Source organism: Microcoleus sp. PH2017_12_PCY_D_A, from assembly GCF_020738565.1.
Taxonomy (GTDB): Bacteria; Cyanobacteriota; Cyanobacteriia; order Cyanobacteriales; family Microcoleaceae; genus Microcoleus.
This window is the reverse complement of the sequence record NZ_JAEQCI010000011.1, coordinates 1-57,671: the sequence shown is the minus strand read 5'-3', so window position 1 is coordinate 57,671 and position 57,671 is coordinate 1. Positions and strand designations below refer to the sequence as shown.

Sequence of the window (57,671 nt, the reverse complement as noted above, 5' to 3'; positions counted from 1 at the left end):
CAATCCCACATCTACAATCACTCGCTGCCGCGCTTTGACAAACATGGAGCGGACACTATTGGGAATGTCGCCTGCAGGAAAGTGCAAACCCAGCAGAGATGGTAATTTGTCCCCGTCGATCGACTCAGCAATCACCTCGCCGCTACCGTCGGCATCAAACCGATAAACTTTTACCCGATCGCTTCCTAAAAAGCTGCGGATTTCTCGCGCCGTTGTCGTCAAAATCTCTTGCAGTTCTAAAGAGTTGCGGATGCGATTGGTAATTCGATTGAGTAAAATCTCTTGTTCTAAAGTCGATCTTGACATTTGTCTAACTTTTCTGCGGGCCATCCCTTTTGATCTCCAGGGCTGTTGACAGCATTTTTGCGAGCCACTGTGTTAACTCGCCCTGTATTATAGACTACAACACTTTGGCTGCGTCTGTGGGATTTATTCAACCCCGGGGCGAGAAACCCTGTTTTTAGGAATATTTCGGGTTTTCCCACAAATTTTGGGTTGTTACCGGGTTTATTGAAAGACTTTTATGCGGACTAAAGTCCTCACTACAAACGAATACAGAAACCGGGTTGATGAAACAAGCTTCTGGCTCGAGAGCGCAGAATGCTGGTTCGTCAACCCGGTTTCTCAGTATTTATACCCGGAAATATCCCGTTAAGCCGACTCCCAAATTTCCCGAATTCTGTCCGGCAAAAAGCCCGCTATTTCCTGAATTCGCTCCTGGGACAACTCATCCTTTGTTGCCGAAAATACAGCGGCGATCGCAGTTTCCGGTTTGACTCCCGAAGGAAGTGAGCCTTCTAGTTCCACCCTCCGTGCAAACAAATTGCCATCGATCCCCACAGGTGCAGGCCCGCGCAAAGGCTGACGCACCCGGCTCAGCAATTTTACCAGCGGATTCGTATCTTTCCAGAGCTCGGCTATTTCTGTTTGCAGGGTTTTGTCGTCCGTCGGTAAAACTTCTTTGTGCAGTTCAGATTCCACGCGATCGATCGCTTCTGTTGTCATCAAATCGCGCATGATGCGGTACACCACTTCGGTAATGTCGCGGGCATCAAAAATATCCTCCATGTTACCGTTTACCATCACTTTTTCCAAAAACGGCATATCCTTAGAGGCGATCGGAACTGCTGACCCTTCTTGATGCAGAGACTTAGGAGGGTTCGTCTCCATTTTCTGCAACAGTTTGCGGCCTTTTTCGGTTAAATCAGCTTCTTGAAATGCCACTAAAGGCGGCAGTAATTCAGCCCCTCCGTAAGGCTCCCCGCTAAACTGGGCTTTGATAAATTCTCTTTGGTTGAGGTAGTCCAAGTGACCGAGCAGTTCCGCTTCCGCGACATCTCGACCGACATACTCTTCGGCTGCATTCCTAATTGCCGACTCTCCCCTGCTGCCGTTGCCGCTGGCAATCTGTTTGAGCAAGATGTAAGTCAGGTCGTCTCTAATTGCAATTGTCATCCAAACCTCCTAGGTTAATATCCGCTAAAACTCAAGTAAAAACTGATTTTTTTACTTCTAAAATTGTGATAATTACTACTTAAAAACATTGAAGTCTAAACTAGAGCAACAAGTATCCCTCAGCAGGTGGAAATTGTGAAACTTAAGTGTCAGCCACACTCTTCCTTTAGGTAGATTCACTTAGGACAACCGCCGCCTACTGTTGGTAGTATCCTGAAAAGCCGCCGTCACTCTTCAAAGCAAAAATTAAGCTAGGATAGTTTATTAGCAAGATTTTTCCTAGTTATAGCCTCTTGTTGTCCAGGCTGACGCAACCGTAGAGCGTAAGTTGGCAATTTGCCCGGGGCTCAGTAAAATTATGGAGATGCCAGAGCATCGATCGACTGGTGCAGTCTTTGCCAGAACTTGCAGCGATATTGTACAATCTGGCTAGACTCAAGACTGGCCATCTCAGAGCTACAAATACGAGCCAATCTGTTTCAAGTGCCGGAACGCCACTTGAAGAATGCCTCGGGTAACACTTTTCGATCGTTTTTCGATCTGGATTTATGAAATACCCTAGTTGGAATCAGCATTTGGAATCTTCTTTAAATAGCGGTCAAGCCACACTTGACAAGCGTCCTTTAGTTTTGGCTGTAGACGACAATCACGACAACTTAGAGTTGCTGACGCAAATACTCGATTTATTCGGCTGCGAGTGCGTGGGAGCAGTTGACGGGTACAGTGCTCTTTCGGCAGCAGCCGATCGACTTCCCGACCTAATCGTACTCGACATTTGCCTGCCCGATATAGACGGTATAGAATTAGTCAAGCGCATCAAACAAAACCCCGAGCTCAGACATATTCCGATTGTAGCTGTCACAGCACTAGCAAAAACAGAAGACCGCGATCGGATTCTCGAAGTTGGCTGCATTGCATACCTTTCCAAACCTTTTAACATCAAGGATTTAGAACAAATTATCAGCCACCACCTCAACCATCAGCGGCTTCGGGTTGAGTTTTAGACTTAGAACTCGCATCGCGAACTTTAGGTGCAAACTCCAAAATTGCGATCGTTCCGGTGCGGCCCGTCTCCAAAGTCGCATCGCTGAGCAAATCAGTCACGGCCACACCCAAAACCTCTTTGATTAAGTCTTTCAGCGGCAATTCCAGAACTGACTCTAATTGCGATCGCACCTGGGAAGCCAAATCTTCCTGACCGTTCTGAGCCAGCAGTTTTTCTGGTTGAGTAATCGCATTTTCGATCACAATTATCAATTTATTATCCAAAAGATTGCAGAGCGCCTGACTTGTTTGGTGTCCGAGTACAGAGCGGTACAAAGCTTGAATACCCTGTGCAAGACTCCGTTCTAATTTGCCGCGAGTAGGTACTAAATTTTCACCGGTCATATTTTTTAGGTACAGCAAGATAACTCAAAAAAAACAGTTAACTCTTAAGCCTTAACTGTGACAGCAGATTCGACGTTTATTAAGTAGAACCCGCGATGATCGTGCCGTAGGGATACGAGGCGCCAGTGCCCTTCTGGGTGTCAACAACCAGGCTAAAAACCTTGAAAAATCTGGGTTTTACCCTAAGTCTAGATCCCCCTCGCATCCCCCTTAAGAAGGGGGACTTTGAGCCGACTCTTGTCCCCCCTTACTAAGGGGGACTTTGAGCCGACTCTTGTCCCCCCCTTACTAAGGGGGACTTTGAGCCGACTCTTGTCCCCCATTCAGGGCAGGGGCATCAATCGCGGCTACATAAACCTTACTAAGGGGGACTTTGAGCCGACTCTTGCCCCCCCCTTACTAAGGGGGGTGCCAGGGAGATCTGACCTTGATAGTCAAACAGCATTCTCTGACTGGGTTTGAAGTTAAGTTGACACCACCAAAGGCACGGCGCCGTGTCCCTACCTCTACTCGCGAACAAGCGCAAAAGTGCTGTACAAACAACCGTCGCCCTAGCCGACAGTAACTTGATTGGTTTCCACCCCAGTTGCACCATTAACACCTCTGGCAATTGTCACCAACGTGCTGACAATTTCCTGACTGGGAACCGTACCTTTGAGAACCACCGTACTGCCGTGTTGAGCCACATAAACAGTCTCAATGTCCGCCACATCAGGATTTGCATCGAAAGCCTGAGCCACCCGTTTAGCTAAACCGCTTTGATCGTATTCTCCATTCAATCCCATGCGTTCCGGCGGGATTGTCTGAGTGCTCGCCGCAGCAGGTTGAGCTTGAGCTTGAGATTGAGCTACAGGTGCTTGGTAAGCAGGAGCTTCCACAGTTTCTTGATTTTCCAGTTTTTCTAAACCAAACAGTCTTTTTAGCCAGCCCATAGAGTTTGTCCTCCCACAAAGTTTTTGTTAATAGACAGTTGGCACAGCGCCGTGCAATTCTTATTCTCTATACCGGAAATTGCGATCGCCATCCAGAACGAAGACACCAAGTTGTTACGACCATCAGGCTCGGCCTAAAAACCCGGTCGTTCGAGTTGTCTGTGCCAGTTATAAATACAATTTAGTCTTCTACAACTTCACCGATCATCTGCCTGGAGACATAAATTCTCCGGTTGTCAAACAAATATCTGAGCCGACCCTTCCGGCCAATCAAACTTAAAGCCTTCTTCCCCAACTTCTACAATTTTGTTGTACATCGTTCCCGTATCGGGAAAGTTAGGAATCCCGTAACCGGATAGATAAGTATCCGAAAAATTAGCCACCACGACTGCTCGCGAACCCTCATCGCTCCAGCGGTAGTAAGCGAGCACTTTAGCTTCGATATTTTCGTGGATAAATTCAATATTTTCGGTCAAAAGTGCCGGAAAATTTGTCTGCAGTCGAATCAGGTGTTTGTAGTATTCCAACAAATCACGATTCTGCTGATTGTTCAACAAAGACCATTGCAGTGGATTCGGCTGGTTGGGAGTTTGGCGAGTGGATTGTCCGAACTCTTCGCCCATCCACAGCATCGGTATTCCTACTGCTGTTACTAACAACACCGCGGCCAATTTAGCGCGCTTAAAAGCAGCTTCTGGGTCAAGATTTTCACAGCTTGATTCTGCCAGCAAGTGGTTGCGGTAGTGACTGGCTAAATAATTAAATAAGAGCGCTTGATGGTACTGAGCCTTGGGCAATTCAGTTAGGGGGAAGTAACAATCCGAAAGAGTGGAAATTGCCGCCTGTGGATGATAAAAGTCCCATCGTTGATGATTTTGCTAATTTGAAAATGTATGCGGGTGTGTTGCCGGATGGAGTTGATATTCTTGTGGCTGTGAATTAGAGGGCGGATAAGAAGTGTGTTGAGGCTAAAGGTTACAATTGCGGGGATGCTTACGGGCTTTTGAATAATTTTATTTTCTACGGTGTTTTTCGGGTAAATTGGAATATGGTTGCACCGAGTGCGGCTGCCAAATAAAAGTTATTACTCTTAGGATTTACCCGAAAGAATTGGTTTAAAGCCCAAAACCCCATCGCCCTTGAGAAATTAAAAGAAGACTATTCATTACTCCAATCCTCTTCCTTATGATTGTCAAGAGCACTCATCTGTCAAGCGGTCAACTGTCAACTGAATGAAGGATATTAAAGGCTGGGAGCCAATATTTGGCTAAAAAACCAGGTTTCTCGGCAAGTCTTGTGTTTTTGCAATGACTTACTTATACCAGTAAAGATATAGGCTGGCTGTGCGGGAAGATCGCATTCCTAAAAAATGCTTTCACAGAATCGGGATAATCCCGAGTTTTTTTATTTTAGCTCGGGTTTAAATTCAGCCGTATATGCTAAAATTAAGAAAGCAATTTTTCAGAGGAAAATTATGCAGTCAACTACCGAAAGCCTCATGGGAAAAGTTACCACAACTCTAGTAATTACGAATCGGTTGGATGAAGGGAAAGCAGAAGATGGTTTGATTCCTATTGAGCAAGTCAGGTCTGTCACTCTAGAAAATGTTTTGGTGGATACGGGCGCGACAACTTTGTGTTTGCCGAAAGATGTCATTGCAAGACTGGGTTTGAAAATTCTCAAGCAAGTGGTTGTGGAAACAGCCACTGGCATTAGTGAGGCGAGGATTTTTCAAGATGCTAAAATTTCTCTGTGCGGGCGCGAAGGCACGTTTGAGTGTCTGGAACTTCCAGAGGGGAAAACTCCGCTTTTAGGCGTGATTCCGATGGAAGCGCTGGGAATTGAAGTGGATTTGAAAAATCAAAGTTTGAAGGTTTTGCCCGACGGGCCGACGGAAACTTATTTGACGATTCTTTGATGTTAATTTCAAGGTCGGGGAAGTCAACAGTCAACAGTCAACAGTCAACTGTTTAAGATTCTTTGATATTCTTGAGTTTGGATGCCAGCTAGTCCAAAGGCAGCGCTAAGATGGTTAAGCACTGTTTTGCACTACTCTCATGTCCCAACGCGCCGAAACCTCACACAGCCTGCCAAGTGCATCCCACAACGGACATCATGTGACGACTTCTAACTCCAACAGCCAAAATACGATTCGGATTCGCGGTGCGAGACAGCACAACCTTAAGAATATCGATTTGGAACTGCCGCGCGATCGACTGATCGTGTTTACTGGTGTCTCCGGTTCCGGTAAGTCTTCCCTGGCTTTCGATACAATTTTTGCCGAGGGACAGCGCCGCTACGTTGAGTCTCTCAGCGCTTACGCCCGCCAGTTTTTGGGACAGTTGGACAAACCCGATGTGGATGCGATCGAGGGGTTGAGTCCGGCTATTTCGATCGACCAAAAGTCAACTTCTCACAACCCGCGATCGACTGTCGGCACTGTTACAGAAATTTACGATTATCTCAGATTGCTGTACGGCAGAGCTGGCGAACCGCACTGTCCGATTTGCGATCGCTGCATTGCGCCGCAGACAATTGATGAAATGTGCGATCGAGTCATGGCTCTTCCCGACGGCACTCGCTTTCACCTTCTGGCGCCAGTTGTGCGCGGAAAAAAAGGCACTCACCGCAAATTATTGTCGAGTTTAGCTTCCGAAGGATTTATTCGCGTCAAAGTTAACGGAGAAATTTTAGAACTGTCGGAAAATATCGAATTAGATAAAAATCATATCCACAATATCGAGATAGTTGTCGATCGGTTAGTTAAAAAACCGGGTTTAGAAGAGCGTTTAGTTGATTCTCTGGCAACTTGTTTGCGGCATTCAGAAGGAATTGCGATAATTGAAGAGTTACCGACTGACGAAAATTCTGAACCAAATGGGCCGATCGTATTTTCCGAGAATTTTGCTTGTCCCGAACACGGCGCAGTGATGGAAGAACTTTCGCCCCGGTTGTTTTCGTTTAATTCGCCCTACGGCGCGTGCCCAAACTGCCACGGTTTGGGGAGTTTGCGGACTTTTGCGCCGGAGTTGGTAATTCCTGACGAGAAAGCACCTCTTTATTGTGCGATCGCCCCTTGGTCAGACAAAGACAATTCCTATTATCTCTCTTTGCTGTGCAGCGTTGCTGATGCTTGCGGATTTGCGATCGACACTCCGTGGTTCCGCTTGAGGCCCGAACACCAGCGGGTGATTTTGTACGGGAATGAGTCAAAACAAACCGCAGAAAGCAAAAAGCGAGACAGCAACACGAGTGATTTGAGGAGAGATTTTAAGGGTGTAATTTCCATGTTGCAGCGCCAGTACGACGATACTGGTTCCGATCTGATCAAACAGAAACTGGAACAGTATCGAGTCGATCGCTCTTGCGACGTTTGTCGCGGCAAACGTTTGAAGCCCGAAGCGCTGTCGGTGCGGTTGGGACAATACGGAATTGTCGATTTGACGGGGATTTCGATTCGCGAATGCCGGGAACGAGTCAATAATTTGGGATTGAGCGATCGGCAATTTCAAATATCCGATTTAGCCCTCAGAGAAATCAAAGCAAGATTGCAATTTTTGCTTGATGTCGGATTAGATTACCTGACATTAGACCGTGCAGCCATGACACTTTCCGGCGGAGAAGCCCAGCGAATTCGCCTCGCCACTCAAATCGGTTCTGGTTTAACCGGCGTCCTCTACGTTTTAGACGAACCGAGCATCGGACTGCACCAAAGAGACAACTTTCGCCTGCTGCAAACCTTAACAAAATTGCGCGATTTAGGCAATACTTTAATTGTCGTAGAACACGATGAAGAAACCATGCGCGCCGCCGATCACATTGTCGATATCGGCCCCGGCGCAGGCGTTCACGGCGGCAAAATCATCTCGCAAGGAAGTTTAGAAAACTTGCTAGCGGCCGAAGAATCTTTGACTGGTGCTTATCTGTCGGGAAAACGAGTAATTGAAACCCCCAATGAAAGGAGAAAAGGCAACGGCAAAGCTCTCTCGATCAAAAATGCGAGTCGCAACAATTTAAAAAACATCGATGTGGAAATTCCGCTCGGAAAACTTGTCTGCGTGACAGGCGTTTCCGGTTCCGGAAAATCTACTTTAATCAATGAATTGCTGTATCCGTCTTTGCAACATTATCTGACAAAAAAAGTTCCTTTACCGCCCGATATGGAAGCGCTCAAAACCAAAGGAGAACGCTCTCTAGATGATGTGGTTGATAAGGTAATTGTCATCGATCAATCTCCCATCGGCCGCACTCCGCGTTCCAATCCCGCTACTTACACGGGAGTCTTTGATGTGATTCGAGATTTGTTTTGCGAAACCGTTGAAGCGAAGGCAAGAGGTTACAAAGCGGGGCAGTTTTCTTTTAACGTCAAAGGCGGAAGGTGCGAAGCTTGCGGCGGCCAAGGGGTGAACGTGATTTCGATGAATTTTCTGCCGGATGTTTACGTGCAGTGCGAGGTTTGTAAAGGTGCGCGGTACAACCGGGAAACGCTGCAAGTGAAGTATAAAGGCAAGTCAATTTCTGATGTTTTGAACATGACTGTGGAGGAAGCTTTGGAGATGTTTAAAAATATTCCCAGGGCGGGCGCCAGATTGCAAACTTTGGTTGATGTGGGTTTGGGTTACATTCAGTTGGGACAGCCTGCACCGACGCTTTCTGGAGGCGAAGCACAGCGGGTGAAGTTAGCAACCGAACTGTCGCGCCGCGCTACAGGGAAGACGCTTTATTTGATTGATGAACCGACGACTGGTTTGTCGTTTTATGACGTTCACCACTTGTTAAATGTGCTGCAAAGATTGGTGGATAAGGGTAATTCAATTTTGGTCATCGAACACAATTTGGACGTGATTCGGTGCTGCGATTGGGCGATCGATTTGGGCCCGGAAGGGGGAGATAAGGGAGGCGAAATTATTGTGGCGGGGACGCCGGAGGATGTGGCGGCAAATCCGAGGTCTTATACTGGGAAGTATTTGCAAACTGTTTTGCAGCAGCATCCATTAGGGAGTGCTGTAGCTGTTAGTTAACTGGTTCGTAGTGAGGACTTTAGTCCGCATCAAAATCAGAGGACTACAGTCCTCACTACAAACTGATTAATATGTATAGCAATTAGATCGTAGGGTGTGGATCGATTTTTAATCTCTAGCATTCAATCGCAAAGGGAGCATCTCAGTTTTGCATTTATTATAGTGCTGTCCCCGCTCGCGAGCTGTACAATACTCGCGAGCGGGGACAGCACTCAAAGAAAAAATGCTTTTTAAAAAAATGAGATGCTCCCATCGCAAATCTCCTGGCGACGCACCTTACACATGAGTGGAGAAAGCAATCCCCCAAATCATTGTCTAGGGCGACTTTTGCTCTCATGGTATAAGTTAGCCTAATTCAAATACTGAATATTTTCCGGTACCGAACTAAAAAATTTCCATTCTCCATTAGATTTGCGTAACGTATGTAATATTATCATCTTATTATCTCTGAAAGGTGGGCCCTCAATCTTTGTGGTTGTTTGTTCGATTCTTACTTTGGCTTCGTTTCCTGAAATTCCCAAGATTTCAATTTTTGTGGGTTCGTACTTTAAATTTCTTTTGAAGACTTCTGAAATTGTACTTTTTGTTGGTTGAAAACCAGGAGAGTTTGGATCTACTGTCGCCATATAGGCTTCGGGATTTCTTTCATTCAAAGCTTTGAACTGCCGATCAATTAATAATTTGATTGCTGCTTGCTCGCTGCTGTTATCAGCTATAATTTCTGTTGAGGTTATGAGTCTGGGTGGAGTTAATTGATTGTTGCTTAATTTCGAGTCAATGTTGCTGGTATAACTGCTAAGGAATAACCCTAAGATAAAGGTAGGCAATGCTTTGTTTAAAACTTTAACATTCAAAAGTGACATGGCAAATATAACCTATGAATTTCTTGTTCTACGGTAGCATCTACAGCATCTCATGTCAATTTTAATTAGTTAACTATCTTGAATTGTGGGAGACATTGCCATATTTTGTGCTTTTTTTTGCATGAATTCAATGTCCGATCGCAACCAAGTGCGCGGCCCGCTGCACTGATGAGCAATTAACAGCCCCCACAGTCCTTTTTTGGTTAAAATTGGCACGGCTAAATTGGCGCGCACCTTCATGCTACGCAGAAACAGTCGGTGACATTGATGAATTGGTTCTGTTTCAATATCTGCAATTGCTCTGACTCTGCCACCTGCGTACAAAGCAGCGTATTCGTCGTTAAAACACTCGTCTGGGCCAGTGGAACCTAAGATTGACAGTTCGATCGCACTTAGCATCTCACAAGTCACTCGACCTTGCCACTGCCTGTAAAAATAATACAGTACCGCGCGATCGCTCTGCAACACTTCTCGAATGTCGTACAGGGATTTTTCTACTAATGCGTCGCGCTTGAGAGTATCTGTCAAGCGGTTAACAATGTGTTGCAGGCGATCGCCAGACATGGTACAGACTCCTTATGTTCCTAATTTTGACTGATATCTGTCTTAAGTTTAGCTCTATTAAAGGTAGCAACTGCTAGGATAACTTTACAGCTAGAGGAAGCGTCAAATATGTCTGTGCTAGAAGCTGCTTGGAAACACGAATTTATCGCTACAAACGGCATCAAACTGCACTGTGTCACTGAAGGATCGGGGCCGCTGATGCTGATGCTGCACGGATTTCCTGAATTTTGGTATTCTTGGCGGCATCAAATCCCGGAATTTGCATCAGATTATAAAGTCGTCGCTGTGGATCTCAGGGGCTACAACGACAGCGACAAACCTAAAAATAAATCTGCTTACGTGATGGCAGAATTTGTCCAAGATGTCAAGGGAATTATTCAAGGTTTGGGATACGAAAGCTGCGTTTTAGTTAGCCACGACTGGGGAGGCGCGATCGCCTGGAGTTTTGCCTATGCTTATCCCGAAATGGTGGATAAATTAATTGTGATGAATCTACCGCATCCGGCAAAATTTGCGGAAGGTTTACGCACTCGCCAACAATTGCTCAAAAGCTGGTACATTTTTTTGTTTCAGTTGCCTTTTTTGCCGGAATTTTTAATTAAATTGGGCGACTATCGGGCGATCGATCGCGCTTTGCAAGGCATGGCAGTTGACAAAAGTACCTTTACCCCGTCCGATATCCAAGCTTACAAAGATGCGGCTGCGAAACCGGGGGCTCTGACTGCTACTATCAATTATTACCGCAATATTGCTCGCGGATTTGTCGATCGCCCGCACAGACAAATCCTGGAAGTTCCAACGCTGATGATTTGGGGCGAAAACGATCGCGCCCTCGGCAAAGAGTTAAGTTACGGAACCGCAGATTACGTGCGGGATTTTCAGATTCAATACATTCCCAATTGCAGCCACTGGGTGCACCAGGAACAGCCGCAGTTAGTGAATCGGTACATGAGAGATTTTTTGGCAAGCAAAGCTGTTTGAGCTGATATGCAGTTTGATTCGCTACAAGCCGCGATAGCAAACATATTTTAAACAAAAAAAATGGTTTGCAATTAGGACTAAATTCCTGACTGCAAACATTTTTTATTATAAGCTATTCAACGAAGATTGTATTAAATCTATGTAACCGATCGCCTTAGCCTAAAGCATCTTTGAGGAAGCTGAGTAAGCTTTGTCCGGTTAAAATTTCTGTCGCCAGCAGGGAAACAAAGCCAATCATCGCAAAACGTCCGTTAACCTTCTCGGCGTACTTGGTAAATCCGGTGCTGACTGTGCTGTCCACATACATCTTAGGCTCGACTGCGAAGTTGTTCAGCAGGCCTTGGTTATCAATCATCAGTTTAGGTGAGTTCATTTGTTTTTCTTTTGTTGCTTTATGTTAATTAATGTAACAGAGTGTTAAGTAATGTCAAGGTGATATAACGCACACAACTCTGTGATTCTTGTCACATACTTTTGTCTTTAGATAAAAATGTAAAATTTAAAGTCGTACAACCTTTGCTGCGCGGGCATTGTGCCAGATCGCAAAATTAAATTTAAATGTATAACAGTTTACTTGCGCTGATAACGATTATCATTATATTTATGAGTCAACCTACAATCACCGCCGTAGCGGGGCCGCCCGGAAGTGGCAAAACTACCTGGATTCGACAGCAGCTAGCAGCCGAGACAGCACCCGTGCTGTATTTCTCCCCCGGAAGCGGCAATGTGCCGATCGACCAAACCTGCATCGCCGCCGGATTCCCCCAAATCAAAACCCTCACAGACGGCGAAGAGTCCCTACTCGCGAAACACCTGGCAAACGGCGTTTCAGCCTACATCGAACTCGGATTTCACCTGCAACTGACAACACTAGAAAACCTGCTCCAAAGCTTCCCCAGCCGCCGGATCGGTGTAGTGCCACCGGAAATTAAAGACACCGAATGGCATAAGTGGGCGGATGTAATTGTCGAGGGAATAGCCGTTAGCGGGGAAGCGGACAAACTATCAATTTGGCGCAGCCCCACCAAGGGACAAGTCCTCGATCCCGCCAGCCTCGATATGTTTTGGTACCAAGAAATGACCCAAGGAGCCTACGGCAAAGTTCACAGAGCCAAAGGCATCTTTGACATAGCCGACGGGCGATCGTTCTACTTCGACTTCGCCGCAGCATTTCAAGAAACCGCCCACGAAGAATTGCCACTTCCCCGCTGGCTCGAAGGCCGTCCCCAAAGATTTAGCGGCATAGAAATAGTCGGCGAAAACCTCGACGAAACAGCATTAGGACAAACCCTAGAAGATTGCTGTCTGTCCGAAACAATCATGTTGAATTACCAACAACAAGTCAAACAATCACTATCATTAGGAGAAGAAACAGCATGAAAATAGCAGTAATGTCCTGCATTCACGGCAACTACGAAGCCTTAGATGCAGTGCTGTCAGACATTGACGAACAACAAGCCGACAAAATCTTTTGTCTCGGAGATTTAGTCGGTTATGGGCCGAATCCCCACGCAGTAGTAGAAATGATACGCTCCCTCGACATTCCAACTTGCATCGGCTGTTGGGACGAAGATATAGTCGAAGGTTTAAACTCTTGCGAATGCAGTTATCCATCAGTTTTAGCAGAAAAAAGAGGCAAGTTAGCCCACGAATGGACTAACGCCCAAATCCCCTTTGAAACCCGCGAATATTTAGCTCAATTGCCGCACATTTTGCGAGAAGACAATATGTGTTTCGTGCATGGCAGCCCCCACAGCAACCACGAGTATTTATTACCAACAATGGATGCTTTTGCTGCTTTAGAACGGGTATTTTATACAGGTGCTGACGTGCTGTTTTGCGGTCACACCCACGTCCCCTACGTCCGCACTTTAGACGCTGGACAAATGCAAATTCAGGTGAGCGGGCCGAGCGTTGAAGGAGAAAAGTATTTAAATTTTACGGCTCCTTTAAAGCGGATTGTGAATGTCGGTTCCGTAGGAGAACCGCGCCACGGTAGACCGAATGCTACTTACGTTATTTACGATACTGATGCGGAACGGGTGACTTTGCGAGAAGTGGAATATGACTATCAGGCAACTTGCGCTGCAATTATTGAAAAAGGTTTGCCGCCGATTTTTGCTTGGCGTTTGGCTAGGGGTTTGGAATATGCCGAAAAAGCTGACGATCCAACTCATGTTTGCGAAAGGTAGTCGATAGTCATTAGTCATTAGTCATTAGTCATTAGTCAATATGTCCTTGCGAGGAACGAAGCAATCCCAGAAACTTGAGGTCAGTTCTCAGTATGTTGTGAACTCTTCTCTTCTTTTCTCTTCTCTTGCTTCGCGTCCTTCGCGTCTTCGCGGTTCATTAAAAACATCCTCTAAAAACCATCCAAACTAACCAGACAAAAACTATTGTCGTCCTAAGAATCAACAAAACAAATGAAAAACTGGGCAATTTTAAGTGGAATCGAAGGAAATTTGACAGCTTACGAAGCTGTACTCACTGACATGAAACGCCTGAAAATTCGCGTTGACGAATTATATATCTTGGGCGATTTAGTAGGCCCGACAGCGGAGTGCGAAAAGTTAGTTGAACGAGTTCGATCGCCCAAACGAGGAGAAATCGAACCTCAAGTATGTATCGGGTGGTGGGAAGAACAGTGTTTTAACCTGCACGGGGTGGGTGCAAACCCTGATGTTGCAGAATTGCGACAAAAATACAGTGCAGATACGATTAAGTTGCTCTGGGATTCGGTTAGCCGCAAAAGTGTAGAGTGGTTGCGCTCTTTGACTTTTGGCTTTCACGAGTTTGACTGTTTGTTGATTCACGGGAGTACAGTTAGTGCTGCTGATGAACTTACCCCGGAAACTCCGCCGCCTGTGATGCTCGATCGCGTTGTGCGCGCTGATGCTAATACTTTGTTTTGCGGGCGATCGGGCTTAGCGTTTGAGTATCAATTACATGGAAGTATTATCAATAACTCCATCGAAACTCTTGACTCTCAAGAGCCGCCGTCAACGGTCTCTGCAACCCCGCGGCGGGTGGTTGGAGTGGGGAATGTCGGTCGTTTTCCCGATCGGGCAACTTACACCCTTTACGACCCCGACACCGACATTGTGAAGTTCAGAAACCTCTCCTACAACACCCGCAAAGGCTTTGGAACCTAGCTTTTCCCTGTCGCGATGCCTTGCAAAAATCCCTAGGGTGACGCACTCTAAGAGCCTGAGAAACCGGGTTTCTTGTCAGCGGATGACGGAAAGCCTAGGTTTTTGTCAACAAACCCGGTTTCTTTGATTTTGCGTAATTCCCGAATTTGCTAGTTGACATAATTTATCAATTAGTTTAAACTCCATATTGTATTCAAAGTAGCGGTGAATCCCATGACTTTTTCCACCTACACTCCAGCCTTGTACGCTAGTTTCAGACACCAGACTTTCACCTGCCGCCAGTTAGTCCCCGTGCCTTCTAAAGGCTTGCTGCGAATAGAACGGGGAGCTGTCCGAGCCGTGACTTGGAGCGAGCAGGGGACACCAATTACGCTGGGATATTGGGGAGTAGGAGATGCGATCGGTCAGGCGCTGTCAGGCGTGCAACCTTATCAAATTGAGTGCAAAACTCATGTAGAAATTAGCTACATTCCGGAAAATTTGTGCGATCGATCCTTAGAGGAAATTTTCAAACACATCCAGCAAACTCAGGAATTTTTCTGCATACTTCGCACCGAATCTCTGCGCGATAGACTGCTGCAACTATTGATTTGGTTGGGTAAAAAATTTGGTCGCGAAGTCGCACAAGGAGTGTTAATTGATTTGAGATTGACTCACCAGGAGCTTTCTGAAGCTATTGGAATTACGCGGATTACAGTAACGCGGCTGATGGCGAGGCTGGAAGAGGAGGGATTTATCGATCGATCGCGCCCTCAATACATTGTTTTAATACCAATTTTAAAAAACAATGCAACAGTATTCTTGTCCCCCCCCTTTACAAGGGGGGGCTAGGGGGGGTCGAAGAGTGTTGCACCATTTTAGAAAAATGGTATAACTTCGCGTTTTTGACATGGGATTAACCTGGAAAAGGATAACAGTGAAGTGTTCAAGAGTCATCAGCTAGCTGAGCAATAATTCTAGGGCTTGCGCTTACAGCACATTTTAGATATTATGAGAATGATTATCATACCCGGTCTAGTGCGATCGCCCGTATCGGCTGGATTTCAGCTATGAAGTGCGACAAAGCATTTGCCTTGGGATGCTTAGCGGCGTTCCAAATTAACAGCAGGGCCTCTACAATTAATTAACGAGGGACAATGACTAATCTCACTGTACAAACCCCAGATTTAATTTCTGAACTTCCCAAAAAAGGAATGCCCGTAACCATAATTACCGGCTTTCTCGGCAGCGGAAAAACCACTTTACTCAATCAAATACTCAAAAACCGCCAAGATTTAAAAGTAGCAGTTTTAGTTAACGAATTTGGCGATATTAACATCGATTCGCAGCTACTTATTTCTACGGAAGACGACATGGTAGAACTGAGCAACGGCTGTATTTGTTGCACGATCAATGAAGGCTTAGTCGATGCCGTCTACCGAGTTTTAGAACGGGAAGACCGCATTGATTGCATGGTAATTGAAACCACTGGCATTGCAGATCCACTGCCGATTATCCTGACATTTCTCGGAACGGAATTGCGCGATTTAACCAGTCTAGATTCTGTCCTGACTGTAGTCGATAGCGAAACATTCACTACCGATCATTTTGAGAGCGAAGCAGCTTTAAAACAAGTAGCTTTTGCAGACATTGTGCTGCTGAACAAAACTGATTTAGCTCCCTCCGACAAAGTAGAAGAGTTAGAAGCTTACATTCGCACAATCAAGGAAGGAGCGAGAATTTTATACTCTCAACATGGAGAAGTTCCTTTACCATTAATTTTGGGTGTAGGTTTGACGCAAGCCGATTTTTTCGATAGTTTTGAAACCGAGGAAAAACACCATCATCACGAACATGAACATCATCACGAACATAAGCATCATCACGAACATCACGATCGCGGACATCACTCCAATCACTTAGACAATGACGGATTTGTTTCGCTATCATTTCAGAGCGATCGACCTTTTGATGTCCACAAATTCCAAGAATTTCTCACCGAAGAGATGCCCTTCGATGTATTTCGTGCCAAAGGGATACTATGGTTTGCAGACAGTCCGATGAGGCACATTTTTCAGCTCAGCGGCGCGCGCTACGAACTAAATGCTTACGAATGGTTGACCCCACCAAAAAATCAACTCGTAGTCATCGGCCGCAATTTAGATACTGCTCAAATTCGAGAACAACTTAACAGTTGCTTAGTTTAAGATTTCATCAATCTAAGCATCACGTCTAGTATTATAGCCGACCCATTAGACACTTAATTCCGCCGTTAGTAGTTGCATTTTTTGACAAGAAAAATTATGTAACTATCAACGGCTATTTTTACAATATCAGCTATAAAAAAAATCCAAAAAAAACTAAATATTTTCATGTTGCATTTTGTAAATATTGTTATAATTAGGTAGCAACAAAAAGTCCATATCCACTGTCAAACATTTTTACAAACTGCAAGCATGACTTTATCTACTCGCCCAGAACTGACTTCTCCCAATGGTGTAGTGTCATCAATTCCTACCCAATCTCAACCTCCTGTCTCAGATGAAGAAATGAGACAAGCAGTGCGTACATTGCTGCTAGGATTGGGAGAAGACCCAGATCGTGAAGGGTTGCGAGATACACCGAAACGAGTTGTCAAAGCCTTGCAGTTCTTAACTGGAGGTTATCGTCAATCCCTCGACGAACTGCTTAACGGAGCAGTGTTCACAGAAAATGCTAACGAAATGGTGTTAGTTCGGGACATCGATATTTTCAGTTCTTGCGAACATCACATCCTGCCAATTATTGGCAAAGCACACGTTGCGTACATTCCCAACGGGAAAGTAATTGGCTTGTCAAAAATTGCTCGAATTTGTGAAATGTACGGTCGCAGATTGCAAGTACAAGAACGCTTAACCGCACAAATTGCGGATGCACTTCAAGGATTGCTAAAACCTCAAGGTGTAGCAGTTGTAATTGAAGCAACTCATATGTGTATGGTAATGCGCGGCGTGCAAAAACCAGGTTCTTGGACAGCGACTTCAGCGATGCGTGGCGTGTTTGCTGAAGATTCCAGAACTCGTCAAGAATTCATGAGTTTAATCGCGCACAAATCAAGTTTTCACTAGCTAGAATTGTCTGCGAAGAATTGCATATTTACCAACTAAACAAAGAAAAGAGAGTCATATTGGATTACCATATTTCTCTCTTTCCCTTTCCTCCCTCTGCGCCCTCTGCGCCCTCTGCGGTAAAAAATCTTATGTAAACTGAATATGGATCAAAAATATTTGTGGATTGAAGCTTTAAAATTTAACGATCGAGGTTTGATTCCAGCGATCGCCCGCATTCGATCGAGATGGTACCATTGTAATGATGGCGTGGTTGACATCCACCGGGTGCGTAAACGCACGGGGATTCCCAAACCTCACGATTTAGGTTTCTGCTTCCGTCCCTTGCGGGTTTTCGCACCAGCCTTAACAGATTTACTCTGTTCGGGTCTTACAGTCGCTCCACAGACTGATACGGCAAGCCCTGCCGCCAAAATATTCTTTGCTGCATTGATGTCTCGGTCGTGGTGCGTCCCACAGCTAGGACAATCCCATTCCCGGATATTCAACGGCATCTTTTCAACTATGTGTCCGCACTCAAAACATCGTTTGGAACTCGGAAACCATCGGTCAATCTTGATTAAAGTGCGACCGTACCAGTCGCGTTTGTAGTCAAGTTGTCTGACCAGCTCACCCCAACTAGCATCACTTATGGCAAGAGCTAGTTTCCGATTTTTAACCATGTTCTTCACAGCTAAATCTTCGACGGCGATGGTTTGGTTTTCGCGCACCAACCGCGTTGTTAACTTGTGAATGTTGTCTTTCCTTGCATCAGCAATTTCTTGATGCACTCTCGCTACTTTGAGTCGTGCTTTGTGGCGGTTGTTAGACCCTTTCTGTTTCCGACTTAACGCTTTTTGCGCTCTTGTGAGCTTGCGATATTTTGCCTTGAATCCTTTGGGGTTGAATTTTTTTTCGCCAGTGCTTAGAGTGAGTAAACTGGCAATCCCCAAGTCAATGCCGACTTGACTATCTGTTTTGGGTAGTGCTTCGATTTCAACATCTACCAACAGAGAGACTGACCACCTGCCAGATGGTGCAAGCTTCACTGCAATAGTTGATGGTGTCGCACCGCTCGGCAGTGTTCGACTCCAGCGAATAGGCAACGCTTGGGTGCATTTTGCTAAGTAGACCTGTCCGTTTTTAAACTTAAAAGCAGATTTGGTGAACTCAGCACTACCACCATTGCGTTTCTTTTTGAAGTTGGGGTATTTCGCCCGCCCGTCAAAAAAGTTGGTATAAGCTGTTTGCAAATGTCGCAAGCATTGTTGCAATGGTACGCAGCTAACTTCCGAAAGAAAATCAAGTTCTTCGGTTTTCTTCCATTCGGTTAACATTGAAGAAGTTTCAGCATACCCTACCCTTGAATGGTCTTTGTACCAAGCTTCAGTTCTTGCAGCTAAAGCACGGTTATAGACCAAGCGAGTACAACCCAATGTACGTCGCAACAAACTTTCTTGTTCCGGCGTTGGGTAGAATCGGTAGCTGAAGGCTTTTAGTGTCATACTCACCTTGAGTGCGTTACTTTCACATTCTAGCACGTCTTGTGTGAAATGGTAGGTTTTAACAAAAATTTAAGTAAAGCCGTTCTAAAAGGACGGGGTTTCTAACCCATTTTTTTGATGAACAAAAAGTCGATCGAGAAAACTCTCGCCACAGGAGAAGCCCACTATTGGAGCCGATCGCGCTCTGAATTTTGGCACAAAGGCGCGACATCCGGGCACATCCAAAAAGTCAAACAAATATTTTACGATTGCGATGCGGATACTATTCTGCTCAAAATAGAACAGATTGGTGAAATAGCTTGTCACACAGGCGTGAGGAGTTGTTTTTTCAATTCCGTAGCGCTACCACTGCGCGCCATGCAATAATAATAATAATAATGATTATCATTATTGCCTCTAGTTCCTATGTCATCCGCAAATAACGTCGAGTCCGCCGTTCCCACTTCAAACACTCAAAATCCATCCGTCATCACCATCCGTCCCCGCCGCCTCCGCCGTGCACCAGCTTTGCGGCGCATGGTACGAGAAAATCATCTGACAGTTGACGACCTCATCTATCCGATGTTTGTGATGGAAGGAGAAGGGCAAAAAGTTGAGATTGCTTCCATGCCCGGTTGTTATCGCTTTTCCCTCGATTTATTGCTACAAGAAATCGCCGAATGTTGGAATTTGGGGATAGGCGCGATCGCCCTTTTCCCAGTAATCTCAGAAACCAAAAAAGACGACACCGGAACCGAAAGCTACAACCCGGGCGGATTAGTCCAGCAAACAGTCAAAGCCATCAAACAAAACATCCCCGAAATAATCGTAATTACCGACGTAGCCCTCGACCCATTCACTTCACACGGACACGACGGCTTAGTTGACGAAAGTGGTAAAATCCTCAACGATCCAACTGTGGAAGTTTTAGTAAAAATGGCAGTTTCTCAAGCCGCTGCCGGTGCAGACATGGTAGCACCTTCCGACATGATGGACGGCAGAATCGGCGCAATTCGCAAAGCCTTAGATGCAGCGGGATACATCGATACAGGAATCCTTGCTTATTCAGCAAAATATGCCTCAGCCTATTACGGCCCCTTCCGCGATGCCCTCGATTCTGCTCCCAAATTTGGAGACAAAAAGACTTATCAAATGGATGCAGCAAATGCTAGGGAAGCGCTGAAAGAAGTTGCTTTGGACATCGCAGAAGGTGCAGATATTGTGATGGTAAAACCAGCTTTGGCTTATCTCGATATTATCTGCCAAGTGCGGGAAGCAACTAATTTGCCCGTGGCTGCTTACAATGTCAGCGGCGAATACGCGATGGTAAAAGCGGCGGGACAGTTGGGCTGGATTGATGAAAAACGGATTATTTTGGAGAGTTTGACGAGTATCAAACGGGCTGGTGCTGATTTGATTTTGACTTATTTTGCGAAGGAAGTTGCTTTGATGTTGAAGTAAGAGGGATTTTTTAACCGCAGATGCACGCCCATCAACGCAGATGCTTTTTGAGACATAGCAACCGATGAAAGTCGATTAGGACAAATTGTAGGGGCGGGTTCAACAACAGATAAATGCACCCAGCCTAGATATATATAAACCCGCCCCCCACGACTATATCTGCGTTAATCTCAACTAATTTAAGTTGTCGGGATTGCCTTGAGCAGATAAGCGCGAGTTCCCGTTAAAGTCGCGCCCTTGGCATCTCTGTACGTGTAAGTTCCGTAGGCAGAAATATCGCCGAAGTTATTGATGCCACTAGCGCGAGTCAAAGTCACTTGCTGGCCGCCAAAGCTGGGATTTGTGAGTAGCAATTTATTCAAGTCTTGGAGTTTACCGTTGTTCCAGACAAAAGCGCGGTCTTGAGCAGACATATTTTGCGAGTAGCCGACTACTTGACCGAATTGGTTGATGCCGGCGGTTTGACCGATCGCGCCGCCAAAGCTGCCGAGGTCAATTTTTTGACCGTTTTGCAACAAAAATGGCGAACTTGTGGCTGTGGCGCCGGTGCCGCTGCTAGTCCAACCGATGATTTGTCCGCTATCGTTGATGTCGCGGGCTATGGCTTGTTCGGATCCAAATGTGCCGAGGTTGGTGAGCGTGTATTTACCGTCTGCGCCTTTTTCCCACTTCACGGCGGTGTTGACAGTTTTGTCGTTGAGTCCGTCACTGTCAATTTGTCCGACGATCGCACTTTTATTGTTAATTCCATTTGCGGTACCAGTGTCACCGCCTAAATCGGGCAGCGGGCTTATGGAACCCTGGTTTACAGAGAAAGGTCGGCTGCGATTGGCCGCCGTCGCAGTTCCACCGGGCCCGTAAATGTGGCGGCCGGCGATTTCGTTTTTGTTGTTGATGTCGAAGAAATAGCTTTCTACACCTGGCAAGTCGGTGATTTGCAGGCTGTAGTCAGCCCCATCTTTCTTTTGCCACAGCAAGCCGCGGTCTGTGGCTTGACCGGCAATTTCATCGCTTGTACCGGCGATCGCACCTAAGTCATTGATAGCTGCGGTAAAGCCACCACCACCCCGTTGAGTAACCTCTTTTCCGGTATTCTCACCGCCGCCATTTTTCACGCCGGTGCTAGTCAGCGGCTTGAGTTCCCCGTTTTCCCAAATAAACCCTTGGTTGCGGAACCCCGTGCCGAGCACTTCGGTGGTTTGGGAACGGCCGACTATCTGTCCTCGGTCGTTAATGGCATTAGCTTGGGTGGCATTGCCTGTGGGTGCGATCGCACCTAAGTCAATAGCCTGGTAGCGGTAGAGGGGTATATCGGCCGAAATTATTGCTTTCTCGACTCCCGCAGCTACATTTGTGACCATTGCCAATAGGTCATCTTCGGCTTTGACGAGGGTGTTGCCCCCTTCGATGACAAGGGAGATGGGTTTACCTGCGAGGCTGCCACCTAAGCGCAGTTTATCGGCGATCGGATTAAATCCAGATATGGTAACAGAACCTTCGCCTGCTTCGAGAACGATTTGATCGCTGCCATTGCCGACAGAAACTGCATCGTTGCCAGTTCCTGGTTTAATCAGGTTATTGCCGTCGCCTGCATTGATGTTGTCATCGCCTTTACCGGTGTAAATTTGGTCGTTTCCGTTGCCTGCGGTAACGAAATCGTTGCCGCTGCCTGTGACGACGCGGTTGTTGCCTTTGCCTGCAAAGACGGTGTTGTTGCCATCTGAGCCGTTGATGATGTCGTCGGCTGCTGTGGCGTAAATTGTATCGTCGCTGGGGCTGCCGGTGATGGTTTTATTGCCGTCGCTAGCAAAAATTGTGGTTGCTGTCGATCCGGCATCAATAATGTCTTTACCTTCGCCTGCAAAAAGAGTACCGCTGCCGTCGCCGGTGATTAAGCTGTCATTATTTGGGAAATTAATTTGTGAAGCGGTTCTTTCTGCATTGAGGCTGCTTGGTGAGCCGATCGACTTTGACAACAGGCTTTCTGCCGCTGATAAGCCGCTGGATATTCCTAAGTCTGCAAATATGCTGTTGGGAAATAGAGAAGCATCTGTATTTGAGGATGTATTGAACACCTTATCGGGAACCATTGAGAACTCCTTGGAAAATTACGATTAAACGGTATTGAATTGCGTGTAGATCGGCACCCCAAAGTCCTACTTTAGGGAACAATATTGATGCTATAATCTCGAAAAAACCTGACGAGAATTGAGTTGATTTCTTAAAAAATCAACAATAATTTACCTGGATTCCAGGGCAAACGCATCTAATGAAATAATTTTTCCCGCCTAGCGTTTTTAGCTTTCACAAGCGCTATCTGCAGGTCAGTCGATTTTAGATTTTAGATTTTAGATTTACTTACAGACGAATCTGAGAGCTTGAACTTTGGTCTAAAATTTTTGGCTCTCCACGACAGGAGTCGGACAGCAAGTATCCGTTTTTGGGCGGGTCAAGCAATGTCAACAAAACACAGCAATCTCGATCGAGATCCGCCCTTTCTCTGACACGCTCGGATTATCTTCTCAGTCAAAAGACTAGGAGAATCATGTATCTGCAATTACTTTGAAGCGGCTGGCTCCAATTAATCTAGACGAAGTAGATTGTAAAGCCTATTGCTAATAAAAGTCAACTAGCTTGTCTAAAATAATTATTTCTTTTACATCAGCAATCTTTGTAACTACCTATCTACAAAGGTTTCACGGCTGAAATCAGTTATCTGCCGTTCTCGTTAATAAGAATTATTCCAATAAGATTTCTTAAGAATTGTTTAAGAAAACTAGCCGATTAACGGGTTGGGCTTAAAATCCTTGTCGCAACTAACTCTTGAGTATTATTTTCAATAAATGCCATGAATTTAAAACCGCGCAAGTCCCTGAATTCGACTTTAGTTCTCGTTTGTCTGGCAGTTAGTTCCATCGCTGGTACAGCCAATATTAGTTCTAAGTTGCAAGAAACTGCGCTCTTATCGCTCCTGCAACCCGAAAGCGCGATCGCCCAAAGCCCTATTCGCGAGTCTCAAGATGCGATCGTCCGCTGGAACGCTCTCACATTAGATATAATCAAAACCGAAAAAACATCGCCCCCAATGGCAGCCCGCAACTTAGCAATGGTTCACGCTGCCGTTTACGATGCGGCGAACGCTGTTTCCCAAACTCACAAAGTATACAAAGTGCCAGTGCAACCTCCCGCCGGCACATCAGCCGAAGCAGCAGCAGTAGCAGCAGCCCACCGCGTGCTAGCAAATTTGTACCCGAAACAAACAGCAACTTTAGATGCAGCAAAAACAGCATCTTTAACCGCCATAGCTGAAGGGAAATCAAAAACCGACGGCGTACAATTGGGAGAATTTGTAGCAGGCAAAATCTTAGAATGGCGCAAAGATGACGGCGCGAATACTGAGGTGACATATACTCCAGTTAATCAACCCGGTTATTGGCAACCCATACCGCCAGATTTGAAACCTGCCTCGATGCCGCACTGGAAAAATGTCAAACCTTTTGCCATGACAAAAGGTTCCCAGTTTCAGATTGCAAATATGCCAAGTTTGACTAGCGAAGAATACACAGCAGAGTTCAACAAACTCAAAGAATTAGGAGCAAAAGATAGCAAGACTCGCACAGCCGATCAAAGTGCGATCGCGAAATTTTGGCTGAACAATCCAGGTACTGTCACTCCTCCCGGACATTGGAACCAAATTGCTGCGGATATTGCCGTTCGCCGCAGCAATACCTTCGAGCAAAACCTGCGTTTATTTGCAGTGTTGAATATCGCCCTCGCCGATGCCAGCATCATCGACGGCGACCAAAAATATACCTTCAATCGGTGGCGGCCGCTTACAGGAATTCAGCAAGCAGATAAAGACGGCAATCCCCAGACAACCGCCGATGCAAATTGGACGCCTTTATTAAATACTCCATCTTCCCCAGCTTATGTTTCTGGACACAGTACCTTTGGCGGTGCAGCGGATGCAGTTTTGACTGCTTTTTTCGGCGATAATGTGAGTTTTACCGCCGTCGCCGATGCTTCGGTAAATTTGCAGCCTCGGGCTTTTAAAAGTTTGACGGAAGCTGCGGAGGAGGCCGGGATGAGTCGCGTTTACGGCGGTGCTCATTGGCCCTCGGACAATCGGGATGGGTTGAAGGCGGGCAGGAATTTGGGCAAGTATGTTATGGAGAAGTTTTAGTAACAGCTTAATATCCACTAAGAAACCCGGTTTCTGTTGAGAAATCTCAGCCCAGCAAGGAGATATCTACAGAGAAACCGGGTTTCTGGTCTGGATACGCAAGTTTCTATATAATTGTTGAGAGCGAACCAATCAAATTTTCGCAGTCATTTTTTATGACATCAAACATATCAGAAGTGCCACAGCAAAGAAATGACCGCAGAATTTTTTGGACGCTAATTTGTCTGACCCTGTTGGGACTGGCATTCCGGCTTTATTTGGCGTGGCGCACCAACCAAACTCTCCCCGATACCCCCGCCCGTCTCACAGGCGACGAACCAGGCTATGAAGGTTTGGCATACTGGTTGCTGAAGGGTCATTTTTTTGAGTGGGCGGGCCGCACACCAGTTTATCCATTTTTCATAGCTGGATGCTATGCAATTTTTGGTCGTTCTCCCGCATCTGTAGTCTGCGTACAAGCTTTTTTGGGGGCCACAATTATACCGCTAACTTTTATCCTGGCACGGCGTTTTACTGGCCCTCAAAGTTCCTTAGTCGCCGCTGGATTAACTGCGCTACATCCCTCCCTAATTCTTCATGTCAGGCTGCTGCAAACAGAAATTTTATACGCGCCTTTAATGATTTTAACAGTGCTTGGCTTGCTGCGAGCATTGGAACGGCCGCAGTGGCAAAAGTTTTCATTAGCAGGTGCGTTGTTGGCAATTACGAATCTTTGTCGGCCGACAGCGATGTTGTTTCCATTAATTGTGCCACTATTGATGCCGCGCCAATGGTCTTTTAAACGCAAGATTGCTTTGTTTGTTGCTTATTTGGGCGCAATTATCATCATTACTACACCTTGGACTTATCACAATTATCGAACTCACAAGACTTTTTTGATTTACAGTGTTTCTACGGGGCTGCTGTGGCAAGGAAGTCCAGAGTTTTATCATTTTGCCTACGAACAACTGCCAAAACGCCATATCCTTCAAATTTGGCAGGAAGAACTGAATCCGGCTCGGAATGGCGGACACGATGTTTTTACCATTGAGGGCGATCGCTATTTTACCAAACGGGCGATCGCTTCAATCCTCCGCGAGCCTGCTGTGTATCTCTGGTATTGTTTGCAAAAGGCAGTTTATTTATGGTTAGGAAACCCTTTAAGTGACTGGCCTTATCACGCTATGTTTAATGTGGAGGCAATGCGGCTATTCTTTTCGCAGCAACGGATTGTCGGCATTTTAGTGTCGCGAATTTTACCTGTATTTGCGGCTTTGGGCGCGATCGTTTTGCGGCATCGCTGGCGGGAGTTTTTGCCACTGTTTGCAGTCTGCGGCTATTTTACTTTGATCCATGGGCTCACTTATGCAGAAGTTCGCCACAGCGAGCCACTGCACCCGATTTTGGCGATCGTAATTGCGGCGGCGGCGGGGCAGGTTCAGCGCCGGTTGAAGTTAATGATACCAATTTAAAAAATCCTTGCTACATTGAGATGTCAAGCAGTTAGTCATTAGTTATCAACGTAGTGTTATCAAAAACTCTAATTCGGAATTTCACGATCGCCCTTTTAATTGCCATCGGCATAGAGTTTTTCAGCGGAACGACAACTTTTGCTCAAAACATCGCAACAATTAAATTCTCCGGCACTGCTGCGGGTGTCAGCACTCGCTACATCGGTGCAGTCGAGGGCAACATCAACTTTGACCTCAAAGATTTGCAAGATTTGGGAATTAATACATACCGCATTTACGGCGGGATGTCTCGATGGGAATCGGAAGACGATGACGGTAAATACGGGTGGCCGGAAATATCCCAAATTAAGGCTAATCCAAATATTATTAATTGGGGGCATTGGGATAAAATTATGACCGATCCGCCCCGGGGTAGCGATTATTCGTGGTCTGGAGAACCTGGCACTGTTTGGCAAGGCAATGCCAGGACTATTTTTAATACTCTCAAACAAGCAAATATTCGTCCCGTTGTCAGCCTTCGCAATGTGGACAGTAGCTGGAATCCCTCTTGGGCGCTGCAACTGAATCCGCCCCGAACTAAAGAAGATTGGAACGAGTGGTGGGAACACGTTTTTGCTACGGTTTATTGGTTGAATGTACGCAACGATTACCGCGTTGATGATTGGGAAATTCACAACGAACCGGACTACCGCATACAGGGTTGGGGCGGAACTATGGCTGACTATTTTGAGTTGGTGAAGGTGGCTAAAGATGCGATCGACTTTGCGTACAAAAGTTATTTGCCGGAGCGCGCTTACCGCATCCACAGCCCGACAACCGTAGGTGGCAGCAATTGGCCTGCTGATGCTTTGCGAGAAATCCCCAATTATTTCGATGCAGTCAATGTCCACAATTACGATGCAGATATTTCTAACTACACCCGCAAAGTGCGCGGCTGGATGAAGGGGACTGTCCGCGCTAACTCGCAGCTTTGGGTGGGAGAATGGGGAAGTTATCAAATTAGCTATAATGATTTCCCTTTAGCTTTAAGTTTGATTAAAAATTTAATCCGAGGCTCCCAACCGGGCGATAATTATATTTATGGGAGTCACGTATTCTGTTTGTACGACTGGGGAAAGCCGGGATTGGCAGAAGGTTTGCTGGGAGACGGAGGAAAACGGCGCGCTAGCTACTATGCTTTGCGGATGGGAATTCGGGCTTTGCAAGGGGGTAGGGCTAGCTTTTTTCCGATCGCTAACAGTTCGGATTTAATGGCAGTTGCAACTCTCGATTCTAGTAAGAATGTTTATTTGCTGGCTGTCAACGATCGAGCTAAATCTTATACTGTTCGTGCCGATATTTCGGCTTTGATCGAAGCTGGTAATGGGACGGTGCGGGAGTTTAGTTTGAGGTCAATGGATGAGGTTGTTGGTAGCTTGACGCTGAAGGGCGGTAATGCGACTTTTTTGGTGCCGGGTAACAGTGCTATTCTCATCAAGTTCGATCGCCCGAATTGAATGTTAGACAAGATTGCAAAAGTCCTTGTAATCTAATTAGGGAACGGGCTCTCCTGCCCATTCCACAACAAAAAAAACTTTTTGTGGGATGGGCCCTCTTGCCCCGTCCTAGCTATTTTTGCAAGATGTCTGTTAAATCCTCGGAGTTCAGAATTGGGCTTGTATCTGTTCACAAAAAATTACCATTAGCTTCTTAAACCTGCTCATTAACTGCGCTATCATAGTTAAATGACTAAGTTAACGATTGACGCAGCCACCAAACGATGAAGGTCTCAGCATCTCCACTCACGCGACAGGTAGTCCGCAAAAGGTAATATGATTTAAGTAGTTAAGGAGGTTACATCATGCTACTCGGTTTCAAAACTGAGTTAAAAATAAATAACCAACAGCGCACAGCATTAATGAAGCATTGCGGTGTAGCTCGTCACGCCTGGAATTGGGGATTGTGGCTCACCAAAAACATTCTCGACCACAACCGACAAAACCCCCAAGAAAAATTGAAGTTTCCCAGCGCTATTGACTTGCACAAACTGTTAGTAGCAATGGTGAAATCAAAGAATGAATGGTATTACGAGTGCAGCAAATCCGCACCCCAGCAAGCATTAATAGCGTTGCGCGATTCATGGAAGCGCTGCTTTAACAAAACTGCCGGCGTCCCCAAGTTCAAGAAAAAAGGCAAGGGCGACTCTTTCACTTTGGAAGGAGCCGTGAAAATCTTGGGCAACAATAAAATTCAAGTACCTGTAATAGGCGTTCTAAAAACTTACGAACGACTGCCTCAGGTTAAGCCTAAATCTGTAAAAATTAGCCGTCAAGCCGATAGGTGGTTTATCAGTTTCAGGCGGTCGGTGGCAGAACAAACTACAGTAAATACTAGCATTGTGGGTGTAGACATCGGTGTAAAAAACCTAGCAACCCTCAGTAATGGTGAAGCGATCCAAGGTGCTAAATCTTACCGCAAGTTAGAGAAAAAAATAGCGCGCTTGCAATATTTGCACCGTCACAAAGTTAAAGGTTCAAGCAACTGGAAAAATGCTCATATAGAGATAGCTAAACTGCACCGCAAGATTGCCAACATCCGCTCATATACGTTGCATAAACTCACGACGCTGCTTGCTAAAAACCACGGCACGGTAGTAATTGAGGATTTGAATGTATCCGGGATGATGGCAAATCGCAAGCTGGCGAAAAGCATTCAAGACATGGGATTTTACGAGTTTCGCCGCCAGCTAACCTACAAGTGTAAATTGTATGGCTCTAAATTGGTCGTAGTTGACCGATGGTTCCCAAGTTCAAAACTTTGCTCTCATTGTGGAGCTAAAAAAGAAATACTTTCTCTTGGTGAGCGAGTGTTTGAGTGCGATCGTTGCGCTTATGTCATCGACCGCGATTTGAACGCTGCGATTAATTTATCAAAAACCGTCAGTTAGACGGGGCTAGCCTGCGGACTGGTCAGTGCCGACACTACCAGAGTGAAGCAGGAAATAAACGAAACTCAAACCTTTGAATAGCTTTGATAGGTATTGATTAAGTTTGAGTAGGATTTATATAACGGCGAGAAAGTAGCCGAAGTCTAGACGATCGCAGAAATTCTTGCTCGTAAACCCGCAGCAGTTAGACTAGGCAAGGAATTGCCGACAATCCCAAAGTCCGCCCTTTGGGTGATTGGACTCGTACATAAACTTTGAGCGCGCTTGGAAACCTCGCGGGCCAAGCCTCTCAATCCACCTGCTGCCCGCGGCGATCGGGTTTTTTCAACAAATATCACTTTTATGCCCGCTGATGTTTATTCCCTCTCTCAGTCAGGTCATTAACCGCAATCCCCTCACCGTCACCCCTGAGACGCCCGTAGAAGAGGCGATCGAGCTGATGAGCAGCACAGGAGCCAGTTACGTCCTCGTGGTAGAACCGCGCGGGCATTCTCAACTGGGAAATCCGACGAACGGGACTTCCCCACAATCGCGACAACAGTCGGGTTTCTACAACGGCGTACCGCGTGCGCTACCGCCATCCGTCAACGGGCAGAGTCTCAACGGCTCAAAACCATCCTATCCGGGTGGGCAGACGGTGCTGGGGATTTTTACAGCGCGTGATGTCGTACAGCTAAATTCGATCGGCGCTGCTTTGAGGGGATTTGCGATCGAGCAAATCATGATCAGAACCGTAACTGTAGCCCGAGAATCGGAAATTCCCGACTTTTTTGCCTTAGCAAATCTGCTGGACAAACATCTGATCGGGCATTTGCCAGTCGTCAGCGACGCTGAAGAACTTGTCGGTTTAATTAGCTCTCAAAGCTTGGTACAACTGTTGCAAGAAATTGGGGAATCGCCACAACCAATTAGCAGCCCTTCGCCACCCTTGGCGTTCCCTCCGCCGCTGCCAATTTTACATCGGAAATTAGAGCTGCCCGCGAGTTTAATTAAACTCGATCAAATCCCTCAAATCGCAGCCTCGCGAATTATTCACGCTCCTGCTACTGCTTCGGTTCGCTATTTGGCGCAACTGATGTTCCGACACAATGTTAGCTATGTATTAATTACTGAAACCCCGGAACCAAACTCGAATGGTGCAGCTCAAAATTCCAAATTTACAAATCCCAACCTCCACAAACTCGTTGGGGTGGTAAGTTCGCGGGACATCGTACAGTTGCAAGCCGCGGGCAGAGACTCCAGCAGAATTAAAGCAGGAGCGATTTGCAGCAGTTCGCCACCCCTGGTACGATCGCACTCTAGCCTGGAAGCAGCCATCGCCCTGCTGCAAAAACACTACTGCCAGTTGCCTCTATTAGTCATCAACGACAGCAATCACCCGATCGGAATTGTCAATCCTCAAACTATCCTTTTACAAGCACTGGACTCAAAATCTCTGCATTCAGGCTTGCTCGCTTTGCAGCGCCAGCTAGAATCTAGCAACGCGCAGTACAAAAAACTCTTAGCAGAAATACAGCTTCCAGCAGCCAATCGCTACCCAGATGCAGAAATTGCTCAAAACATTAGCGTCGCGCCGCCCCCAAATCTCCCCGCTACCGTCAACAATCAGGGGATTTGGGATTGGAATCTCGAAACTGATGAGTTTTTTTATTCGGCGCAATGGCAAGAAATGCTCGGCTACAAAGAAGGGGAAATCTCGAATCGGCGATCGGAATGGTGGAGTCGCATTCACCGAGACGACATTGATGGAGTGAAGGCAGCTTTAGAAGATCACTTCGCACAAAAAACAGCGGATTTTGCAGCCGAATATCGAATGCACTGCAAAGACGGCAGCACTCTCTGGGTGCTCAACCGAGGTCAAGTTTTGCGGAGCGCTGCGGGCAAGCCGCTGCGGGTAGTCGGAACTCATACAGATATTACTCCAAACCAGCAGTTAGAACTCAAAAACTGCGATGGTGTGGAGCAATTCCAAGTATTTGATGCTTTGAAAGCAACAGTAATTTTTCAGATGGATGCGGCAGGGGTTTGGACATTTCTCAACCGCGCTTGGACTGAAATTACGGGTTTTTCGGTGGCTGAAAGTTTGACCACTAATTTTTTAGATTGGGTGCATCCAGATGAGCGCCCGCATTGTGCAAATTTATTGGAGTCTTTGCTGTCGGGAAAATCAGCATTTTATCGGCGAGAACTGCGATTTAAATACAAGTTGGAGTCGGCAAAAAACGAATTAGGAATTCAGATTGATTCAGGTTTTGTTTCAGTTGAAATATTTGCCCAAGTCCGGCGGAATTCCCAAGGTGAAATAGTGGGAATTTTAGGAACCTTGCACGATGTCTGCAACCGCGTTGAAGGGGTTGAGGAACTGCGGGAAAGCGAGCGCGCAATTCGATCGCTCTACGAGGTAATGGTGGGCTCGTCAGGCTCTTTTGACGAGCGAACGGCCCGGTTGCTGGCCATGGGTTGCAGTCAGTTTGGGATGGATATCGGGCTGTTGGGTAGGGTTTTGGGCGATCGCTACGAAGTGCTCGCGGCTTATGTACCGCAAGATTTTCCCTTCGGATTTGCTAAAGGAGACGGTTTTTCTTTGAGCAGAACCTTCGAGCGAGAGGTTTTGCGATCGATCGAACCTATTTCGATCGAATCAGCCGGCACTACTGAGTGGAAGCAGCATCCCGCTTACGCCGTGCGCCGCTTGGAGGCTTTTGTCGGCACGCGGGTAATAGTCCAAGGGCGAGTTTTTGGCACTTTGAGCTTTACTTCCCGCACCCCTAAACCTCCTTTAAAACCCCTGAATTTTGAAATTTTAAAGCTGATGGGCAATTACATCGGCGCGGAAATTGCCCGCGAAGAGCGAGAGCGAACTTTGCAGCGACAGTACCAGCGCGTATTGCTGCTCAAACAAATTACTCAAAAAGTGCGATCGACCTTAGACACTCAAGAAATTTTTCAGACTACCGCCACCCAAATCGGCCGCGTATTCGGCGTCAATCGCTGTACAATTCACACCTATCTTTCCCAACCTTATCCCCACCTTCCTTGCGTCGCAGAATACCTAGAACCAGGTCACGAATCGGCTTTAGATTTAGAACTTTCTGTTACTTACAACCCCTATACCGAAAAACTACTCGCAGAAGATATAGCCCTGGCATCTCCCGACGTGTTTGCCGATCCCTTGCTCGAATCTTCCGTACCGATGTGCCGCCGCATCGGATTAAAATCTATGTTGGCGGTTCGCACTTCCTATCAAGGAGAACCGAATGGCATTATTACTTTGCATCAGTGCGATGCAACTCGCCAGTGGACTCCCGACGAAATTGAACTCTTAGAAGATGTTGCCGCTCAAGTCGGAATTACCTTAGCTCAAGCACTGCTCTTAGAAACCGAAGTTCAGCGACAGCGACAGTTGGCAGAGCAAAATGAAGCTTTGGAGCAAGCGCGAGAAGCGGCGGAAGTTGCTAACAGAGCTAAGAGCGAATTTTTAGCGACTATGAGTCACGAAATCCGCACTCCGATGAATGCGGTAATCGGGATGACCGGTTTGCTGCTGGATATGCAACTAACTCCAGAACAGCGGGATTTTGTGGAGACAATTCGCACCAGCGGCGATGCTTTGCTAACTATTATTAACGATATCCTCGACTTTTCCAAGATTGAATCGGGGAAAATGGATTTGGAACGCAGCCCCTTCGATCTGCAAAACTGTATAGAAGAATCTCTGGAATTGCTGGCTCCTAGAGCGTCGGAAAAAGGTTTAGAGTTGGCTTACTTTATTGATGATTCTGTTCCAAAAAATATTTTAGGAGATGTCACGAGGCTGCGCCAAATATTAGTAAATCTGCTGGGAAATGCAGTTAAATTTACAGAATCTGGAGAAATAGTAGTCTGCTGTACGGCTCGGAAAATTGAACAATTACCTGCTAAAAGTTTGCCGGAAATCAGCAATATTCTAGAGCCGCAACCGCTAGCAATTAACCCGGAAAAACTGGCAGGTAGGAGACTGTACGAGATTCAATTCGGTGTCCAAGATACGGGAATTGGGATTCCGCCAGACAGGATCGATCGCCTGTTTAAAGCTTTTTCGCAGGTGGATGCTTCCACAACGCGACATTACGGCGGGACGGGCTTGGGATTGGCTATCAGCCAGCGTTTGAGCGATATGATGGGGGGTAAAATGTGGGTTGTCAGTCAGGTTGCTCCCGGAAGTTCTAAGTCTCAACCTGCTGTTTCTGCGATCGGACAAAGTACGGCAGGAACGCCCCCTGCGGGATTTTCTGGGCCGTCGATATCGGGTTCGGGTTCAATTTTTTATTTCACAGTGATTGCTGAAGCCAATGAAAGCGCGGTTGAGGAAAAACCACCGGAATTTACTGTTGGTAAGCGTTTGTTAATTGTCGAGAATCATGCCATTAACCGGCAAGTTTTGATTCGGCAAGCTGAGGCTTGGGGCCTGATACCTGTGGCTGTAACTTCGGGCGCTGAGGCTTTGGAAATCATCAAAGAAAACTCGGCGATCGATTTGGCTATTTTGGCGATGAATCTACCAGATATGGACGGCGTGTCTTTGGCTGTGGAGATTCGTTCATGGGAGCTGAGCAATTTGTCTAGCGACGACGGGCTAAATCCTAATGCCATCAAAGTAAAAAGCCCTCGCAAAGTTACGCTACCTTTGGTGCTGTTTACTTATTTGAGCAAGGCGGAAGTTTGGAAAAAACTTGAAACTACAGAAGTACATTTTTCGGCGTTTTTAACTAAGCCTCTAAAACAGTCGCAGTTTTATAATGTATTGCTGCAAGTTTTTGGATATGTTGCCGGTAGAAGCAGCAAGGGAGAACTTTCAAATGTGGCGACTTTGACTTCGGGATTGAAGTATTTTGAAAATTCTCAAGAACAGCACCGCGCGCAGCGGACTCCTGCGGTTTTAAGGCAGGTTCCGAGCAATTCTGCGCCACACGATCCAACTAATTCTAGTCAGATTCGGATTTTGCTAGCAGAGGATAATGTGGTCAATCAAAAAGTCGCTACGCATTTGCTCGACAGGATAGGATATCGGGCGGATATTGCGGCTAATGGCTTGGAGGTTTTGGAGGCGCTGAAGCGACAATCTTACGATGTTGTGCTGATGGACGTGCAGATGCCGCAGATGGACGGTTTGGAAACGACGCGCCGCATATGTGCGGAATGGCCAGCCAACAATAAGCCGAGAATTATTGCGATGACGGCTAATGCCATGCAGGGCGATCGCGAAAAGTGTCTGGAAGCAGGTATGGACGATTATATTACTAAGCCCGTGCGCCGGGAAGAGTTGGCCCTCGCCCTCAGCAAGTGCCAACCTCTGCGCCGGGATGAATTGAATGCCGTTACTGAGCCAAAAAATCCCGATATTTCCGATAAAAATGGCAGTAATGCTGCTAGACATTCAAGCGTGCAACCGCCAGCAAATTCGCAGATTAATTTTGAGGTTTTGCACAATCTCCGCGAGCTAGACGATGAGGAAGATCCCGATTTTTTGGGGGAGTTGATTCAGATATATTTGTTAGATGCACAGCAGCATTTAGAAACAATTAAGGAAGCTATTTATCTGGGGGATGCTGACAGTTTGAAGCTGGCTTCTCACACGCTGAAGTCGAGCAGCGCCAATTTAGGAGCGGTGTCTTTTTCGGAAGTATGCAAGGAGTTGGAGTTCATGGGCCGCGTGGCGGTTGAGTCTGGAGGGGAACAGGTGTTTGATGCGAGGGCGGCGCGCGATCGCCTGTTGGAAGCCGAAGCGGAGTGGGAAAAGGTACGGGCGGCTTTTGAGACGGAATTGAAAACGGGGAATTTGCGATCGCAAATGGGGAATTAGTCAGTAGTCATTAGTCAGTAGTCATTGGTCATTGGTCATTGGTCATTGGTCATTGGTCATTGGTCATTGGGCATTAGTCCTTAACCAGGATATTTAATTAACCGCGCTCAATGAGTAATTGAAAATTACCGATTACCCATTACCAATTACCGATTACCAATTACCAATTACCCCTTATCAATTACCAATTCTCCATTACCAATTACCAATTCTCCATTACCAATTCCCAATTACCAATTCCCCATTCCCAATTCCCCATTCCCAAAATAGCTATTTAACTTTCACCTAAATACGCTTTGCGAACAGTTTCATTTGACTGCAAATCGGTAGCAGTACCTGCAACTACCACCTCACCAGTTTGGATCACATAACCGCGGTGAGCTACACTTAAAGCCATGCGGGCGTTTTGTTCCACCAGTAAAATAGTTGTTCCTTGAGCGTTAATATCGCGGACGATCGCAAAAATTTGACTGACTAACATCGGCGCCAAGCCCATACTCGGCTCATCCAACAATAGCAAACGGGGGCGCGACATCAAAGCCCGGGCGATCGCCAGCATTTGCTGTTCCCCCCCGCTGAGAGTTCCCCCTTTTTGACTAATTCTTTCTCGCAAACGGGGAAATAAATTTAAAGCTTTTTCCATATCCGACTTGATACCGAGAGTATCGTTGCGGAGATAAGCACCCATTTCCAGGTTTTCTTGTACCGTCATGCGCCCAAAAATCAACCTTCCTTCGGGGCTTTGAGAAATGCCTAAACGGACGATCGCCTCTGTAGACAGCGATTCCAAAGGCTTACCCTCAAATAATACAGTGCCGCTGCGCGGGCGCAGCAATCCTTGAATCGTGCGGAGAGTTGTACTTTTCCCCGCCCCGTTGCTACCGATTAATGTCACAACTTCTCCCTGCGAGACAGTTAGCGATACTCCTTTGAGAGCGTGAATATTTCCGTAGTAGGTATGTATGTCTTTGATTTCTAGCATAATTACTCTTTCTGCTTTGTCCTTTGTTATATTATCCCGACTCATTATAAAGTTTTATTGCATTTATTTAAAATAAACCTTTTTTATAGTAAGCAGTATTTTTACTTAAATCAACACGCAGCGAGCGATCGAATACCGTGTAGTTTGAGCAATTGAGCAGTCGTGCAAAAGTCAGGCTTTTTCTGCGATCGATCCTTATGCAGACAGGATTATATCGAATCGCACCATTGAAGAAACTAAGACTAGCAGAAGTTTTTGCCACCAACTTTACAGAACTTTTAATCAAACAAAGGATTTCTTGACAGTAACTTTATAACTACCTCTAAGTAAAGAGATAGTATGAATACGTAAGGGAAATTAACCGCTAGTAATTACGAAAATAACAGCACTTAAAACTCGGCAACTTTAAGGAGATTCATCATGAAATTAAATCACAGCACCGGAGCAATCGCATTTTTATTAGTAACTCCTTTAGTAACAGGCTTGACTGTAGGTATAGCGCCCAGCAATGCTGCCACAATAGCAGGTTCTGCGGCCGAAGCAAGCATTGACGCATTCAGTCACAGACCCACAGATACAAGTACATCTACTAATACTAATACCTTGGCGATAGCTAACAAAGGTGTTGTGATTAGCGAAGCCAATGCTGAGGCAGTTTTTATATCTAACTGTCACGAATTGCTAGCAGCAAATCTCTCGAAGAGTCAAGTCACAGGTAGCGGCAGCAACTATGTCGGTTTAGCCGAAAGTCAAGCAACAGTTATCGGCGACTTCGATATTGATGCCCAAGAAACTTTTTCCTTCAATTTCCAGACAGTTTTAAATCTTTTGACATCAGTTGAAAACAGCCAATCCGAACGCGCCCGAGCGAGTGGAAGTATATTTTTTGGGTTGATTAACACTGTTACCAACATTCTGTTAGACTCCTTTGAACTTGTCAGCTTTTTAGACTCTTCTGGGGGAAGTTATTTTAATTTTTCCGCCAGCAACAGCTTTCATCCCACAGCAATTAATTTTAAGTTTATGGCGGCAGGAAGTACAGCAGAAAGCCTCCTGTATACTTCTGGGGTGTATTCGCGGACATTTGACAGCGCCACTAACTTAAGATTAGTAGAAGTTAAGAACAATATCGCAGAAGCAGAAGCAGAACCACAAGCAGTTCCCGAACCGAGTACAGTATTAGGTACTTTAACCTTTTTAGGCTTGCTCTTCAAGAGCAGAAAACCCAAGCATAAATTGTCTGAAATCCCATCAAAAGTTTAGCAAAAATCCCCGAACCTCTATGCGTAGGGTGCGCATTGCGCACCTCACTTATCTCTTACAAAAGTTCTTTTAATCAAATTTTGGGACGATGCTGAAACCCCATCCCACAATTTTTTTATTGTGGGATGGGCTTCTATAGCAATCCTAAATCATTTGCATAATTCTTGTAGCGGCTCGCTTGCCCCGTGGTTGCCCGATAGATAGGGGGTAGGCATTCTTGGCACTACCCCTACAAATTTATCTGAATCATTTAAGATTGCTATAGCCCGTCCTAATTATTTTTGCAATTCAACTCTAACCATTACCCATTAGCATCTTCTTCTTTGCCCAAATATGCCTCAATCACGCGAGGATCGGCGCGAACTTCTGCGGGGGTTCCCTCCGAAATTTTAGTACCGTACTCCATCACACTAACCCGATCGCTAATACCCATCACCACCTTCATATCGTGTTCGATCAGCAAAATACTCAAATCCAACTCATCGCGAATCCGGTAAATAAAGCGAGTTAAATCAGCCGTTTCATTGGGATTCATCCCCGCAGTCGGTTCGTCCAAAAGCAGCACTTTCGGATCGGAAGCCAAAGCCCTCGCAATTTCCAATCTGCGCTGGTCGCCGTAGGAAAGGTTTTTTGCCAACTCCGGCGCTTTCTTCATGCCTAAACCGACGAAATCTAGCATAGTCAGGGCTTTTATTTTAGCTTCCCGTTCCTCGGTAATCGCAGTCGGTGGGCGGAGGATTGCACCCAACAAACCTGTTTTCATTCTGCTGTGCCTGCCTACCAAAATATTGTCCAGCACTGTCATATTGTTAAACAAGCGGATATTTTGAAAGGTTCTCGCAATCCCGAAGCTGGTTAGGCGATCGGGCGGTAAACCCGTGATATTCTTATTTTCGAGCAGCAAGTTACCGGCACTCGGTTTGTAGATACCAGTCAGCATATTAAAAAAAGTAGTTTTTCCCGCACCGTTGGGGCCGATCAAACTGGCGATCGAGCCTTTTTCCAAGATTAAACTAACTTGGTTGACCGCTGTCAAACCGCCGAATCGCATTGTAAGTTGCTGTGCTTCTAATAGTGACATTTTGATGGTGTTTCCTAATATTAGTTTTGAACTTCTCGGGTAGGGTGTGTGACTGCAAATAGATTTAGGTGAAGTCTAGCAGGCTTCTGGCGTCACGCACCTTTCTAAATATATGTGGATTTGAGCCTCGAATTTGTTATTGTGGGTAATTTTTGTTACTTGGATTTGGTGGGGTGCGTCAGCAAAAGATTGTTTGAGTTGAGTCTAATCTCTCTCTGACGCACCCTACTGAATTTCTGGGATTGGGTAGGGTGCGTCAGCAGAAGATTGTTTGAGTTAAGTCTAATATCTCGACTGACGCACCCTACTGAATTTTCTAACGTCAGGAGAAGATTGTTTTAGGTGAGTCTAATATCTCGACTGACGCACCCTACTGAATTTTCTAACGTACACACAAAATAGAACTTAAAAAGATTAGATTCCAGGGAACTGAGAGGGCGATATTGTGCGTGCAAATCTGCCGTCGAAAAGTTTTCAATCAGTTTGAGATTTAATTCCTCAGCCAAAGAGGCAATTTGGTCAAAACCAGTAATCCACGGTGCATACATACTTTCGTATTTATCTATGTAATCATTGATATCTTGGTAGCCCGTTGTTCTCAAAATCACCTTCTCTGACATATAATCAAAAGACAATCGAAAACTCTTCACATTGTCGCGAATTTGTTCTAACACAAATATTACATCTTTTTTGGCAAGCAAGGTTGTGTTGCCTTCCCACAAAAAATATGTCTGTATATCGAAATCAAATTCGCTCTGTTTAAGCAAGGAGATTAAACCGTCTTTTACGTAATCGCCGGGAATGTAGCGAACATTGGCCGTAATTTTGTTGGCTTTGAGAGTTTCTTCCTTTAATTGCAGTGTCGCGCGGTCTTCTATTTCAAAATAAGTAGCTTTTTCTCCATTAATTCTCGCAGCGCGAGTATCCAAGCCGGAGCCTAAAATCACTACTTGTTTGCAACCTCCTAAAATTTGATTTGACAAAACATCATCAAAATATTTAGTCCGCAACTTAACCATTTCTTTGGCTGCGGGAGAGTTTTGAGCTATTTTAGCAGCGATTTCTTTTGTTTCCTCATTCAGCCAAATTTTTACTACGTTATCAGTGTAAAGCGGGGCTATTTCTTGGTTTTCTTCTGCTCTAAATTCGGCAACGATAAAAGCAGTACCAGTTACATTGCTCATGGCTAATTCTTCATCCTTACTATTGACTTCTGGCATCAGCTAAAGATTCATTGCTGGCTTCATCCTCAGAATGCAGTTCGGCTTGGTGGATTCGATCGGGAATCAGGCCCTCTGGCCGCACGATCATCATGACAACTAGAGTTAAACCGAACAGAAATAAGCGCAGTTGAATCGGGTCTAAACTGGTTGCTAGAAAGTCTGCTAACTGGGGAATTGCAATCCTGGGAAGTACAAAGGTATTCAGAAAACCTTTGAGGACTTGGGCGAGTTGGGGGAGATAAAGCCGATCGGCAGACATGATAATGATACCGCCCAAAATCACCCCAGTCATGTTGCCCAAACCGCCTAAAATCACCATGCACAGGATGATTACCGACACCGAGAAATCAAAGACGCTGGGGAAAATCGCGCTGATGTAGGCGGCGTAAAACGCGCCTGCAAAGCCCGAAAACGTCGCTCCCATTGCAAAAGCCGAAAGTTTGGTTTTGACCAGGTTGATGCCCATCGCACTCGCCGCTAATTCATCTTCGCGCATGGCATTCCATGCCCGTCCCAAGCGGGAATCTCGCAGCCGCGAAATCATGAAGTAAGCGAAGACTACTAGCAATAAAATTAGGTAGTACCAGGGAAAGTAGTTGCCGGTGCTGAATGTGCCGACGATCGGCAGAGATGGACGCCCGATCGGGTTTATGCCCGCTTCGCCGCCGGTGAGGTTAAAAGGTCGATCGCACCCAACGAGACAAAGCACCAACTCGGGCTTACCCAAAATAGCAGCGACAATCTTCGAGATTGGTTCGTCGATGCGAATCGCGGTTAAATTCCGAAATACCACCGGGATAATTTCGCCAAAACCGAGGGTAACAATTGCCAAATAATCGCCCTTGAGCCGCAGTGTCGGAATACCCAGGATTACGCCCGCAATGCCAGCTACACCGGCCGCGATCGGCAAAACCAGCCAAAAATTCCAAGCAATATTTAACTGGCCGGAAGATAGCAAAGCAGTGGTGTAAGCGCCGATCGCAAAAAACGCCGCATATCCCAAATCCAACAAACCTGCAAAACCCACAGTAATATTCAAACCCAGGGCGAGCATAATAAAGATTTGAATCTGTACTACCGTAGCAATCCAGCCAGTCTTAGCTTGAAGGTCGATAAACGGAAACAGAATTAAGATAAAAGCTAATGTTACCAGAGTAGCCTGTCGCTGCCGTTCTCCCGGCAAACCCTGCAAAGCACCCATTAACGAAGCTGTCAAAAGTGCGATCGTCAAACTGCAAATCCCGTACAGCAGAGTAGCCGGCAAATCCACAGCAGATTGACCGGAAAAAGGTCTAACTAAAACCCCTTCGATCGCGCTAGCAACTAACAGCCAAACGCCCAAACCTAAACCCGCCAAACTGCCGACTGTCGCACCCATTTTCGGGCTGTTAACCTTTTGCTCTTGACAGCTAATGAAGCCCGCAGCCGTGCCCATCAGCCACCCGATGACGGTGCCGCTCCAACCGCCGAATAGCACAACAGTCAAAAAGGCGATCGCCCCTAATATACCGCTCGATTTAATTGCTTGGATTATCTTGTTTGACATAGGAATTAGTCAGTGGTCAGTAGTCAGTAGTCAGTAGTCAGTAGTCATTAGTTATTAGCCAGCAGTCAGCAGTCAGATTGAAGAGCCCTAGGACTCTCAGTATAGATGCCACTGACGTGGGATGTGCAAATTTCTGCCTCGATCAATGCGATCGACTATTTGCTATGGAAACTGCCGATCGGGCTAGCTACAGTTTAGAGTCTTTTGAGTTCGATTATTGCACCAAAAGCGACGAAACTTCAAATATACTGGAACTGTTACCGCCACACAATTCAAAAGGGCGATCGATATATGGTACAAGCTCCTCAAAAAACTATCACCCTGGACGAGTTTTTGCAATTGCCAGAAACCAAACCCGCTAGCGAATACATCAACGGTGCGATCGAACAAAAACCCATGCCACAAGGAAAACACAGTACAATTCAAGGTAGACTGGTCACAGTAGTCAATCATCTCGTACAGAAACCACAAATTGCCCTAGCCTTACTAGAACTTCGCTGCACCTTTGGCGGGTGTTCTATCGTTCCCGATGTCGCGATTTTTGCGTGGAATCGAATTCCCCTTGATGCTGACGGCGAAATTGCCGATACATTTAATACTCACCCAGACTGGACAATAGAAATTTTATCCCCAGGTCAAAGCCAAACCAAAGTCACAAACAATATTTTGCATTGTTTGAATGCAGGTTGTCAGATGGGGTGGTCGATCGATCCTGATGAAAAAAACATTTTAGCTTATCCCGCAGGGGAGCAGCCGATCGCACTGCAAGAACCGACAGATATACTTCCGATTCCCCAATTTATGCCGGAAATGCAGTTGACTTTAGGCGAAGTTTTTGGCTGGCTCAAACCTGGGAATATTTAATTTGATAGCGACGGTTAACTCGATATTTTGCAGGCGGATTTTTCAGGCGATCGCAAATCCGGTATGTTTGCGTACTTCCGGCGAATGAAACGCCAAAACAATGCAATTTTCAGGAACGCCACCTTCCAGTAATTCATCAGTAATCCCGTCTTCCATACCATCATAATGAATCCAGAGTTTGCCGTTGCGAATTTCAACGTGAATGAGGCAATAGTGGAGTCGCTTGTCCCCCTCCCAGCCTTCAGTCATCAATAAAAAATCATTTCGGTCTTCGCTTACAATTACTTTGTTATTAATCTCGGCGTATGTGTAGGGTATGCTGGCATAATACGACAGAATTTTAACAATTAATTCGCGGTATTCGTCTAGTTTATCCATCTGATAATAACCTCCTGAATAGGATCTATAACGATTAGTTTTATTGTTCTATCCTCAAGTACGACTTGCACGATATCCTCCTGAAAGAAGCTGGTATAAATTTCTTCGGTAATTGCTAGATATAGGGCGCGATCTGACTCTCTTTTAGAGAGTATTTTTAAGTACAAACTGTATTGTCCGATCGCATTTTCCCAATCTCTGACTGGAGACTTGCCGACAAAACTTTTGATTTCAACTGCAATTCTTTGTCCCTCGCGTTCGGCTGCTAGTAGCTTTTTAGCTCCCAAATCCACAAATACACAAATACACTGCGCGAACCAAATTGTAGAGTCAGAGGATCGTCTGTAATTGTCCACCCATCCTTTTCTAAAGCAGTCCTTACATTATAATGATAAATGTCTTTTGCCATTTTTTCAACCCAGCACCTTCAAACCTTCTCCTGAACATTTTCTCCCAGCAAACCGCCTGGACGAAAAGCCAAAATCACCACCAAAACCCCAAACACCCAAGCATTAGTCCAGCGACTCGACAAATACTGATCGCTCAAAGACGACAACACCCCAATCAAAACCCCTCCTAACATCGCCCCGACAATATTGCCAATTCCCCCCAAAACGGCCGCCGTAAAAGCTCTCAATCCCGCCGTAAAACCCATCGTAAACACGATCGTATTGTTGTACAAACCCACCAAGATTCCCGCTGAACCAGCCAAAGCTCCACCAATCAGAAAAGTCAGAGCAATAATCTGATCGACATTAATCCCCATGATTTTAGCAGCATCCCGGCTTTGAGCAGTTGCCCGCATCGCCTTTCCCAGACGAGTGTACTGCACAAACACATGAAGCAAAACCATCAATGCTAGCGCCACCACCAACACAATTAAATCCTTAGTGGTAAACACAATACTTGTTTGAATTCCTAAAGCTTTGAGAATATCAACTCGCGGCAACAAATCGGGGAAGCTTTTCGGAGCTGCCGAATTAGAACCCATCACCGGAATAAAAGCTTTCAAGCCTCCCCAAAATAATCCCATATTTTGGAATATAAAAGAAACCCCGATCGCCGAAATTAAAGGAGCCAAACGGGGAGCATTTCGCAACGGCCGATAAGCATACTTTTCCACAACAATATTCAGCCCAGCACAAAATGCCGAACATACAATTAAAGCGACTAACATTACTGGTATAGCAACAGCTAAAGGTGCGCTGTCTTGAATGCCAAAAGCCCCGAACACAGTTAGGGAAGCAAAAGCACCCAACATATACAAATCGCCGTGAGCAAAATTGATTAATTCAATAATGCCGTAAACCATCGTATAACCCAAAGCAATAATGGCAATCAGCGCCCCGTTGACCAAGCCAACTAATAATTGTTGGATCAAAACTTCAGGACTGCTGGCTATTTCTCCAATAATTTTGGGCAAGTCAAATCCGGCGATCGGCCCCAACAACAAAACTATATAAGCGACACCTATATATAAAAGAATACTTTGCCAGTTTTTCATAATTTTGGGGTAATTGGTGATTGGTAAGGTGCGCATTGCGTACCCTACTAAGTGATTGGTAAGGTGCGCATTGCGCACCCTACTAGGTGATTGGTAAGGTGCGCATTGCGCACCTACTAGGTAATTGGGTAACTAAAATTTTTTTTACCCATTACCCATTATCAATTCCCAATTATCCATTATTCCGCCTTCAGCGCGCTCACAAACTCCCACTTGCCGCCTTTAACAACATTTCCTGACATTACAGTCAAGCTCGTGTCGCCGTTAGCGTCAAAACTCCAATTGCCGAGTACCCCGTTAAAATCCTTAGTTGCCAACACAGCATCGCGGATCGCAGCGCGGTCATTTTTGCAGACTTTATTAATTGCGCCGATCGCCACTTTAGCAGCTTCATAAGCGTAAGCTGCATAAGCTTCAGGTTCAGCATTATATTTTGCCTTGTAACCTTCGTACCACTTAGCGCCCTCACCAGTCAATTCCTTAGGAGGCAACCCGCCAAAAGTAGCATAAACACCTTCGGCATCTTTACCTCCAGCATCAATTAAAGCTTGCTCCTTAATGCCGTCTGGGCCCATGAACTTAACTGCATCAGCCGCCATCCCGACATTTCTCATGTCTTTAATTATCTGTCCGGCATTGCTCTGAGTAGTGCCGCCGAAGTAAATCATGTCTGGATTTAAAGCTTTGATCTTATTCATTAGCGCCTTGTAGTCGCTAGCTTTGATATCAATTCCCTCCCTTCCCAGGACTTGAATTCCCAACTTTTTAGCAGTTGCTTCAAAAACATCAGCTATACCTTTACCGTAGAGTTCTTGGTCGTCAAGAATGAAAACTTTTTGCACGCCCAAAGACTTCGCCCAGTTTCCAGCGACAGAACCTTGAAGGTCATCAGCAGGCACAACACGGGTAAAATTGCGAGTGCCTGCGGGATAATAAACGTTCGGTTCTTTGGGTTCGCCTTTTCCCGGTTTGGTCAGTCCCGGATAAGTGTTTGCCGGACTGATCATCACGACGTTAACTTGGTTGAGCACGGGAATGGAAAGTTTGGCTGCACCGGAGTTATAGTGACCGATGACGGCAACTACTGAACCGTCAGCGGCGACTTTGTTAGAGTTAGACGTTACCTGGGACGGGTCCCATTTGCCGGCGGCGGCGGTGGCGTCATCGAGAACTTCGTATTCGATTTTGATTTTGCCGTCGCAAGCTTTCGAGTCGGTTTCGGCTAGTGCTTGTTTGATGCCGTTGACCATTGTTTGAGATTGACCCAAGGCGCTGCCTGTCATGGGGAGCATGGAGACAATTTTGACAGTATTTGGGTCTCCGGGGGTGCTGACAGCGACGGGAGTGGCTGCTGGAGCGACTGCGGGACTGCTTCCGGGAGTGGTTGTGGCGGTCGGTGTTTGAGGACTTTGACAGCTAGCGCACAGAGAGGCGATGCCGGCGGCTACAAGTATTTTCCGCAATCCTGCGACGCCCAGATTCTGTGTGGTGTTGGTTTTTGAGGGTGTGGCACTCTTGCCCCCTGATTTCTGGGAAAAGTTCATGGGTTGGTTCGTTTGTTGGTTGCGTTTTTGCATATTTTTCACTTTAGTCAGTATGTAGTCAAGAGTTAGCACAGATTTTCAAATTTTAGGTCAACTCTTAAAGATACACTGCTGCGACAAGCTCGGGACTTGGGGCAGATATCCTGTCTTCGGGGCGGCGGGGCCTTTGTCCGTGCAATGGGTGAGTTCAGGATTTGATTGCGGTTAAGTAGAGCTGCGATCGCAAATTACAGTCTATGTGTTGACATTGTGTATACAAAAAGTTAAAATATAAATATTCTAGAGCTACTAGCTCTAATTACTGCTCTGTTTAGCCAGAGGTAACTGTTATGAACCCGCCAGCATCTGAAGGGTCAGTCAGCCAGACGCGCGATGTTACAATCAACATTCGAGCTCAGCCTAATCAACGCGATCTAATCGATCGCGCGGCCCAATTACAGGGAAAGAGCCGATCGGAGTTCATGCTTGAATCAGCTTACCAAAAAGCTCAAGATGTTCTTCTAGATCGCTGTTTTTTTGGGTTAGATGAAATTAAATTTAAGCAATTTTTGGCGCTGCTTGATGCACCTCCGACGCCAAATCAGAAGCTCAACGCATTACTAAAAACAAAATCTCCGTGGGATTAGATCGAGATTTAAACAAACTCTCTCCGCCAGAAAAACTGAACTCATTACATCAAATAGAGAGCTTTGATTCAGGCAATAACCAGTTAGATGAATGGCTCAAGCGCCGCGCTCTGAAAAATGAGTTAGAGGGGGCTTCACGGACTTATGTTTTGTGCGATCGCCAAGCAGTCATTGCCTACTATTGCCTGGCAACAGGAGCAGTAGCACAAAGTGCTGCAACGGGTAAAGTCCGGCGCAATATGCCCGATCCGATTCCTGTTATGGTCATAGGAAGGCTTGCCTGCGATCGCAACTGGCAAGGCTGCGGCATCGGACGCGCTCTGCTGCGGGATGCAATTCTTCGCACTTTGCAAGCTGCCGAGATTGCAGGGATACGGGCAATTCTCGTACACGCTATCTCCGAAGATGCAAAGCGGTTTTATGAGAAGTGCGGGTTTACTGTTTCGCCGATCGATCCGATGACACTCATGGTGAAAGTTAGCGATGCCGTTGCTTCACTTTAGCTCAGATGTTATTTGCTCTCGTTGGAGGTTTGCTAGCGCATGATTGAGCTGCAATCAGATTTAGAATACGTGTTGAACGATCGCCTAAAAGTATCTCTCGATGCGATCGCCCAATTTTGCCAGCACTGGAACATTGTCGAGTTTGCCCTGTTTGGCTCGGTGCTGCGGGATGATTTTCGCCCCGATAGCGATGTGGATGTATTAGTTACCTATGAGCCATCCCACCGCCTCACGCTGTCTCATTTATTGGGAATGCAGGAGGAGATCGAGGATTTATTTCACCGTTGTGTAGATTTGGTGGAAAAAAAACAGTTAAAAAATCCTTATCTACGATCGAACATTTTGAAAACCTATCGAGTGATTTATGCAAGCAAATGATCGAGATAGTGTTTCACTTTGGGACATGGCGCAAGCAATCCGTCGGATTCAAGAGTTTACGGCGGATACCTCATGCGAGACTCCGGCTTGAAAATGTTTTTATGCAAAGTGCCGTAGAGCGACAGTTGGGAATTTTGGGGGAAGCAGCTCGGAGGGTTTCGATCGAGTTTCAGCAGTTTCATCCCGAAATTGATTGGCGAAATGCGATTAACTTACGCAATATTTTGGTTCATCGTTATGACCAAGTGAGTTCGGAAGTTATTTGGAATATTGTTACAAGTGTTTTGCCGAGTTTGCTGGTACAAGTAGAGGCATTATTGCCGCCTTTGCCTGATGATAGTTGAGCGATCGCCCACAAACACGTCAAATGTGCGATCGCCCGATCGCCATAGTTCCCAACTGTCAACTGTTTACTGTGTGATTAAAGACGCATCTCTTTTTTCCTTCGACCGATCGACACTAAAATCCTCATAGTACGATCGCTCAGTATTCACATCCCACAAATCGTGCTTTTCCCCAAGCAGATTTCTCACTGCCAGCATCCCCGTCAGCATAGAATGGTCTTGGTTGTTGTATCGGTGCATACCATTTCGCCCGATCGTCTGCAAATTCTCAATCCCAGTCAAAAAACCTTCCAAAACCCGCAAATGTCCGCGATATTCGGCATCGTAAACAGGATAAGCCTTCGGCTGCCTCAGCACCACCCCATCCTTAACATCCGCCATTTTTGCCAAACCCAACTCAGCCAACTCGCGAGTTGCTAACTCCACAAGTTCAGCATCCGACATTTGCCAAAGTTCCTCGCCTTCATTGCAAAAATACTCCATTCCCAAACAAGTTTTGCTCGCGTCAGGAACCAATGCAGCACTCCAATTCTTAAAATTCTGAATCCGTCCGACTTTCACTTCGGGAGAATGAATATAAATCCAGTTGTCAGGAAACAAATTTGGGCGATCGACAATCAGCGATACAATCAAAAAATCTCGATATTTTAGCGATCGCGCCGCGTGCAACACTGGCTCAGGCGGCTGCGGTTTCATCCGTGCTATCAGCGCCGATATCGGCATACTCGTAATGAAATTATCCGCCGAAAATTGAACTATTTCTCCGTTATGCTCAGCAGTAATACTTTTAATTTTATTACCTTCACGCTCAAAGCTAATCACCTTAGTATCGAGATAAACTTTGCCGTCTTTATCTTCCACAGCTTCGGCAAACTTTTCCCACATCATCCCCGGCCCCAAAGCCGGATAGTCAAACTCTTTAATTAACGTTTTGGTATCGTTACTGCCAAACAAAGCATTAATAATCGCTGTTGTCAGCGACAATCCTTTAATCCGCTGCGCCGCCCAATCTGCTTGAATTTCCGAACAGGGAATTCCCCAAACTTTTTCTGTATAAGTCTTAAAAAATGTTTTGTACAAGCGTTCGCCAAAACGATTGATTACCCACTGTTCAAAAGTTTCTTCTTTCGGCAGCGGCCAGATTCTAACTCTCAGATAGCTCAAAATAATTAGCGCACTCTCAATTATTCCCAAATTAAACAGAGTATTGAAGGCCCCGATCGGATAGTTAAAAAATTTACCTCTATAAAAAATTCGCGACAAGCGCGGCACTTTAATAAACTCATTTCCCAGTACCTCTTGCCACAACTGCTGCACCTCTACAACTTTAGTATAAAATCGGTGGCCGCCAATGTCGAAACGGTAGCCTTTGTAGCTTTCGGTGCGAGCTATTCCCCCTACTTTATCCCCTTTTTCCAGTACGACAGGGACGATCCCTTCCTTGACTAGCTCGTAAGCAGCAGTCAAACCCGCAGGCCCAGCACCGACGATCGCCACAGGATAATGTTTCACTCAGCCTACCTCCAGCCTTTTTATAGAACTATACAATTATTTATAACTGCTAAAATTAATATATGCACCCGTGAATACCCTGATAAACTATAGAGCGACTTGAGGCTGAAGGACAATTTGCCTTGATTTATTGAGCGGATACTGGCAACCTAACTTTGCCAGTCAACAGCTTTTTTTGGGATAAGTGGCGAGCCGTGCCGATCGCAAATGCCAGTCCGCTGTAAAAATAGAAAAGCCAGTGCCAAGGAATAGTTTTCAGCGCAAATAAGATACCGTGTTTTTGCTGAAAAAATCGATAAAGCTCTGAATTAATTGCTACTAAGGGTATTGCCAGCAACCCAGCCAATAGCAGAAAGTTGAGCGACCAACACGTCCCCACAACTGCCAGCAGCATTGCATAAGTTAAAACTACACTAATTCGGTTCGATACTTGCAAGTTGAGGTCGTTATTCAATTTGCGATCGCGCCAAATCAGTTCAGTCCAAGGCAGCGCTCGGTAAAAAAAGTCAGCTTTCACCATCCCCACCGCTTCCCAGCGCTTTAAATGCTTGACTTGCAATGTTTTGCACAGTCGAATTTTATAACCGGCTTGTTTCAAACGGTAGCCCAGCTCAATATCCTCGATCGAAGCTTGGCGGTAACTCTCATTAAAGCCACCCATCTGCAAAAAAATTTCCCGGCGAATCACTCCGCACGCGCCCCAAAAAGTCGAAGCTTCTTCATTACCTGTTTGGTGCACGTAGTGGTGGAGCAAGTTCCTGTACTGCGATAGAAAATCTGGATCTCCAGGAGCATCGTCATAGGAACCGATCAAAGCAGCTAAGTATGGATTATTTTTAAACACCGATTTCGCATAACCCACAGCCTCAGGACAAACAGCGACATCAGCATCCACAAAAAACAGAATATCTCCCTTCGCAGCTTGCGCTCCCAAATTTCTGGCTCGGGCGGGGCCGCCGCATTCGGGAATTCTGATGACTTTGGCGCCGAATTCCTTGGCCAGACGCCAAGAACCGTCGCTTTCGCCATCTGCTACTACAATAATCTCGATCGGCTTCGGTCTAGCTTGAGCCAGCTTTGACAAACAGGTGCGGAAGTAAGCTCCCCCATTGTGGACTGGGATAATTACGGATACAGTCGGTTCGTTAGTATAAATCATTACCGAGTTTGTTTTGAATTGCATGGAAAACCAATGATTGAATTTCAATGCTCCTACTTTTCGTAAAGTAAAATCAGCTCTACATTTTTGTTTATAACCCGATTTCTGTTTATCTTCAACTAATTTTTTTGCTGGCAATGTAGGCTGCATTGATCCCCATTCATGCCTGTATTCTAAGCCACATCTGGCTGAGACTCACCTGATGAAGACAACAGCTTTACGAAATCTTTATATATATCATTGTTTTTGTAAACCTTCTAAAAAGCCCCACCAGCCATTGTGTTTCAGAGTATTCCACCGCACAAGAATTTGATCTTTTTCGACCGTAACAAGTATAAAAAGCAACATATGATATACTGAGACTCTCCGGCGATCGCGAGTTGCCCAGTACAGTTGATTTTATATATGCGATCGGCGAGTCACTCCTGCACCAAGTCTGTATCCCGACTGCTATGTCAATGCACATTTGATGAGTTTTGGCAATATATTTCAAATGTACGCCTGCAAATTTTCGACGGTGTGCGATCGACCTTAGCACTTTGTTAACATACCATTAGATCGCTGCCTGAGAAACCAAAATTTTACATCAAAACATTTTTATATTACATGAACAGCACCAAACATAATTTAGAAGAGTCATTAATTTCAGTAATTATACCGGCTTACAATGCTGAGGAATTTATAACTAAAACCCTAGAATCTGTTTTATCTCAAACCTATCAAAACATAGAAATTTTCGTAGTAGACGACGGCTCCACAGATACAACCGCCGAAATTGTCAAATCTTTTGCTCAAAAAGATAGCAGAGTCACCTTATTGCAGCAAGCGAATGCAGGTGTAGCTGTAGCCCGCAACCTAGCATATTTACATTCAAAAGGCGAATACATCGCTCCGATCGACGCCGACGATATTTGGTACCCGCAAAACCTCGAAAAACAAGTCGAATGCCTGACAAATTCTGAACCGTTTGTAGGAATTGCCTATTCCTGGTCACTTGATATCAACGAAGGAGGTTTGCTGACAGGCGGATTTTACAATTCAACTATTGAAGGGGAAGTTCACAATGCCTTAGTTTATAAATATTTCATCGGCAACGCCAGTTCATCTTTAATCCGCCGCACTTGCTTTGAAAAAGTCGGCGGCTACAACTGCAAATTCAAACTAGAAAACGCTCAAGGTTGCGAAGACTGGGAATTGCACCTCCGCATCGCCCAATACTATCAATTTAAAGTAGTACCGGAGTATTTAGTCGGCTACCGACAGATTTCCAGCAGTATGTCTTGCAACTATGCAGCAATGGCAAAAGGTCATTCATTAATTATGGCAGATGTCCGGCGGTATCACTCGAAAGTTCCCGAGAAAGTTTACTGCTGGTCTAGCAGTAATTTTTACATTTATCTAGCTGTCAAAAGCAACCGTAACGGCAATTACCGGAGTACATTGTTTTGGCTATATCGAGCTTTAAAAGAAGATTTTGTGATGGTTTTACTGCGGCATAATTTGTATTTATTGTCAATAGAAAGTTTCGTAAAAATGATATTAGGATCGAGAAGTGAATCGGGATTGGAGTTGAAGCAAACATCGGATTCAAGTGCCGGGACGACAATTGCTGCGATCGAAAAGCGAATGAATATTCACAGAATGTTGCCGTCGCAGGTGTATGAAAGAATGCGGTTGAAGAGTTTGGGAAATCGAGCAGTATAATAATATCACTCTGTGAACAGATACCTAGAGACTGTACATCAAATTTGTCGGTAATCATGTCTTACTCAAAATCTGTCAAAAAGCACGCTCTCCTCGGAGTCCGGCAGGGGTTTAAACCCCTGCCTCAAGGCGAAAGTCGGTTAAAAAACGACTCAAAAACCAGATCGAAATCAGGTTAACTCCAGTCCTATAAAAGAGGACTTTCGCTATGAGACAGGGGGTGAAAACCCCTGTCGTACTGCCAGAATTGCGGTGAAATTCTCTGACTCACAACAGTTAAATCTGTTCGATCGAGCTATCATCTAAGCGTGAGAAGCTGTAGGAGTTTTAGCTTTCGGCTGCTTACCATCCGGCGAAATAGATTCCCCTTCAATAAACGATCGCAACATCCAAGCCATTTCCTCGTGCTGTTCCATCAAACCAGTCAAAAAGTCTGCTGTTCCCTCATCCTTAAACTCTTCGCCGCACTGTTCGATGTGTTCGCGGAGATTGCGAATAATCAGTTCGTGGTCATCAACCAGACGCGACACCATTTCAGTCGCTAAAGGCAAATCGCCGATATGTTCTTTAATCGAAGCATACTTAAGAAAACCCTCAGCAGTACCAATTGGATAGCCACCTAAAGTTCTCACCCGTTCCGCCATAGCATCGATATTTACTGTTAACGCCTGGTAGTGTTCTTCCCACAACTGGTGGAGCGATCGAAACTGCGGGCCCACTACATCCCAGTGATACTTTTTGGTTTTGATTAACAGCAGATAAGCATCTGACAGGTCGTGATTCAACAGTTCGATAACGCCTGCACGTTGCTCCTCAGATAGACCTATGTTTAACTTACGCATTGAAACTGTTCCTTAAACTCTTAGTTTCCATCTATTACAACAAATTTCCTCCGTCAAGTACATCAACCCAGAGGACGATCGCACTTTAGTAAAATATCTCCATCTCAGGTTAAAATAATCGCAATATAGATACCCTTAGATAGATGCAATGAAACTTTTTGTTCCGGGTCGCCTGTGTCTGTTTGGCGAACACAGCGATTGGGCCGCCAGTTATCGATCGCACAATCCCGCTATAGAAAAAGGCTGCACTCTGATTGCCAGTATCCATCGAGGAATTTATGCCGAAGTTAAGCCACATCCGACGCATTTAATTTTTCGCGCTTCTTTGAACGACGGCAAAAAAATTGAGGCTGCATTCCCGATGGATAAAACTGTTCTGCTTGCTGAGGCCCAAACAGGAACTTTTTTCAGTTATACAGCCGGTGTCGCCGCTCAATTATTGGAACGCTACCCCGTACAAGGACTAGAAATTGACAATTATTTAACAGATTTGCCAATTCAGAAAGGCTTGTCTTCAAGTGCCGCAATTTGCGTGTTAGTAGCCCGCGCTTTCAACCGCTTATACGATTTGAAAATGAACGTGCGCGCCGAAATGGAAATGGCTTATCTAGGCGAGACAGCCACACCTTCACGCTGCGGCCGCATGGATCAGGGTTGTGCCTATGGAAATCGCCCGATTATGATGATTTTTGACGGCGATAAAATGGATGTTGTTGAGCTAAAAGTTGCTAAAGATTTGTTTTTTGTCATCGTAGATTTGGGCGCCAGCAAAAACACTCAAGAAATCCTGGGAAGCCTAAATCAGGCTTATCCTTTTGCTGCGAATGAAGTTCAAGCAAATGTGCAGAAATATCTCGGCACGATTAGTTATAAGATTACCCAAGATGCGGCCGCAGCTTTACAGCAAGGAGATGCGGCTAAACTCGGCGAGTTGATGAAAGTTGCTCAGAGGGAATTTGACAAGCATTTAATCCCCGCTTGTCCAGAGCAATTAACTGCTCCCGTCTTGCACGAACTCCTGAATTATCAACCGATTGAGCCTTATATTTTGGGCGGTAAGGGAGTTGGTTCTCAGGGAGATGGCACGGCGCAGTTTATCGTGAAAGATGCAGAAAGTCAACAGCAAGTTATCGATATTGTTGCACGGGATTTTCCTCAGATGGAATGTGTGAAACTTAAAATTAGTTAAAAAAAGCATACAACTCTAGGTAAGCTTCAAATTCTTCAATCTAAAATCTAGAATCCTATGACTGTTCGTTTTCAGTACAGAGTCCGCAAAGCCGTGATTCCAGCCGCTGGTTTTGGCACTCGGATGTTTCCGGCTACTCTGGCCGTGAAGAAGGAATTCTTGCCAATTATCGATCGCACTGGCCGCGCTAAACCGATAATTTTGGCAATTGTGGAAGAAGCTTTGAGTGCGGGAATCGAAGAAGTTGGTATAGTTGTGCAAAAGGGCGATCGCACTTTTTTTGAAGATTTCTTTAAAACTGGGCCGTCTCCCGAACTTTTCCAAAAACTGTCTAAGCAAAATCAGGATTATAGCAAATATTTAGAAGATTTAGGACAGCGCGTTACAATTCTTACTCAAGATGTGCAGGAAGGGTTCGGCCACGCGGTATTCTGTGCTAGAGAATGGACGAACAACGAACCATTTCTCTTACTTTTGGGCGACCACATTTATGCGTCGCAAACTGAAATTTCTTGCGCGCGCCAGCTATTGGATATTTACTCGCAAGTGCAGCAAAGCGTCATTGGTTTGAGGGTAACACCATCTGACGTAATTCATCACTACGGCTGTGCGGCGGGAGTTTGGCAGGAACAAGATGCTGTTTTGTCGGTGACGCAAGTTTACGAAAAGCCGGATATAGAGTATGCGCGGCAGCATTTAAGCGTAGAAGGCTTGGCGGAGGATTTATTTTTATCAATGTTTGGGATGTATGTCCTCGATCCTAAAATCTTTGATTGTTTGGCAGAACATATTAATGCCAATTTTCGAGAAAGAGGTGAATTTCAGTTAACGTCGTGTTTGGATAAGTTGCGGGAGTTCGAGGGAATGGCTGGTTATGTGGTGCGAGGGCGGTGTTTTGACACGGGATTGCCGGATGTTTACCGGCAGACTCTGATTGATTTTCCCATATCTCGGGGGGCGATCGGCTAATATGACTGCGCCCTTGTTCCTATGTTTGTAGTGAGGACTTCAGTCCTCATAAAACGAATAACTGCAACTCGCCATCAACCCCCCCCTGGACAACTCCACAAACCAACCTATATATAGTCGCGATCGACCTTGACGCTGCCACATACCAGTTTCAAACAATAATCCAACTATAGGCAAACTCCAAACCCCGATACCGCTGAGTCCTTCCCCAATCTAAAATCTCAAATCGTCATATCTGCCGCTGCCTCATCAGCTATATCCATTGTTTTTCCGTTGTTAGCCGCCCCAAAATCACTGCTATTGTAACGAAATATTACAAAATAACGCTAAAGCAGCATAGAGGCTTGACAGCAAAGAATTAAGCGGCTAATCTAATATACATACCCGGGTAAGTCAATTCACTGATATGCAAGAAAAGCAAAAAGTTACACTGTATCTTCCACCTGAACTGCATCGCCAGCTCAAAATCAAAGCCGCAGTAGAAACAGAACCGATGTCATCAATTGCAGAAAGGGCAATTGTCTTCTACCTAGGAAACCCCGAACTGGTTGACGAAGTAGAAGCCTCCTACGGACAAACCCACCGGGTGTACACTTGTCCAGAATGCACGGGTTCAGTAGTAATGCGAGATGGAGAACTGGCATCCGTAACAAGTCAGCCGAGCGTATTGGCTGAGCAGGAGCTTCCAGTGAAGCAAGTGTCGGGCGTCAGTGCCAGCACAGCCCAACCGGGAGAGGAAGAATTGGTTCCCTGCTAAGAATGCTTTGCTTCCCCAAAAATCTCTTACTGAAATTTCGTGAAATTTTCAGTAACAGGGCTAAAGGCAGCATTGAGAATCAGCAAAGATAGCACCGTCTCTAGTGGGTCGAGGAATATGCAAGAAGAGATCAGTATTCTAATCCAAGCTCAATATCCTCTGATCTACCTCGTGACATCCGAGGAAGAGCGGTGTGAGCAAGCAATTTCCGCAATAGCTCAAGCTAAGCCGCAGCGCCGAGTCTTTGTCTGGACTGTAACCCAGGGCATGATAGAGTACGGTCAACCTCGTGCAAACACTCAGCAAAGCACCCTCTCGCCGCAGGCAGCTATTGAATGGGCGATTAGGCAGCGCGAACCGAACAGCAACGCTACTATCTATGTATTCAAAGACCTGCATCCTTTTAAAGATGATGCAACTGTAACAAGGTTGTTGCGTGATGCGATCGCCAACTTCAAAGGAACACAAAAGACAATTATACTGATGTCTCCTTTGCAGCAAATCCCGATCGAGCTAGAAAAGGAAGTGGTAGTCTTAGACTTCGCGCTCCCAGACATGGCGGAACTAAACCAAGTATTGTCTAGCCAGTTGGAGCAAACGAAATCGCGACGCATTACCACAGAATCGCGAGAAAAACTTTTAAAAGCAGCCTTGGGATTGACTAAGGATGAAGCTGAAAAAGTTTATCGCAAAGCCCAAGTTTCCACGGGGCGCTTAACCGAAGAAGAAGTAGACATAGTTCTGTCGGAGAAAAAGCAATTAATTCGGCGCAACGGCATTCTAGAGTTTGTAGAAGAAGACGAAACCCTGGATGCAGTCGGGGGTTTAGAAGAACTCAAACGGTGGCTCAAGCAGCGTTCCAACGCCTTTACAGAAAGGGCGAGAGAATACGGCTTGCCCCAACCCAAAGGAATGCTAATTCTCGGCGTACCCGGATGCGGAAAATCGCTGATTGCCAAGACTACCTCGCGCCTGTGGGGACTGCCCCTGCTAAGGCTAGATATGGGTAGAGTCTACGACGGATCCATGGTAGGTCGCAGCGAAGCTAATCTCCGCAACGCCCTCAAAACCGCAGAATCCATCTCCCCAGCTATCCTCTTCATCGACGAACTAGACAAAGCCTTTGCAGGAGGCACTGGTTCGGCCGACTCAGACGGAGGCACCTCCAGCCGGATTTTCGGTTCGTTCCTCACTTGGATGCAAGAAAAGACTTCCCCAGTCTTCGTAATGGCAACAGCCAACCGCATCGAGCGTTTACCCGGGGAATTCTTGAGAAAAGGTCGATTCGACGAACTCTTCTTTGTTGACCTACCGACGAAAGAAGAACGCCAAGATATATTCAAAATTCACCTGTCAAAACGGCGTCGGGAAATTTCTCGCTTCGATTTAGAGCAACTTTCCAATGTTTCCGACGGCTTTTCAGGAGCAGAAATTGAGCAAGGGCTAGTAGCAGCCATGTACGAGGCCTTCGCTCAAGATAGAGAGTTTACGCAGTTAGATATCATCGCGGCCATTAAATCTACATTGCCACTGTCTAAAACCATGACCGAACAGGTCAGCGCCCTCCGAGATTGGGCGAGACAGCGCGCACGGCCCGCTGCGTCTTCCGTCGCTGAATACCAGCGAATGGAATTCTAAAAGCTTTCTCCTGGTCCAAACAGGAGCAAAGGCTAGCAACAGCTAGCAGTTCGATTGAAGAGCCGCCCAGCGGCACCGTTAAATCCAGACCGTTGTTGTTTCTCTCTCAGTTTTATTAGGAGGAAATCCAATGTCTCACTTTAGCACTCTGCGTACCAAAATCACTGATGCCGAAATCCTGAAAGCTTCCCTACGTGACTTGGGTATTTCAGTCAAGTCAGAAGCTGATGTTCGTGGCTATAATGGTCAGCGCGTTCGCTCCGACATCGTGGCGACTCTGGAAGGCGAATACGACCTGGGTTGGTCTCGCAATAGCGACGGTTCCTTTGATCTGATTGCAGACCTCTGGGGCGTTGCCAAAAAGCACAATCAAACTGAGTTAATTAACTCCATCAACCAGAAGTACGCAGTTAACAAGACCTTGGCAGCAGTCAAGCAGCGCGGTTTGCAAAACGCCAACGTCAAGTTGGTAGTGCAAAATTAATAACTCTGCGTGTTTCTAAGCTTGCGGGTTAACCAAATACTGGTTAACCCGTTTTTAGCTAGCTAGGATGTAGAGTGGTTTTTTTAGCCGCTACGCACTTTTTTGCAACCCCAAGCAGCAGCTTTCAATCTGAAAGTTGCTGCTTTTGTGCTTGACTAGCTAATGCTTCTGGCTAGTGTCGGCGGTACTTTTAGCGTCAATCATTTTATGATAAATTTCAACAATTTTTTCTGCCTTTGGCTCCCATGCAAACTCTTTGGCTTTTGCGATACACTTAGCTGACATAACTTCCCGCAAACGATCGTCTTCGACCAAAATCTGAATTTTATTTGTTAACTCCTGAGTAAGATACTCTCTAGAAGTTGGCTCTATTTTGAAACCAGTTTCTTCAGTTACGTATTCGGCGATACCG

Annotated in this window: 52 protein-coding genes and 2 pseudogenes (1 of these 54 running past the window's edge); 29 read left to right on the top strand and 25 right to left on the bottom strand. The window is 45.8% G+C overall.

Annotated elements, in window-relative coordinates:
* Together JGK39_RS01400 and JGK39_RS01395 are read right to left on the bottom strand one after the other, a co-directional pair.
* A protein-coding gene (locus JGK39_RS01400) for an EAL domain-containing protein (protein ID WP_366048398.1) crosses the window boundary here: on the bottom strand, window positions 1-306 show its beginning. 2,328 nt of this gene lie to the left of the window's left edge; 306 of the gene's 2,634 nt are visible here — the first part of the coding sequence; it begins with the start codon at window positions 304-306; the stop codon falls past the left edge of the window.
* Window positions 307-651: 345 nt separating this feature from the next.
* Window positions 652-1,455, bottom strand: coding sequence for a DUF2267 domain-containing protein (locus tag JGK39_RS01395; protein ID WP_293246856.1), 804 nt, complete (start codon window positions 1,453-1,455; stop codon window positions 652-654).
* 548 nt (window positions 1,456-2,003) lie between these two features.
* Between JGK39_RS01395 and JGK39_RS01390 the strand changes: the two genes are divergently transcribed.
* Window positions 2,004-2,459: a response regulator gene (locus tag JGK39_RS01390; RefSeq protein WP_293246853.1), complete on the top strand. Its 456-nt coding sequence runs from the start codon at window positions 2,004-2,006 to the stop codon at window positions 2,457-2,459.
* Here JGK39_RS01390 and JGK39_RS01385 read toward each other — a convergent pair.
* From JGK39_RS01385 to JGK39_RS01375, 3 genes are all read right to left on the bottom strand, one after another.
* A complete protein-coding gene (locus tag JGK39_RS01385; protein ID WP_293246850.1) occupies window positions 2,428-2,844 on the bottom strand; it encodes a DUF2294 domain-containing protein in 417 nt (138 codons plus the stop codon). The two genes, JGK39_RS01390 and JGK39_RS01385, sit on opposite strands and share 32 nt — an antisense overlap.
* Before the next feature lie 551 nt (window positions 2,845-3,395).
* The gene (locus tag JGK39_RS01380; RefSeq protein ID WP_293246847.1) at window positions 3,396-3,776 is read right to left on the bottom strand and encodes a BON domain-containing protein; all 381 of its coding nucleotides are present in this window, start codon (window positions 3,774-3,776) and stop codon (window positions 3,396-3,398) included.
* 236 nt (window positions 3,777-4,012) lie between these two features.
* Window positions 4,013-4,573, bottom strand: a complete 561-nt coding sequence (locus JGK39_RS01375) for an alpha amylase C-terminal domain-containing protein (protein ID WP_293246844.1) — start codon at window positions 4,571-4,573, stop codon at window positions 4,013-4,015.
* Window positions 4,574-5,250: 677 nt separating this feature from the next.
* Here JGK39_RS01375 and JGK39_RS01370 point away from each other — a divergent pair.
* Window positions 5,251-5,694 (top strand): aspartyl protease family protein, encoded by a 444-nt coding sequence (locus JGK39_RS01370; RefSeq protein WP_293246841.1) that lies wholly within the window; start codon window positions 5,251-5,253, stop codon window positions 5,692-5,694.
* 139 nt (window positions 5,695-5,833) lie between these two features.
* On the top strand, window positions 5,834-8,797 hold the full coding sequence (uvrA, locus tag JGK39_RS01365) for an excinuclease ABC subunit UvrA (protein ID WP_293246838.1): 2,964 nt from the start codon (window positions 5,834-5,836) through the stop codon (window positions 8,795-8,797).
* A 350-nt stretch (window positions 8,798-9,147) separates the two neighbouring features.
* Here uvrA and JGK39_RS01360 read toward each other — a convergent pair whose 3' ends face one another.
* Window positions 9,148-9,660, bottom strand: coding sequence for a hypothetical protein (locus JGK39_RS01360; RefSeq protein ID WP_293295499.1), 513 nt, complete (start codon window positions 9,658-9,660; stop codon window positions 9,148-9,150).
* Window positions 9,661-9,729: 69 nt separating this feature from the next.
* The gene (locus tag JGK39_RS01355; RefSeq protein WP_293295497.1) at window positions 9,730-10,224 is read right to left on the bottom strand and encodes a GAF domain-containing protein; all 495 of its coding nucleotides are present in this window, start codon (window positions 10,222-10,224) and stop codon (window positions 9,730-9,732) included.
* A gap of 108 nt (window positions 10,225-10,332) precedes the next feature.
* Between JGK39_RS01355 and JGK39_RS01350 the strand changes: the two genes are divergently transcribed.
* Window positions 10,333-11,205 (top strand): alpha/beta hydrolase, encoded by an 873-nt coding sequence (locus tag JGK39_RS01350; RefSeq protein WP_293246830.1) that lies wholly within the window; start codon window positions 10,333-10,335, stop codon window positions 11,203-11,205.
* 154 nt (window positions 11,206-11,359) lie between these two features.
* Here the strand turns inward: JGK39_RS01350 and JGK39_RS01345 are convergent, their stop codons facing one another.
* The gene (locus tag JGK39_RS01345; RefSeq protein WP_293246827.1) at window positions 11,360-11,578 is read right to left on the bottom strand and encodes a chlorophyll a/b-binding protein; all 219 of its coding nucleotides are present in this window, start codon (window positions 11,576-11,578) and stop codon (window positions 11,360-11,362) included.
* A 230-nt stretch (window positions 11,579-11,808) separates the two neighbouring features.
* Between JGK39_RS01345 and JGK39_RS01340 the strand changes: the two genes are divergently transcribed.
* From JGK39_RS01340 to folE, 6 genes are all read left to right on the top strand, one after another.
* Window positions 11,809-12,585, top strand: a complete 777-nt coding sequence (locus tag JGK39_RS01340) for a GTP-binding protein (RefSeq protein ID WP_293246824.1) — start codon at window positions 11,809-11,811, stop codon at window positions 12,583-12,585.
* Entirely contained in the window at window positions 12,582-13,397 is an 816-nt protein-coding gene (locus tag JGK39_RS01335; protein WP_293246821.1) for a metallophosphoesterase family protein, read from the top strand. The genes JGK39_RS01340 and JGK39_RS01335 overlap by 4 nt, the downstream gene beginning before the upstream one ends.
* A gap of 231 nt (window positions 13,398-13,628) precedes the next feature.
* Window positions 13,629-14,357 (top strand): metallophosphoesterase family protein, encoded by a 729-nt coding sequence (locus JGK39_RS01330; RefSeq protein ID WP_293246818.1) that lies wholly within the window; start codon window positions 13,629-13,631, stop codon window positions 14,355-14,357.
* Between the two features lie 213 nt (window positions 14,358-14,570).
* Entirely contained in the window at window positions 14,571-15,188 is a 618-nt protein-coding gene (locus tag JGK39_RS01325; protein ID WP_293246815.1) for a Crp/Fnr family transcriptional regulator, read from the top strand.
* A gap of 305 nt (window positions 15,189-15,493) precedes the next feature.
* Window positions 15,494-16,543, top strand: a complete 1,050-nt coding sequence (locus JGK39_RS01320; RefSeq protein ID WP_293246812.1) for a GTP-binding protein — start codon at window positions 15,494-15,496, stop codon at window positions 16,541-16,543.
* 249 nt (window positions 16,544-16,792) lie between these two features.
* Complete coding sequence (folE, locus tag JGK39_RS01315) at window positions 16,793-17,443, top strand: GTP cyclohydrolase I FolE (RefSeq protein ID WP_293153275.1); 651 nt, start codon at window positions 16,793-16,795, stop codon at window positions 17,441-17,443.
* A gap of 174 nt (window positions 17,444-17,617) precedes the next feature.
* Here folE and JGK39_RS01310 read toward each other — a convergent pair whose 3' ends face one another.
* Window positions 17,618-17,743, bottom strand: a complete 126-nt coding sequence (locus JGK39_RS01310) for a hypothetical protein (protein WP_293246809.1) — start codon at window positions 17,741-17,743, stop codon at window positions 17,618-17,620.
* The gene (locus JGK39_RS01305; RefSeq protein WP_293295495.1) at window positions 17,740-18,927 is read right to left on the bottom strand and encodes an RNA-guided endonuclease TnpB family protein; all 1,188 of its coding nucleotides are present in this window, start codon (window positions 18,925-18,927) and stop codon (window positions 17,740-17,742) included. The genes JGK39_RS01310 and JGK39_RS01305 overlap by 4 nt, the downstream gene beginning before the upstream one ends.
* 117 nt (window positions 18,928-19,044) lie before the next feature.
* Here JGK39_RS01305 and JGK39_RS01300 point away from each other — a divergent pair, with 117 nt between their 5' ends.
* Both JGK39_RS01300 and hemB read left to right on the top strand, forming a co-directional pair.
* On the top strand, window positions 19,045-19,293 hold the full coding sequence (locus JGK39_RS01300; RefSeq protein ID WP_293246803.1) for a phosphoribosyl-AMP cyclohydrolase: 249 nt from the start codon (window positions 19,045-19,047) through the stop codon (window positions 19,291-19,293).
* A gap of 39 nt (window positions 19,294-19,332) precedes the next feature.
* Complete coding sequence (gene hemB / locus JGK39_RS01295; protein ID WP_293246800.1) at window positions 19,333-20,367, top strand: porphobilinogen synthase; 1,035 nt, start codon at window positions 19,333-19,335, stop codon at window positions 20,365-20,367.
* Between the two features lie 179 nt (window positions 20,368-20,546).
* On the opposite strand, the gene JGK39_RS01290 is transcribed toward hemB, so the two are convergent.
* Entirely contained in the window at window positions 20,547-22,457 is a 1,911-nt protein-coding gene (locus tag JGK39_RS01290; protein ID WP_293246797.1) for a hypothetical protein, read from the bottom strand.
* 758 nt (window positions 22,458-23,215) lie between these two features.
* Between JGK39_RS01290 and JGK39_RS01285 the strand changes: the two genes are divergently transcribed.
* From JGK39_RS01285 to JGK39_RS01270, 4 genes are all read left to right on the top strand, one after another.
* The gene (locus JGK39_RS01285; RefSeq protein ID WP_293246794.1) at window positions 23,216-24,550 is read left to right on the top strand and encodes a vanadium-dependent haloperoxidase; all 1,335 of its coding nucleotides are present in this window, start codon (window positions 23,216-23,218) and stop codon (window positions 24,548-24,550) included.
* Window positions 24,551-24,705: 155 nt separating this feature from the next.
* A complete protein-coding gene (locus tag JGK39_RS01280) occupies window positions 24,706-26,001 on the top strand; it encodes a glycosyltransferase family 39 protein (RefSeq protein ID WP_293246791.1) in 1,296 nt (431 codons plus the stop codon).
* Between the two features lie 53 nt (window positions 26,002-26,054).
* A complete protein-coding gene (locus JGK39_RS01275) occupies window positions 26,055-27,497 on the top strand; it encodes a hypothetical protein (protein ID WP_293246788.1) in 1,443 nt (480 codons plus the stop codon).
* Between the two features lie 344 nt (window positions 27,498-27,841).
* Window positions 27,842-28,927 (top strand): RNA-guided endonuclease TnpB family protein, encoded by a 1,086-nt coding sequence (locus JGK39_RS01270; RefSeq protein WP_293246785.1) that lies wholly within the window; start codon window positions 27,842-27,844, stop codon window positions 28,925-28,927.
* A 143-nt stretch (window positions 28,928-29,070) separates the two neighbouring features.
* Here the strand turns inward: JGK39_RS01270 and JGK39_RS01265 are convergent, their stop codons facing one another.
* A complete protein-coding gene (locus JGK39_RS01265; protein WP_293246782.1) occupies window positions 29,071-29,265 on the bottom strand; it encodes a hypothetical protein in 195 nt (64 codons plus the stop codon).
* Between the two features lie 14 nt (window positions 29,266-29,279).
* On the opposite strand from JGK39_RS01265, the gene JGK39_RS01260 reads away from it, so the two are divergent.
* A complete protein-coding gene (locus JGK39_RS01260) occupies window positions 29,280-34,769 on the top strand; it encodes a response regulator (RefSeq protein WP_293295493.1) in 5,490 nt (1,829 codons plus the stop codon).
* A gap of 274 nt (window positions 34,770-35,043) precedes the next feature.
* On the opposite strand, the gene JGK39_RS01255 is transcribed toward JGK39_RS01260, so the two are convergent.
* The gene (locus JGK39_RS01255) at window positions 35,044-35,751 is read right to left on the bottom strand and encodes an ABC transporter ATP-binding protein (protein WP_293246776.1); all 708 of its coding nucleotides are present in this window, start codon (window positions 35,749-35,751) and stop codon (window positions 35,044-35,046) included.
* Between the two features lie 420 nt (window positions 35,752-36,171).
* On the opposite strand from JGK39_RS01255, the gene JGK39_RS01250 reads away from it, so the two are divergent.
* Complete coding sequence (locus JGK39_RS01250) at window positions 36,172-37,014, top strand: PEP-CTERM sorting domain-containing protein (protein ID WP_293295491.1); 843 nt, start codon at window positions 36,172-36,174, stop codon at window positions 37,012-37,014.
* A 301-nt stretch (window positions 37,015-37,315) separates the two neighbouring features.
* Here the strand turns inward: JGK39_RS01250 and JGK39_RS01245 are convergent, their stop codons facing one another.
* From JGK39_RS01245 to JGK39_RS01235, 3 genes are all read right to left on the bottom strand, one after another.
* On the bottom strand, window positions 37,316-38,095 hold the full coding sequence (locus tag JGK39_RS01245; RefSeq protein ID WP_293246771.1) for an ABC transporter ATP-binding protein: 780 nt from the start codon (window positions 38,093-38,095) through the stop codon (window positions 37,316-37,318).
* 338 nt (window positions 38,096-38,433) lie between these two features.
* On the bottom strand, window positions 38,434-39,315 hold the full coding sequence (locus JGK39_RS01240; RefSeq protein ID WP_293246769.1) for a class I SAM-dependent methyltransferase: 882 nt from the start codon (window positions 39,313-39,315) through the stop codon (window positions 38,434-38,436).
* A complete protein-coding gene (locus tag JGK39_RS01235) occupies window positions 39,299-40,864 on the bottom strand; it encodes a branched-chain amino acid ABC transporter permease (protein ID WP_293246767.1) in 1,566 nt (521 codons plus the stop codon). The genes JGK39_RS01240 and JGK39_RS01235 overlap by 17 nt, the downstream gene beginning before the upstream one ends.
* A 291-nt stretch (window positions 40,865-41,155) precedes the next feature.
* On the opposite strand from JGK39_RS01235, the gene JGK39_RS01230 reads away from it, so the two are divergent.
* Window positions 41,156-41,728, top strand: a complete 573-nt coding sequence (locus JGK39_RS01230; RefSeq protein ID WP_293295501.1) for a Uma2 family endonuclease — start codon at window positions 41,156-41,158, stop codon at window positions 41,726-41,728.
* A 42-nt stretch (window positions 41,729-41,770) separates the two neighbouring features.
* On the opposite strand, the gene JGK39_RS01225 is transcribed toward JGK39_RS01230, so the two are convergent.
* The 5 genes and pseudogenes from JGK39_RS01225 to JGK39_RS01210 form a co-directional block, all read right to left on the bottom strand.
* On the bottom strand, window positions 41,771-42,106 hold the full coding sequence (locus JGK39_RS01225) for a XisI protein (protein WP_293295489.1): 336 nt from the start codon (window positions 42,104-42,106) through the stop codon (window positions 41,771-41,773).
* Window positions 42,094-42,462, bottom strand: a complete 369-nt coding sequence (locus JGK39_RS01220; RefSeq protein ID WP_366048383.1) for an element excision factor XisH family protein — start codon at window positions 42,460-42,462, stop codon at window positions 42,094-42,096. Before JGK39_RS01220 ends, JGK39_RS01225 begins: the two co-directional genes overlap by 13 nt.
* Window positions 42,462-42,515, bottom strand: a pseudogene (locus JGK39_RS33520) (hypothetical protein); the annotation flags it as partial. The gene JGK39_RS01220 and the pseudogene JGK39_RS33520, both read right to left, overlap by 1 nt.
* Window positions 42,516-42,533: 18 nt before the next feature.
* On the bottom strand, window positions 42,534-43,610 hold the full coding sequence (locus tag JGK39_RS01215; protein WP_293246762.1) for a branched-chain amino acid ABC transporter permease: 1,077 nt from the start codon (window positions 43,608-43,610) through the stop codon (window positions 42,534-42,536).
* A gap of 179 nt (window positions 43,611-43,789) precedes the next feature.
* Complete coding sequence (locus tag JGK39_RS01210) at window positions 43,790-45,187, bottom strand: branched-chain amino acid ABC transporter substrate-binding protein (protein WP_293246759.1); 1,398 nt, start codon at window positions 45,185-45,187, stop codon at window positions 43,790-43,792.
* Window positions 45,188-45,483: 296 nt separating this feature from the next.
* On the opposite strand from JGK39_RS01210, the gene JGK39_RS01205 reads away from it, so the two are divergent.
* From JGK39_RS01205 to JGK39_RS01190, 4 genes are all read left to right on the top strand, one after another.
* Window positions 45,484-45,780, top strand: a complete 297-nt coding sequence (locus JGK39_RS01205) for a DUF1778 domain-containing protein (protein WP_293246756.1) — start codon at window positions 45,484-45,486, stop codon at window positions 45,778-45,780.
* Window positions 45,771-46,283, top strand: a complete 513-nt coding sequence (locus tag JGK39_RS01200) for a GNAT family N-acetyltransferase (protein WP_293246753.1) — start codon at window positions 45,771-45,773, stop codon at window positions 46,281-46,283. The genes JGK39_RS01205 and JGK39_RS01200 overlap by 10 nt, the downstream gene beginning before the upstream one ends.
* Window positions 46,284-46,322: 39 nt before the next feature.
* The gene (locus JGK39_RS01195) at window positions 46,323-46,661 is read left to right on the top strand and encodes a nucleotidyltransferase family protein (protein WP_293246750.1); all 339 of its coding nucleotides are present in this window, start codon (window positions 46,323-46,325) and stop codon (window positions 46,659-46,661) included.
* Window positions 46,662-46,762: 101 nt separating this feature from the next.
* Entirely contained in the window at window positions 46,763-47,005 is a 243-nt protein-coding gene (locus tag JGK39_RS01190) for a HepT-like ribonuclease domain-containing protein (RefSeq protein WP_293246747.1), read from the top strand.
* 66 nt (window positions 47,006-47,071) lie between these two features.
* On the opposite strand, the gene JGK39_RS01185 is transcribed toward JGK39_RS01190, so the two are convergent.
* Window positions 47,072-48,517 carry an NAD(P)/FAD-dependent oxidoreductase gene (locus tag JGK39_RS01185; protein WP_293246744.1) on the bottom strand — a complete coding sequence of 482 codons (1,446 nt, stop codon included), beginning with the start codon at window positions 48,515-48,517 and terminating at the stop codon, window positions 47,072-47,074.
* A gap of 127 nt (window positions 48,518-48,644) precedes the next feature.
* Window positions 48,645-49,676 (bottom strand): glycosyltransferase family A protein, encoded by a 1,032-nt coding sequence (locus tag JGK39_RS01180; RefSeq protein WP_293246741.1) that lies wholly within the window; start codon window positions 49,674-49,676, stop codon window positions 48,645-48,647.
* 606 nt (window positions 49,677-50,282) lie between these two features.
* Here JGK39_RS01180 and JGK39_RS01175 point away from each other — a divergent pair.
* A complete protein-coding gene (locus tag JGK39_RS01175; protein WP_293295487.1) occupies window positions 50,283-51,380 on the top strand; it encodes a glycosyltransferase family A protein in 1,098 nt (365 codons plus the stop codon).
* A gap of 302 nt (window positions 51,381-51,682) precedes the next feature.
* Here the strand turns inward: JGK39_RS01175 and JGK39_RS01170 are convergent, their stop codons facing one another.
* On the bottom strand, window positions 51,683-52,222 hold the full coding sequence (locus tag JGK39_RS01170; protein ID WP_293295486.1) for a Dps family protein: 540 nt from the start codon (window positions 52,220-52,222) through the stop codon (window positions 51,683-51,685).
* A gap of 148 nt (window positions 52,223-52,370) precedes the next feature.
* On the opposite strand from JGK39_RS01170, the gene JGK39_RS01165 reads away from it, so the two are divergent.
* From JGK39_RS01165 to JGK39_RS01145, 5 genes are all read left to right on the top strand, one after another.
* A complete protein-coding gene (locus JGK39_RS01165; RefSeq protein WP_293295484.1) occupies window positions 52,371-53,411 on the top strand; it encodes a GHMP kinase in 1,041 nt (346 codons plus the stop codon).
* 57 nt (window positions 53,412-53,468) lie between these two features.
* Window positions 53,469-54,380, top strand: a complete 912-nt coding sequence (locus JGK39_RS01160) for a UTP--glucose-1-phosphate uridylyltransferase (protein WP_293246726.1) — start codon at window positions 53,469-53,471, stop codon at window positions 54,378-54,380.
* A gap of 406 nt (window positions 54,381-54,786) precedes the next feature.
* Window positions 54,787-55,137: a hypothetical protein gene (locus JGK39_RS01155; protein WP_193974745.1), complete on the top strand. Its 351-nt coding sequence runs from the start codon at window positions 54,787-54,789 to the stop codon at window positions 55,135-55,137.
* Window positions 55,138-55,254: 117 nt separating this feature from the next.
* Window positions 55,255-56,775, top strand: coding sequence for an AAA family ATPase (locus JGK39_RS01150; RefSeq protein WP_293246723.1), 1,521 nt, complete (start codon window positions 55,255-55,257; stop codon window positions 56,773-56,775).
* 130 nt (window positions 56,776-56,905) lie between these two features.
* On the top strand, window positions 56,906-57,259 hold the full coding sequence (locus JGK39_RS01145; protein ID WP_096832348.1) for a DUF1257 domain-containing protein: 354 nt from the start codon (window positions 56,906-56,908) through the stop codon (window positions 57,257-57,259).
* 159 nt (window positions 57,260-57,418) lie between these two features.
* Here JGK39_RS01145 and JGK39_RS01140 read toward each other — a convergent pair.
* Window positions 57,419-57,671: pseudogene (locus tag JGK39_RS01140) on the bottom strand (glycosyltransferase family 1 protein); the annotation flags it as partial.

Bases quoted from the DNA above. Each gene is read 5' to 3' on its own strand.
- JGK39_RS01395 (WP_293246856.1), bottom strand. From the start codon at position 1,455: ATGACAATTGCAATTAGAGACGACCTGACTTACATCTTGCTCAAACAG.
- JGK39_RS01390 (WP_293246853.1), top strand. From the start codon at position 2,004: ATGAAATACCCTAGTTGGAATCAGCATTTGGAATCTTCTTTAAATAGC.
- JGK39_RS01385 (WP_293246850.1), bottom strand. From the start codon at position 2,844: ATGACCGGTGAAAATTTAGTACCTACTCGCGGCAAATTAGAACGGAGT.
- JGK39_RS01380 (WP_293246847.1), bottom strand. From the start codon at position 3,776: ATGGGCTGGCTAAAAAGACTGTTTGGTTTAGAAAAACTGGAAAATCAA.
- JGK39_RS01370 (WP_293246841.1), top strand. From the start codon at position 5,251: ATGCAGTCAACTACCGAAAGCCTCATGGGAAAAGTTACCACAACTCTA.
- uvrA (WP_293246838.1), top strand. From the start codon at position 5,834: ATGTCCCAACGCGCCGAAACCTCACACAGCCTGCCAAGTGCATCCCAC.
- JGK39_RS01360 (WP_293295499.1), bottom strand. From the start codon at position 9,660: ATGTCACTTTTGAATGTTAAAGTTTTAAACAAAGCATTGCCTACCTTT.
- JGK39_RS01355 (WP_293295497.1), bottom strand. From the start codon at position 10,224: ATGTCTGGCGATCGCCTGCAACACATTGTTAACCGCTTGACAGATACT.
- JGK39_RS01350 (WP_293246830.1), top strand. From the start codon at position 10,333: ATGTCTGTGCTAGAAGCTGCTTGGAAACACGAATTTATCGCTACAAAC.
- JGK39_RS01345 (WP_293246827.1), bottom strand. From the start codon at position 11,578: ATGAACTCACCTAAACTGATGATTGATAACCAAGGCCTGCTGAACAAC.
- JGK39_RS01340 (WP_293246824.1), top strand. From the start codon at position 11,809: ATGAGTCAACCTACAATCACCGCCGTAGCGGGGCCGCCCGGAAGTGGC.
- JGK39_RS01335 (WP_293246821.1), top strand. From the start codon at position 12,582: ATGAAAATAGCAGTAATGTCCTGCATTCACGGCAACTACGAAGCCTTA.
- JGK39_RS01330 (WP_293246818.1), top strand. From the start codon at position 13,629: ATGAAAAACTGGGCAATTTTAAGTGGAATCGAAGGAAATTTGACAGCT.
- JGK39_RS01325 (WP_293246815.1), top strand. From the start codon at position 14,571: ATGACTTTTTCCACCTACACTCCAGCCTTGTACGCTAGTTTCAGACAC.
- JGK39_RS01320 (WP_293246812.1), top strand. From the start codon at position 15,494: ATGACTAATCTCACTGTACAAACCCCAGATTTAATTTCTGAACTTCCC.
- folE (WP_293153275.1), top strand. From the start codon at position 16,793: ATGACTTTATCTACTCGCCCAGAACTGACTTCTCCCAATGGTGTAGTG.
- JGK39_RS01305 (WP_293295495.1), bottom strand. From the start codon at position 18,927: ATGACACTAAAAGCCTTCAGCTACCGATTCTACCCAACGCCGGAACAA.
- JGK39_RS01300 (WP_293246803.1), top strand. From the start codon at position 19,045: ATGAACAAAAAGTCGATCGAGAAAACTCTCGCCACAGGAGAAGCCCAC.
- hemB (WP_293246800.1), top strand. From the start codon at position 19,333: ATGTCATCCGCAAATAACGTCGAGTCCGCCGTTCCCACTTCAAACACT.
- JGK39_RS01290 (WP_293246797.1), bottom strand. From the start codon at position 22,457: ATGGTTCCCGATAAGGTGTTCAATACATCCTCAAATACAGATGCTTCT.
- JGK39_RS01285 (WP_293246794.1), top strand. From the start codon at position 23,216: ATGAATTTAAAACCGCGCAAGTCCCTGAATTCGACTTTAGTTCTCGTT.
- JGK39_RS01280 (WP_293246791.1), top strand. From the start codon at position 24,706: ATGACATCAAACATATCAGAAGTGCCACAGCAAAGAAATGACCGCAGA.
- JGK39_RS01270 (WP_293246785.1), top strand. From the start codon at position 27,842: ATGCTACTCGGTTTCAAAACTGAGTTAAAAATAAATAACCAACAGCGC.
- JGK39_RS01260 (WP_293295493.1), top strand. From the start codon at position 29,280: ATGTTTATTCCCTCTCTCAGTCAGGTCATTAACCGCAATCCCCTCACC.
- JGK39_RS01255 (WP_293246776.1), bottom strand. From the start codon at position 35,751: ATGCTAGAAATCAAAGACATACATACCTACTACGGAAATATTCACGCT.
- JGK39_RS01250 (WP_293295491.1), top strand. From the start codon at position 36,172: ATGAAATTAAATCACAGCACCGGAGCAATCGCATTTTTATTAGTAACT.
- JGK39_RS01245 (WP_293246771.1), bottom strand. From the start codon at position 38,095: ATGTCACTATTAGAAGCACAGCAACTTACAATGCGATTCGGCGGTTTG.
- JGK39_RS01240 (WP_293246769.1), bottom strand. From the start codon at position 39,315: ATGCCAGAAGTCAATAGTAAGGATGAAGAATTAGCCATGAGCAATGTA.
- JGK39_RS01235 (WP_293246767.1), bottom strand. From the start codon at position 40,864: ATGTCAAACAAGATAATCCAAGCAATTAAATCGAGCGGTATATTAGGG.
- JGK39_RS01230 (WP_293295501.1), top strand. From the start codon at position 41,156: ATGGTACAAGCTCCTCAAAAAACTATCACCCTGGACGAGTTTTTGCAA.
- JGK39_RS01225 (WP_293295489.1), bottom strand. From the start codon at position 42,106: ATGGATAAACTAGACGAATACCGCGAATTAATTGTTAAAATTCTGTCG.
- JGK39_RS01215 (WP_293246762.1), bottom strand. From the start codon at position 43,610: ATGAAAAACTGGCAAAGTATTCTTTTATATATAGGTGTCGCTTATATA.
- JGK39_RS01210 (WP_293246759.1), bottom strand. From the start codon at position 45,187: ATGCAAAAACGCAACCAACAAACGAACCAACCCATGAACTTTTCCCAG.
- JGK39_RS01205 (WP_293246756.1), top strand. From the start codon at position 45,484: ATGAACCCGCCAGCATCTGAAGGGTCAGTCAGCCAGACGCGCGATGTT.
- JGK39_RS01195 (WP_293246750.1), top strand. From the start codon at position 46,323: ATGATTGAGCTGCAATCAGATTTAGAATACGTGTTGAACGATCGCCTA.
- JGK39_RS01190 (WP_293246747.1), top strand. From the start codon at position 46,763: ATGCAAAGTGCCGTAGAGCGACAGTTGGGAATTTTGGGGGAAGCAGCT.
- JGK39_RS01180 (WP_293246741.1), bottom strand. From the start codon at position 49,676: ATGATTTATACTAACGAACCGACTGTATCCGTAATTATCCCAGTCCAC.
- JGK39_RS01175 (WP_293295487.1), top strand. From the start codon at position 50,283: ATGAACAGCACCAAACATAATTTAGAAGAGTCATTAATTTCAGTAATT.
- JGK39_RS01170 (WP_293295486.1), bottom strand. From the start codon at position 52,222: ATGCGTAAGTTAAACATAGGTCTATCTGAGGAGCAACGTGCAGGCGTT.
- JGK39_RS01165 (WP_293295484.1), top strand. From the start codon at position 52,371: ATGAAACTTTTTGTTCCGGGTCGCCTGTGTCTGTTTGGCGAACACAGC.
- JGK39_RS01160 (WP_293246726.1), top strand. From the start codon at position 53,469: ATGACTGTTCGTTTTCAGTACAGAGTCCGCAAAGCCGTGATTCCAGCC.
- JGK39_RS01155 (WP_193974745.1), top strand. From the start codon at position 54,787: ATGCAAGAAAAGCAAAAAGTTACACTGTATCTTCCACCTGAACTGCAT.
- JGK39_RS01150 (WP_293246723.1), top strand. From the start codon at position 55,255: ATGCAAGAAGAGATCAGTATTCTAATCCAAGCTCAATATCCTCTGATC.
- JGK39_RS01145 (WP_096832348.1), top strand. From the start codon at position 56,906: ATGTCTCACTTTAGCACTCTGCGTACCAAAATCACTGATGCCGAAATC.